Annotated in this window: 59 protein-coding genes and 1 pseudogene (1 of these 60 running past the window's edge); 26 read left to right on the top strand and 34 right to left on the bottom strand. The window is 73.9% G+C overall.

Annotated elements, in window-relative coordinates; all coding sequences use genetic code 11:
- On the top strand, nucleotides 1-246 hold the end of the coding sequence (locus BM158_RS22030; RefSeq protein WP_091556672.1) for an NAD(P)-binding protein. 1149 nt of this gene lie to the left of the window's left edge; the window shows 246 of its 1395 coding nt (coding positions 1150-1395); its start codon lies beyond the left edge, outside the window; its stop codon occupies nucleotides 244-246.
- 27 nt (nucleotides 247-273) lie between these two features.
- Here the strand turns inward: BM158_RS22030 and BM158_RS08400 are convergent, their stop codons facing one another.
- Entirely contained in the window at nucleotides 274-1668 is a 1395-nt protein-coding gene (locus BM158_RS08400) for a class II fumarate hydratase (protein ID WP_091556670.1), read from the bottom strand.
- A gap of 173 nt (nucleotides 1669-1841) precedes the next feature.
- Between BM158_RS08400 and BM158_RS08395 the strand changes: the two genes are divergently transcribed.
- Together BM158_RS08395 and BM158_RS21315 are read left to right on the top strand one after the other, a co-directional pair.
- Entirely contained in the window at nucleotides 1842-2840 is a 999-nt protein-coding gene (locus BM158_RS08395; RefSeq protein WP_091556668.1) for a hypothetical protein, read from the top strand.
- A gap of 41 nt (nucleotides 2841-2881) precedes the next feature.
- Nucleotides 2882-3520 (top strand): hypothetical protein, encoded by a 639-nt coding sequence (locus tag BM158_RS21315; RefSeq protein WP_109504835.1) that lies wholly within the window; start codon nucleotides 2882-2884, stop codon nucleotides 3518-3520.
- 54 nt (nucleotides 3521-3574) lie between these two features.
- Here the strand turns inward: BM158_RS21315 and glpX are convergent, their stop codons facing one another.
- Entirely contained in the window at nucleotides 3575-4630 is a 1056-nt protein-coding gene (gene glpX / locus BM158_RS08385) for a class II fructose-bisphosphatase (RefSeq protein ID WP_091556666.1), read from the bottom strand.
- Nucleotides 4631-4714: 84 nt separating this feature from the next.
- On the opposite strand from glpX, the gene BM158_RS08380 reads away from it, so the two are divergent.
- On the top strand, nucleotides 4715-5332 hold the full coding sequence (locus BM158_RS08380) for a DUF4245 domain-containing protein (RefSeq protein WP_091556665.1): 618 nt from the start codon (nucleotides 4715-4717) through the stop codon (nucleotides 5330-5332).
- A gap of 4 nt (nucleotides 5333-5336) precedes the next feature.
- Here the strand turns inward: BM158_RS08380 and BM158_RS08375 are convergent, their stop codons facing one another.
- Nucleotides 5337-5549, bottom strand: coding sequence for an exodeoxyribonuclease VII small subunit (locus BM158_RS08375; RefSeq protein WP_091556663.1), 213 nt, complete (start codon nucleotides 5547-5549; stop codon nucleotides 5337-5339).
- Nucleotides 5546-6766, bottom strand: a complete 1221-nt coding sequence (gene xseA / locus BM158_RS08370; protein WP_091556661.1) for an exodeoxyribonuclease VII large subunit — start codon at nucleotides 6764-6766, stop codon at nucleotides 5546-5548. The genes BM158_RS08375 and xseA overlap by 4 nt, the downstream gene beginning before the upstream one ends.
- Before the next feature lie 74 nt (nucleotides 6767-6840).
- On the opposite strand from xseA, the gene BM158_RS08365 reads away from it, so the two are divergent.
- Complete coding sequence (locus tag BM158_RS08365) at nucleotides 6841-8904, top strand: transglycosylase domain-containing protein (protein WP_229827891.1); 2064 nt, start codon at nucleotides 6841-6843, stop codon at nucleotides 8902-8904.
- Nucleotides 8905-8913: 9 nt separating this feature from the next.
- Here BM158_RS08365 and BM158_RS08360 read toward each other — a convergent pair whose 3' ends face one another.
- Nucleotides 8914-9792: a lipid droplet-associated protein gene (locus BM158_RS08360; RefSeq protein WP_091556656.1), complete on the bottom strand. Its 879-nt coding sequence runs from the start codon at nucleotides 9790-9792 to the stop codon at nucleotides 8914-8916.
- Between the two features lie 61 nt (nucleotides 9793-9853).
- Between BM158_RS08360 and BM158_RS08355 the strand changes: the two genes are divergently transcribed.
- Nucleotides 9854-10837, top strand: coding sequence for a 4-hydroxy-3-methylbut-2-enyl diphosphate reductase (locus BM158_RS08355; RefSeq protein WP_091558567.1), 984 nt, complete (start codon nucleotides 9854-9856; stop codon nucleotides 10835-10837).
- Between the two features lie 40 nt (nucleotides 10838-10877).
- On the opposite strand, the gene BM158_RS21485 is transcribed toward BM158_RS08355, so the two are convergent.
- The 4 genes from BM158_RS21485 to BM158_RS22675 form a co-directional block, all read right to left on the bottom strand.
- Nucleotides 10878-11435, bottom strand: coding sequence for a DUF6542 domain-containing protein (locus tag BM158_RS21485; protein WP_131801999.1), 558 nt, complete (start codon nucleotides 11433-11435; stop codon nucleotides 10878-10880).
- Nucleotides 11436-11607: 172 nt separating this feature from the next.
- On the bottom strand, nucleotides 11608-12657 hold the full coding sequence (locus BM158_RS08345) for a DNA recombination protein RmuC (protein WP_091556652.1): 1050 nt from the start codon (nucleotides 12655-12657) through the stop codon (nucleotides 11608-11610).
- A gap of 36 nt (nucleotides 12658-12693) precedes the next feature.
- Nucleotides 12694-13203 (bottom strand): methylated-DNA--[protein]-cysteine S-methyltransferase, encoded by a 510-nt coding sequence (locus BM158_RS08340; RefSeq protein ID WP_091556650.1) that lies wholly within the window; start codon nucleotides 13201-13203, stop codon nucleotides 12694-12696.
- Complete coding sequence (locus BM158_RS22675) at nucleotides 13200-14702, bottom strand: AlkA N-terminal domain-containing protein (protein WP_268247953.1); 1503 nt, start codon at nucleotides 14700-14702, stop codon at nucleotides 13200-13202. The genes BM158_RS08340 and BM158_RS22675 overlap by 4 nt, the downstream gene beginning before the upstream one ends.
- 119 nt (nucleotides 14703-14821) lie before the next feature.
- On the opposite strand from BM158_RS22675, the gene BM158_RS08330 reads away from it, so the two are divergent.
- Complete coding sequence (locus BM158_RS08330; protein ID WP_091556646.1) at nucleotides 14822-15895, top strand: glycosyltransferase family protein; 1074 nt, start codon at nucleotides 14822-14824, stop codon at nucleotides 15893-15895.
- Nucleotides 15896-15923: 28 nt separating this feature from the next.
- Complete coding sequence (gene ychF, locus BM158_RS08325; protein ID WP_091556643.1) at nucleotides 15924-16997, top strand: redox-regulated ATPase YchF; 1074 nt, start codon at nucleotides 15924-15926, stop codon at nucleotides 16995-16997.
- A 36-nt stretch (nucleotides 16998-17033) separates the two neighbouring features.
- Here the strand turns inward: ychF and BM158_RS08320 are convergent, their stop codons facing one another.
- Complete coding sequence (locus BM158_RS08320; protein WP_229827890.1) at nucleotides 17034-17771, bottom strand: tyrosine-type recombinase/integrase; 738 nt, start codon at nucleotides 17769-17771, stop codon at nucleotides 17034-17036.
- 709 nt (nucleotides 17772-18480) lie between these two features.
- On the opposite strand from BM158_RS08320, the gene BM158_RS22670 reads away from it, so the two are divergent.
- Complete coding sequence (locus tag BM158_RS22670; protein ID WP_131801998.1) at nucleotides 18481-19134, top strand: helix-turn-helix domain-containing protein; 654 nt, start codon at nucleotides 18481-18483, stop codon at nucleotides 19132-19134.
- Between the two features lie 29 nt (nucleotides 19135-19163).
- Here BM158_RS22670 and BM158_RS08310 read toward each other — a convergent pair whose 3' ends face one another.
- Nucleotides 19164-19964, bottom strand: a complete 801-nt coding sequence (locus BM158_RS08310) for a polysaccharide deacetylase family protein (protein ID WP_091556639.1) — start codon at nucleotides 19962-19964, stop codon at nucleotides 19164-19166.
- A 74-nt stretch (nucleotides 19965-20038) separates the two neighbouring features.
- On the opposite strand from BM158_RS08310, the gene BM158_RS21735 reads away from it, so the two are divergent.
- Nucleotides 20039-20203, top strand: coding sequence for a hypothetical protein (locus BM158_RS21735; protein WP_165628869.1), 165 nt, complete (start codon nucleotides 20039-20041; stop codon nucleotides 20201-20203).
- Between the two features lie 20 nt (nucleotides 20204-20223).
- A complete protein-coding gene (locus tag BM158_RS08305; RefSeq protein ID WP_131801997.1) occupies nucleotides 20224-20424 on the top strand; it encodes a hypothetical protein in 201 nt (66 codons plus the stop codon).
- 2 nt (nucleotides 20425-20426) lie between these two features.
- Here the strand turns inward: BM158_RS08305 and BM158_RS08300 are convergent, their stop codons facing one another.
- The 9 genes and pseudogenes from BM158_RS08300 to BM158_RS08260 form a co-directional block, all read right to left on the bottom strand.
- Entirely contained in the window at nucleotides 20427-21383 is a 957-nt protein-coding gene (locus BM158_RS08300; RefSeq protein ID WP_091558551.1) for a DUF808 domain-containing protein, read from the bottom strand.
- A 51-nt stretch (nucleotides 21384-21434) separates the two neighbouring features.
- The gene (gene dhaM, locus BM158_RS08295; RefSeq protein WP_091556635.1) at nucleotides 21435-21842 is read right to left on the bottom strand and encodes a dihydroxyacetone kinase phosphoryl donor subunit DhaM; all 408 of its coding nucleotides are present in this window, start codon (nucleotides 21840-21842) and stop codon (nucleotides 21435-21437) included.
- On the bottom strand, nucleotides 21839-22417 hold the full coding sequence (gene dhaL, locus BM158_RS08290; protein ID WP_091556633.1) for a dihydroxyacetone kinase subunit DhaL: 579 nt from the start codon (nucleotides 22415-22417) through the stop codon (nucleotides 21839-21841). Before dhaL ends, dhaM begins: the two co-directional genes overlap by 4 nt.
- Complete coding sequence (gene dhaK / locus BM158_RS08285; RefSeq protein ID WP_091556630.1) at nucleotides 22414-23415, bottom strand: dihydroxyacetone kinase subunit DhaK; 1002 nt, start codon at nucleotides 23413-23415, stop codon at nucleotides 22414-22416. Before dhaK ends, dhaL begins: the two co-directional genes overlap by 4 nt.
- A 9-nt stretch (nucleotides 23416-23424) precedes the next feature.
- Nucleotides 23425-23862, bottom strand: a complete 438-nt coding sequence (locus BM158_RS22025; protein WP_229827901.1) for a GNAT family N-acetyltransferase — start codon at nucleotides 23860-23862, stop codon at nucleotides 23425-23427.
- A gap of 32 nt (nucleotides 23863-23894) precedes the next feature.
- Nucleotides 23895-25241 (bottom strand): 4-aminobutyrate--2-oxoglutarate transaminase, encoded by a 1347-nt coding sequence (gene gabT, locus BM158_RS22020; RefSeq protein WP_091556628.1) that lies wholly within the window; start codon nucleotides 25239-25241, stop codon nucleotides 23895-23897.
- 145 nt (nucleotides 25242-25386) lie between these two features.
- Nucleotides 25387-26142, bottom strand: a complete 756-nt coding sequence (locus tag BM158_RS08270) for a succinate dehydrogenase/fumarate reductase iron-sulfur subunit (RefSeq protein WP_091556626.1) — start codon at nucleotides 26140-26142, stop codon at nucleotides 25387-25389.
- Between the two features lie 22 nt (nucleotides 26143-26164).
- Nucleotides 26165-28111, bottom strand: a complete 1947-nt coding sequence (locus BM158_RS08265) for a fumarate reductase/succinate dehydrogenase flavoprotein subunit (protein WP_091556624.1) — start codon at nucleotides 28109-28111, stop codon at nucleotides 26165-26167.
- A 14-nt stretch (nucleotides 28112-28125) separates the two neighbouring features.
- Nucleotides 28126-28764: pseudogene (locus tag BM158_RS08260) on the bottom strand (succinate dehydrogenase cytochrome b subunit); the annotation flags it as partial.
- Between BM158_RS08260 and BM158_RS22950 the strand changes: the two are divergent.
- The 3 genes from BM158_RS22950 (at nucleotide 28706) to BM158_RS08250 (ending at nucleotide 30320) form a co-directional block, all read left to right on the top strand.
- Nucleotides 28706-28903, top strand: a complete 198-nt coding sequence (locus tag BM158_RS22950; protein WP_479723823.1) for a M81 family metallopeptidase — start codon at nucleotides 28706-28708, stop codon at nucleotides 28901-28903. The pseudogene BM158_RS08260 and the gene BM158_RS22950 sit on opposite strands and share 59 nt — an antisense overlap.
- A 98-nt stretch (nucleotides 28904-29001) precedes the next feature.
- Nucleotides 29002-29613, top strand: coding sequence for a sulfite oxidase-like oxidoreductase (locus tag BM158_RS08255; RefSeq protein ID WP_091556620.1), 612 nt, complete (start codon nucleotides 29002-29004; stop codon nucleotides 29611-29613).
- The gene (locus BM158_RS08250) at nucleotides 29613-30320 is read left to right on the top strand and encodes an FAD-binding oxidoreductase (protein ID WP_091556618.1); all 708 of its coding nucleotides are present in this window, start codon (nucleotides 29613-29615) and stop codon (nucleotides 30318-30320) included. The genes BM158_RS08255 and BM158_RS08250 overlap by 1 nt, the downstream gene beginning before the upstream one ends.
- A gap of 3 nt (nucleotides 30321-30323) precedes the next feature.
- Here the strand turns inward: BM158_RS08250 and BM158_RS08245 are convergent, their stop codons facing one another.
- A complete protein-coding gene (locus BM158_RS08245; RefSeq protein WP_091556617.1) occupies nucleotides 30324-30854 on the bottom strand; it encodes a DUF1990 family protein in 531 nt (176 codons plus the stop codon).
- A 16-nt stretch (nucleotides 30855-30870) separates the two neighbouring features.
- On the bottom strand, nucleotides 30871-32277 hold the full coding sequence (locus BM158_RS08240; protein ID WP_091556615.1) for a M1 family metallopeptidase: 1407 nt from the start codon (nucleotides 32275-32277) through the stop codon (nucleotides 30871-30873).
- Nucleotides 32278-32316: 39 nt separating this feature from the next.
- On the opposite strand from BM158_RS08240, the gene BM158_RS08235 reads away from it, so the two are divergent.
- Complete coding sequence (locus BM158_RS08235) at nucleotides 32317-33171, top strand: HipA family kinase (RefSeq protein WP_091556613.1); 855 nt, start codon at nucleotides 32317-32319, stop codon at nucleotides 33169-33171.
- The gene (locus BM158_RS08230) at nucleotides 33168-33548 is read left to right on the top strand and encodes a DUF3037 domain-containing protein (RefSeq protein WP_229827888.1); all 381 of its coding nucleotides are present in this window, start codon (nucleotides 33168-33170) and stop codon (nucleotides 33546-33548) included. The genes BM158_RS08235 and BM158_RS08230 overlap by 4 nt, the downstream gene beginning before the upstream one ends.
- Nucleotides 33549-33556: 8 nt before the next feature.
- Here BM158_RS08230 and BM158_RS08225 read toward each other — a convergent pair whose 3' ends face one another.
- The 7 genes from BM158_RS08225 to BM158_RS08195 all read right to left on the bottom strand — a co-directional run bounded on the left by BM158_RS08225 (nucleotide 33557) and on the right by BM158_RS08195 (nucleotide 39945).
- Nucleotides 33557-34075: a hypothetical protein gene (locus BM158_RS08225; protein ID WP_091556611.1), complete on the bottom strand. Its 519-nt coding sequence runs from the start codon at nucleotides 34073-34075 to the stop codon at nucleotides 33557-33559.
- Complete coding sequence (locus BM158_RS08220; RefSeq protein WP_091556610.1) at nucleotides 34072-35799, bottom strand: PHP domain-containing protein; 1728 nt, start codon at nucleotides 35797-35799, stop codon at nucleotides 34072-34074. The genes BM158_RS08225 and BM158_RS08220 overlap by 4 nt, the downstream gene beginning before the upstream one ends.
- Nucleotides 35800-35917: 118 nt before the next feature.
- A complete protein-coding gene (locus BM158_RS08215) occupies nucleotides 35918-36223 on the bottom strand; it encodes a 4a-hydroxytetrahydrobiopterin dehydratase (protein WP_091556608.1) in 306 nt (101 codons plus the stop codon).
- Between the two features lie 16 nt (nucleotides 36224-36239).
- Nucleotides 36240-36953: a phosphoadenylyl-sulfate reductase gene (locus tag BM158_RS08210; protein ID WP_207506331.1), complete on the bottom strand. Its 714-nt coding sequence runs from the start codon at nucleotides 36951-36953 to the stop codon at nucleotides 36240-36242.
- A gap of 154 nt (nucleotides 36954-37107) precedes the next feature.
- Entirely contained in the window at nucleotides 37108-38766 is a 1659-nt protein-coding gene (locus tag BM158_RS08205) for a nitrite/sulfite reductase (RefSeq protein ID WP_229827887.1), read from the bottom strand.
- 145 nt (nucleotides 38767-38911) lie between these two features.
- On the bottom strand, nucleotides 38912-39448 hold the full coding sequence (cysC, locus tag BM158_RS08200; RefSeq protein WP_091556605.1) for an adenylyl-sulfate kinase: 537 nt from the start codon (nucleotides 39446-39448) through the stop codon (nucleotides 38912-38914).
- Nucleotides 39449-39462: 14 nt separating this feature from the next.
- Nucleotides 39463-39945, bottom strand: a complete 483-nt coding sequence (locus BM158_RS08195; RefSeq protein ID WP_091556603.1) for an RrF2 family transcriptional regulator — start codon at nucleotides 39943-39945, stop codon at nucleotides 39463-39465.
- A 26-nt stretch (nucleotides 39946-39971) separates the two neighbouring features.
- On the opposite strand from BM158_RS08195, the gene BM158_RS08190 reads away from it, so the two are divergent.
- Nucleotides 39972-40730 carry an NUDIX domain-containing protein gene (locus tag BM158_RS08190; RefSeq protein WP_091558539.1) on the top strand — a complete coding sequence of 253 codons (759 nt, stop codon included), beginning with the start codon at nucleotides 39972-39974 and terminating at the stop codon, nucleotides 40728-40730.
- 6 nt (nucleotides 40731-40736) lie between these two features.
- Here the strand turns inward: BM158_RS08190 and BM158_RS08185 are convergent, their stop codons facing one another.
- From BM158_RS08185 to BM158_RS08175, 3 genes are all read right to left on the bottom strand, one after another.
- The gene (locus BM158_RS08185) at nucleotides 40737-42077 is read right to left on the bottom strand and encodes a metallopeptidase TldD-related protein (protein ID WP_091556601.1); all 1341 of its coding nucleotides are present in this window, start codon (nucleotides 42075-42077) and stop codon (nucleotides 40737-40739) included.
- A complete protein-coding gene (locus BM158_RS08180) occupies nucleotides 42074-43552 on the bottom strand; it encodes a TldD/PmbA family protein (RefSeq protein ID WP_229827886.1) in 1479 nt (492 codons plus the stop codon). The genes BM158_RS08185 and BM158_RS08180 overlap by 4 nt, the downstream gene beginning before the upstream one ends.
- A gap of 96 nt (nucleotides 43553-43648) precedes the next feature.
- Nucleotides 43649-43819 carry a CsbD family protein gene (locus BM158_RS08175; RefSeq protein ID WP_091556598.1) on the bottom strand — a complete coding sequence of 57 codons (171 nt, stop codon included), beginning with the start codon at nucleotides 43817-43819 and terminating at the stop codon, nucleotides 43649-43651.
- A gap of 475 nt (nucleotides 43820-44294) precedes the next feature.
- Between BM158_RS08175 and BM158_RS08170 the strand changes: the two genes are divergently transcribed.
- From BM158_RS08170 to BM158_RS08140, 7 genes are all read left to right on the top strand, one after another.
- On the top strand, nucleotides 44295-46019 hold the full coding sequence (locus BM158_RS08170) for an ABC transporter family substrate-binding protein (RefSeq protein WP_091556596.1): 1725 nt from the start codon (nucleotides 44295-44297) through the stop codon (nucleotides 46017-46019).
- 164 nt (nucleotides 46020-46183) lie between these two features.
- Entirely contained in the window at nucleotides 46184-47173 is a 990-nt protein-coding gene (locus BM158_RS08165; protein ID WP_091556595.1) for an ABC transporter permease, read from the top strand.
- 20 nt (nucleotides 47174-47193) lie between these two features.
- Nucleotides 47194-48150 (top strand): ABC transporter permease, encoded by a 957-nt coding sequence (locus BM158_RS08160; protein WP_091556593.1) that lies wholly within the window; start codon nucleotides 47194-47196, stop codon nucleotides 48148-48150.
- Between the two features lie 11 nt (nucleotides 48151-48161).
- Nucleotides 48162-49385 (top strand): ABC transporter ATP-binding protein, encoded by a 1224-nt coding sequence (locus tag BM158_RS08155; protein ID WP_091556591.1) that lies wholly within the window; start codon nucleotides 48162-48164, stop codon nucleotides 49383-49385.
- The gene (locus BM158_RS08150) at nucleotides 49382-50410 is read left to right on the top strand and encodes an ABC transporter ATP-binding protein (protein WP_091556590.1); all 1029 of its coding nucleotides are present in this window, start codon (nucleotides 49382-49384) and stop codon (nucleotides 50408-50410) included. Before BM158_RS08155 ends, BM158_RS08150 begins: the two co-directional genes overlap by 4 nt.
- Nucleotides 50411-50460: 50 nt before the next feature.
- Nucleotides 50461-51348: an N-acetyl-1-D-myo-inositol-2-amino-2-deoxy-alpha-D-glucopyranoside deacetylase gene (gene mshB, locus BM158_RS08145; RefSeq protein WP_091556588.1), complete on the top strand. Its 888-nt coding sequence runs from the start codon at nucleotides 50461-50463 to the stop codon at nucleotides 51346-51348.
- Nucleotides 51345-51773 (top strand): hypothetical protein, encoded by a 429-nt coding sequence (locus tag BM158_RS08140; RefSeq protein ID WP_091556587.1) that lies wholly within the window; start codon nucleotides 51345-51347, stop codon nucleotides 51771-51773. Before mshB ends, BM158_RS08140 begins: the two co-directional genes overlap by 4 nt.
- Here the strand turns inward: BM158_RS08140 and BM158_RS08135 are convergent.
- Complete coding sequence (locus tag BM158_RS08135) at nucleotides 51703-52482, bottom strand: GNAT family N-acetyltransferase (protein ID WP_091556585.1); 780 nt, start codon at nucleotides 52480-52482, stop codon at nucleotides 51703-51705. The two genes, BM158_RS08140 and BM158_RS08135, sit on opposite strands and share 71 nt — an antisense overlap.
- Before the next feature lie 120 nt (nucleotides 52483-52602).
- Between BM158_RS08135 and fdxA the strand changes: the two genes are divergently transcribed.
- Both fdxA and dapC read left to right on the top strand, forming a co-directional pair.
- Nucleotides 52603-52923 (top strand): ferredoxin, encoded by a 321-nt coding sequence (gene fdxA, locus BM158_RS22015; RefSeq protein WP_091056825.1) that lies wholly within the window; start codon nucleotides 52603-52605, stop codon nucleotides 52921-52923.
- Entirely contained in the window at nucleotides 52920-54047 is a 1128-nt protein-coding gene (dapC, locus tag BM158_RS08125; protein ID WP_207506329.1) for a succinyldiaminopimelate transaminase, read from the top strand. The genes fdxA and dapC overlap by 4 nt, the downstream gene beginning before the upstream one ends.
- Here the strand turns inward: dapC and BM158_RS08120 are convergent.
- Nucleotides 54044-54925, bottom strand: coding sequence for a hypothetical protein (locus tag BM158_RS08120; RefSeq protein ID WP_131801996.1), 882 nt, complete (start codon nucleotides 54923-54925; stop codon nucleotides 54044-54046). The two genes, dapC and BM158_RS08120, sit on opposite strands and share 4 nt — an antisense overlap.
- Between the last annotated feature and the right edge of the window lie 62 nt (nucleotides 54926-54987).

Genomic DNA, 54987 nt, shown 5'->3' with positions numbered 1-54987 from the left:
GGCCTCGCCCCGGCCGCCCTCGGGGCGGGCGGGGACGGCCACCCCGACGTCCAGGTGCTCCGCCTGCTCCGTGCCCCCGGCGCCCTCGGGGTCCCGACGGCGGCCTCCGTCGAGGCGGACCGGGCCGGCCGGGAGGAGCTGCGCGGGCTGGGGGTCGTCCCCACCGGGGCGCTGCTCGGGACGGGCCTGGCTTCCCTGGCCGACCAGGTGGTGCAGGGCCTGGCCGTGGCCGAGCGGCTCGGGTGACCGGCGCCCCGGGCCGCCCGGCGGGCGTCAGGGGTGGGTCATGGACAGCACGTCGAGCGCGGCGTCCAGCTGCTCCTCGGTGAGCTTGCCCTGGGCGACGTACCCGCGCTCCACGACGACCTGGCGGATGGTCTTCTGCTCCTTGAGCGAGGTCTTGGCAACCACCGCCGCCTCCTCGTAGCCGATGTACTTGTTCAGCGGCGTGACGATCGAGGGCGAGCTCTCCGCGTAGGTGCGGCACTGCTCCTCGTTCGCGGTGATGCCGTCGATGCAGCGGTCGGCCAGCAGCCGCGACACGTTGGCCAGCAGCCGGATGGACTCCAGCACGTTGCGGGCCATCAGCGGCAGGGTCACGTTGAGCTCGAAGGAGCCGGTGGTGCCGGCGAAGGTGACCGCGGCGTCGTTGCCGATGACCTGGGCGGCGACCTGGATCGCGGCCTCGGGCAGCACCGGGTTCACCTTGCCCGGCATGATCGAGGAGCCGGGCTGCAGGTCGGGCAGGTAGATCTCGCCGAGGCCGGTGCGCGGGCCCGAGCCCATCCAGCGCAGGTCGTTGCAGATCTTCACCAGGCCGACCGCGATGGTCTTGAGCTGGCCGGAGGCCTCGACCAGGCCGTCGCGGGAGCTCTGCGCCTCGAAGTGGTCGCGCGCCTCGGTCAGCGGCAGCTGCATGTCCGCGGCGAGGGTCGCGATGATCTTGGCGGCGAACCCGGGCGGGGTGTTGATGCCGGTGCCGACGGCGGTGCCGCCCAGCGGCAGCTCGCCGATGCGGGGGAGCGAGGCCTGCAGCCGCTCCACCCCGTAGCGGATCGCCGCGGCGTACCCGCCGAACTCCTGCCCGAGGGTGACCGGGGTGGCGTCCATCAGGTGCGTGCGGCCGCTCTTGACCACGGTGGCGAACTCGGTCGCCTTGCGCTCCAGGCTGCCCGCCAGGTGCTCCAGGGCCGGCACCAGGACGGCGACGACGGCGCGCGTGGTGGCGATGTGGATGGCCGAGGGGAACACGTCGTTGGAGGACTGCGAGGCGTTCACGTGGTCGTTGGGGTGCACCGACAGGCCGGAGGCGTCCGACGCCAGGGTGGCGATGACCTCGTTGGTGTTCATGTTCGACGACGTCCCCGAGCCGGTCTGGAAGACGTCGATCGGGAAGTGCTCGTCCCAGTCGCCGCGGGCGACCTCCTGCGCGGCGGCGTGGATCGCCCGCGCGACGTCGCCGTCCAGCACGCCGAGCTCGGCGTTGACCGTGGCCGCGGCACCCTTGATGGCGGCGAGCGCGCCGATGAGCTCCCGCTCGATCGGGGTGCCGCTGATCGGGAAGTTCTCCACGGCCCGCTGGGTCTGCGCCCGCCACTTGGCGTGCGCGGGCACCCGGACCTCGCCCATGGAGTCGTGCTCGATGCGGAAGTCCTGCTCGGTGGCCACGCTGCTCTCCCGGTGTGTCGGCGGTGTCGGCTGGGACGACACCGGAGACCCTAGACACCGGGGGAGCGGCGCCGCGGCCCGGCCAGGTCACCGGATGATCACGACGAGTGGCCGACCGGGGGGCCGATCCCTACGATCCGCACGCCAGGGTCCGGAACCGAGGAGTCCACCAGATGTCCCAACCCCCCTACCCGCCCCACGACGGCCAGCAGCCCTGGGGCGGCGGCGGCAACGACCAGTCGGGCCAGTCCGGCCAGCCCTGGGGCGGTCAGCAGGGACAGCCCGGGCAGTACGGCCAGCAGGGCCAGCAGGGGCAGTGGGGCAGCCAGCCGTCCTACGGGTCGGACCAGTACGGGCAGCAGGGTCAGTACGGGCAGGGCCAGTACGGCCAGCAGGGGCAGTACGGCACCGATCAGTACGGCCAGCAGGGTCAGTACGGGCAGCCGGGGCAGTACGGCCAGCCGCCCTACGGCCAGCCGCCCAAGAACAACAAGAACACCGCCATCGCGCTGTCCATCGGCGGTGTCGTGGTGATCGCGGCGATCGTCGTCGGCCTCGTGCTGTTCCTGAACCGCGGTGACGACGACACCACGACCAGCCCGACCAGCACCGCCACGCAGTCCTCGACGTCGGCGTCCCGGACCACCTCCTCGGGTGCCTCGTCCAGCTCGTCCGGGGGCGGCGGTGGGTCGGTGCCGGCGGGTGAGTCCCCGTCGAACCTGGGTGACGACGCCGAGCTCGACCAGCTCGCCGACTCCTGCTACGGCGAGGACTGGGTGGCCTGCGACGACCTGTGGCTGCAGTCGGACATCGGCTCGGACTACGAGGAGTACGGCTCGACCTGCGGGCAGCGCACCGACGAGACCTACGGCGGCTGCGACGACCTGTACGGCAGCGGCTCCGGCGGTTCCGGGGGTGGTTCGGGCGGCGGCTCCGGTGGCTCGGACAGCGGCAACGTGCCGCCGCCGACCGCGACGCCCGACGGTCTGGGCACCGACGCGAACCTGAACCAGCTCGCGCAGAGCTGCTACGACGGCACCATGAGCGACTGCGACTCGCTGTTCTTCCAGTCGCTGGGCCAGGGCCTGGAGGCCTACAACGACTACGGCGACTCCTGCGCCGGCCGTCAGCCCACGGGCACGGGCAACGCCTGCTCCGTCGCCTTCGACTGACCCCGGCCGCACCGCGCACAGCCGCCACGAGGAGCACCCGCATGTCCCAGCCCCCGTACCAGCCGCCCGGCGGCCAGCAGCCCTGGGGCGGTGACCCCCACGGTCAGCAGCCGCAGCAGGGCGGCTGGGGCCAGCAGCCCCCGTACGGTCAGCAGCCGCAGTACGGGCAGCCGCAGTACGGCCAGCCGGGCCAGTACGGGCAGTACGGCCAGCCGGGTCCGTACGGGCAGCCGCCCCACGGCCACCCGCCGGGGAACAACAAGAACACCGTCATCGCGCTGTCCATCGGCGCGGTGGTGGTGATCGCGGCCGTGGTCGTGGCGCTGGTGGTCTTCGTCGGTGGTGGGGACGACGACGCCCGGGTGGCCGCCCCGCCGACGGTCACGCTCAGCCTCCCCCCGGTGCCCTCGATCCCGTCGATCCCGGTGCCGTCGTCGCCGTCGGGCAGCGGCAGCACCGGCGACATCGTGGAGGGCACGCCGACCTCGCCCGAGGGCCTGGGCGACGACCCGCAGCTCGACGAGTACGCGCAGCAGTGCTTCGACGGCGACGTCTCGGGCTGCCTGAGCCTCTACGGCGCGTCCCCGATCGACTCGGAGTACGAGCGGTACGCCGAGAGCTGCGGTGGTCGGGTGCCGTGGACCGAGGAGTCCTCGGTCTTCGACTGCTACGACTTCTGACACCGACGACGACGGCCGGGTCCCCGCGGGGACCCGGCCGTCGTCGTTGCGGGGTCAGTAGTCGGAACCGGCCGCGGAGTACTGGTTCAGCTTCTCCAGCGAGTGCAGGCTCTCGATGGCCCGGATGGTGCCCGAGCGCGACCGCATGACCAGCGACTGCGTCGTGCACCCGCCGGCGCGGTACTGCACCCCGCGCAGCAGCTCGCCGTCGGTGATGCCGGTGGCCACGAAGAACACGTCGCCGCGGACCAGGTCGTCGATGTCGAGCACCCGGTCCAGGTCGTGGCCGGCGTCGATGGCCCTCTGCTTCTCGTCGTCGTCCTTGGGCCACAGCCGGCCCTGCAGCGCACCGCCCATGCACTTGAGCGCGCAGGCGGTGATGATCCCCTCCGGGGTGCCGCCGATGCCCAGCAGCAGGTCCACGCCGGTGCCCTCGCGGGCCGCGGCGATCGCGCCGGCGACGTCGCCGTCGGAGATGAACTTGATCCGCGCCCCGGCGTCCCGGACCTCCTGGGCCAGCGCCTGGTGGCGCGGGCGGTCGAGGATGACGACGGTCACGTCGGCCGCCCACGCCTTCTTGGCCTTGGCGACCCGGCGGATGTTCTCCTTGACCGGCAGCCGGATGTCGACCACGTCGGCCGCGATCGGCCCGGTGGCGATCTTGTCCATGTAGAACACCGCGGACGGGTCGTACATCGCCCCCCGGTCGGCCACCGCGAGCACCGAGACCGCGTTGGGCATGCCCTTGGCCATCAGCGTGGTGCCGTCGACGGGGTCGACCGCGACGTCGCACTCGGCGCCGGTGCCGTCGCCGACCTCCTCGCCGTTGAACAGCATGGGCGCCTCGTCCTTCTCGCCCTCGCCGATGACCACCGTGCCGCGCATGCTCACCGTCTGGATCAGCTGGCGCATGGCGTCGACCGCCGCGCCGTCGCCGCCGTTCTTGTCACCCCGGCCCACCCAGCGCCCGGCCGCCATCGCCCCGGCCTCGGTGACGCGGACCAGCTCCATGGCCAGGTTCCGGTCGGGCCGGATGCCCGTCGGCGGCGTCTGCTCGTGGAAGGCGGAGTGGTAGGTCGGGACCGGGCCGTCGGGGACGGGCAGGGACAACGGAGGACCTCCTCGAGGGGCCGCCGGACCGCCGGTGCACCGCCGGTCGACGGGATGGGGGAGCGCTGCTGCGATCCTAGGTCCATGGCCGACACCGCACCTCAGGGTCAGCAGCGCTCGAAGGACGTCGAGGAGCAGATGGTCGCCAGCTCCTCGCAGGAGCGGGCCGCGAAGTTCACCGCGGCGAACATGGTGCGCTCGCTGCTGCCGCTGACCGTCATCGTGCTCGCCCTGGTCGGCCTGACCTCGTTGCGGCAGAACGACGTGGACCCGGTGCGCGAGGTGGAGACCACCTCGGGCACCCAGCTGGCCGCGGCCCGGGCGAGCTTCCCGCTGCTGGTGCCGCAGGGCCTGCCCGACGACTGGCGGGCCACCAGCATCACCACCGACGCCGGCGACGCCACCGAGGCCGGGGACCCGGTGACCCTGTCCATCGGGTACGTCACCCCGGACGAGGAGTACGCCGGCTTCGTCATCGGCGACGAGCCCCGCGCCGAGGACCTGGCCCGGGTGCTCGACGGCCGGTCCGGCGACACCCCGGTCGAGATCGGCGGCGAGGAGTGGACCCAGACCACCACCGCCCGCGGGGAGACCGCCTACCTGCTCGACGCCGAGGGCGCGACGGTCGCGGTCACCGGCTCGGCGACCGACGACGAGCTGCGCACGCTCGCGGCGTCGGTGCAGCCCTACCAGGCGGGGTAGCGGCTCACCGGTCCTCGGCGGGAGCCGCCTTCTGCAGCCGCTCGCGGGCCTCGTCGAGCCAGTGCTGGCACACCCCGGCGAGCTCCTCGCCGCGCTCCCACAGCGCCAGTGACTCCTCCAGCGTCAGCCCGCCGCCCTCGAGCCTGCCGACGACGTCGGCCAGCTCCTCGCGGGCCTGCTCGTAGCTCTGCGTCGGGGCCGGCTCCGGGGTGCTCACGGCTGACCATCCTGCCGGTCCACCCGCACCGGGACGCGACCGCCGGCCACCCGGACCTGCAGCGCCTGCCCGTCGGCGACCTCGTCGGGGCTGCGCACCAGCGCGCCGTCGGCGGTCTGCACGAGCGCGTAGCCGCGGTCCAGGGTGGCCTGGGGCGAGAGCGCGGCGACCCGGGCCCGGGCGTGCTCGAGGTCGCGGACGGCGAGGTCCACGCGGTGGGTGAGCGTGCGGGTGGCCCGGGTGCGCAGTGCGAGGACCTCCTCGCCGCGCCCGGCCAGCAACCGCTCGGGCTCGGCCAGCGACGGACGGCTGCGCACCGACTCCAGCCAGCGCTCCTGCTGCTCGACGCGGGCGGTGACCAGCGCGCGGGCGCGTGCGCGCAGCCCGTCGACCAGGCGCCGCTGCTCCCCGATCTCGGGCACCACCCGGTGCGCCGCGTCGGTGGGCGTGGCCGCCCGGACGTCGGCGACGTGGTCGACCAGGGTGGTGTCGGTCTCGTGGCCGACCCCGGTGACCACCGGGGTGCGGCAGGCGGCGACCGCGCGCACCAGGCCCTCGTCGGAGAAGGGCAGGAGGTCCTCCACCGAGCCGCCGCCGCGGGCCAGCACGATGACCTCCACCTCGGGGTCGCGGTCCAGCCGCTGCAGCGCCTCGACCACCTCCTCCGCCGCCGCCGGGCCCTGCACGACGCAGTGCCGGACGGCGAAGCGGACCGCCGGCCAGCGGCGCCGCGCGGTGACCAGGACGTCGCGCTCGGCGGCGCTGTCCTTGCCGGTGACCAGCCCGACCACGGCGGGGGCGAAGGGCAGCGGGCGCTTGCGGTGGGCGTCGAAGAGGCCCTCGGCGGCCAGCAGGGTGCGGATCCGCTCGATGCGGGCCAGCAGCTCACCGAGGCCGACGGCGCGGATCTCGGTGGCGCGCAGGGAGAAGGAGCCGCGGGCGACGTAGTAGTCGGGCCGGGCCCGGACCAGCACCCGGGCGCCCTCGGTCAGGGCCGCGCCCGGCCGGTCGGCGACGTCGCGGGGGCAGGTGACCGGCACCGACAGGTCGGCGGCGGTGTCGCGCAGGGTGAGGAACACCGTGGCCGACCCGCGCCGGGACAGCTGGGCGACCTGGCCCTCCACCCACACCTCGCCGAGCCGGCCGATCCAGTCGGCGACCTTGCGGGCGACGGTGCGGACCGGCCACGGCTGGTCCGGGGACGACGGTGCGGTCACGCCCGCGAGCCTGCCAGGTGCACGTGCGGGGAGCTCCCAGCCACCACCCAGGGGGCGGGGGCAGGGTGCTGTGCGTGCGGTACGCGGTCGTGGGGAAGCTGGTGGGCGCGGTCGTGGTGGCCGGGGTACTCGTCGCCGCCGTCGCCGGGCCGTGGCTGGTGGGTCTCGACCTGGCCGGCCGGGCGGTGGGGGACAGCCAGGGCGCGGTCTCGACCAGCGCCGTGGACGAGGTGACGACCGCCCCGCTGCCCGGCGTGACCGCCGTGCTCGCCGCGGACGGGTCGACGATCACCGACTTCTACGACCGGTACCGGGTGCCGGTCACCGCCGACCGGATCGCCCCGGTCATGGGGACCGCGCTGGTCGACGTCGAGGACTCCCGCTTCTACGGCCACGGCGGGGTCGACCCGATCGGCACGCTGCGCGCGCTGGTGACCGACGTGTCCAGCGGCGGCGCCGCCCAGGGCGGCTCGACGATCACCCAGCAGCTGGTCAAGCAGACGCTGCTGCAGCGGGCCACGACCACGCAGGGGCAGCAGGAGGCCACCGCCGACACGCTCGCCCGCAAGGTCACCGAGGCCCGGCTCGCGCTCGCCGTGGACGCGCGGATGAGCAAGTCCGACATCCTCACCCGCTACCTGAACACGGTGTACTTCGGGCACGGCGCCTACGGGGTGCAGGCAGCGGCCCGGACCTACTTCTCCGTCGACGCCTCGGCGCTGACCCCGCTGCAGGCGGCCACGCTGGCCGGGCTGGTGCAGAACCCGTCGGCCGACGACCCGATCGCCCACCCCGACGTCGCGCAGGCCCGACGCGACGTCGTGCTCCACCGGATGCACGACCTCGGCGACCTGTCCGACGCCGACCTCGCCACCGACCTGGCCACCCCGGTCGCCACCACGCCGGGCGCGGCGCCCCCGCAGGGCTGCGCACAGGCGCTCGTGGGCGGGTTCTTCTGCAGCTACCTGCGGGAGTACCTGACCGGCACCCTCGGCCTGACCGACCAGCAGCTCGACGACGGCGGGCTCACCGTCCGGACCACGCTGGAGACCGGCGTGCAGCGCGCGGGCGACGCCGCGGTGGTGCGCACGGTGGCGCAGGACAGCCCGCTGGCCGCGGTCTACGACGTCGTCCAGCCCGGCACCGGGCACGTGCTGGCGATGAGCGTCAACCGCACCTACGGCTGCACCGGCGAGGGCTGCACCTCGGTGGACCTGCCCACCGCGGCGGCCCGTGGGTCGGGGTCGACCTACAAGCTGTTCACCGCGGCCTACGCACTGCAGCACGGGTACACCGCGTCGTTCACCCAGACCACGTCGGACCCCTACACCTCGACGGTCTACAAGGAGGACGGCGGCACCCGCGGGGCGCCCTACGTGGTGCGCAACGCCGGGCACTACCCGGAGACGCTGGACCTGGCCGATGCGCTGGTGGAGTCCTCGAACACCTTCTTCGTGGGGCTGGAGGACCACCTGGGCAGCGTCGAGGGCCCGGTCCGCGAGGCGCAGCGGCTGGGGCTGGCCTCGCTGACCGACGACGACGCGCAGCAGGTCATCGACGGGGAGCAGGGGTCGTTCACCCTCGGCCCGCTGGGCACCAGCCCGCTGGACCTCGCCGACGCCTACGCCACCGTGTTCTCCGGCGGCACGCAGTGCGACCCCACCCCGGTCACCGCCGTCCTGGCCGCGGACGGCTCGCCGCTCACCGGGGCCGGCGGCGGCGCGGTGGACACCGGCGAGCACTGCACACCGGGCGCGCTGCCCGCCCCGGTGGCGCACACGCTGGCCCAGGTCATGCGCGGCGACGTGGAGTCCGACATCGGGACCGCGAGCCGGGCGCGGGTGGCCGGCCACGACGTCGCCGGCAAGACGGGGACGACGCAGGGCAACGTGTCGGTGGCCTTCGTCGGCTCCACGCCCGAGTACACCGCCAGCGTGCTCGTCTTCGACCCGGACGAGGACGCGGACGTCGGCGGGTTCGGCGGCGGGAAGAGCGCGCAGATCTGGCACGACGCGATGGCACCGGTGCTCGCCGCCGGACCGACCGCGGACTTCCCGGCCGCCGACCGCCAGGTGCTGGGGGTCCCCGAGGGCGGGGACTGCCCCTTCACCGAGGGCGACCTGGGGCTGGTGTGCTGAGCGGGCGGGTCAGCCCTGCTCGCGGGCCAGCTTCTCCTTGCGGTTGCGCAGCAGCGTGAGGAACGGCGGCCGCGCCTGGTGCGCCTCCTCCCAGGCGAGGAGCTCGTCCACCGTCACCGGCTGGTAGCCGCGCAGCCGGCCCCGCAGCTGGGCGATGGTGAAGCCCTCGTACCCGGTGACCGGCGCCTCGGCGGCGACCTCGTGGGCGGCGTCGATCGCCTTCTCCGAGGCGGCGACGACGGCGTCGTCCTCGGCGGCGGAGTCGCTCATGCCGACGGCGAGCTCGTCGACGGCCGCGGTGATCTCGTCGGCGGCCGGGTCGTCCGGCAGCGCCGCGACGTCGGCGTCGGTGAGCGCGGCACCCCCGAGGTCGGCGGTCAGGCCGGTGGCGAGCAGCTCCTCGGTGGCCAACGTCTCGTCGGTCAGGTCGTCGTCACCGACCGCGGCGGCCTCGTCGACGACCAGCACGGGCTCCTCGACCGGCTCGTCGTCGGCGTCGTCGGCGTCGTCGGCGAGGGGCTCGTCGTCGACCAGGTAGCCGTCGGGGGCGAAGGCGTCCTCGGGGTCGACCGGGACGCGGTCGAAGGAGGAGCTGCGCGAGCCCAGCCCGCCCGTCGCGGCGGGCCGGGAGGGCGGCAGGTCGTCCTCGTCGTCGTCGAAGGTGGCCAGGCCCGGCTCGTCCTCGCCGCGCAGGCCGGTGAGCAGCTCGTCCCCGCGGGCGACCAGCCCGGAGTACTCCTGCTGCACCTTCAGCGCCGTCTGCATGGCCAGCCCGATCGCGCGGACGGGGAGGCCGGGGAGGGTCTCGGGCAGCCTGCGGGCCTCGTCCAGCAGCGTGGCGGCCAGCCCGGCGGCGGCGCGGACGGGTTCGGGGATCTCACGTGCCATGGGGGAAGCGTGCCCCAGCGAGCGCTGCGGCGCGCCCCCAGGCCCACGTACCGTGGGTGCCATGCCTGCTGATCAGCCCGGTCGTGTCCTGCTCGCCGACCCCCGTGGCTACTGCGCCGGTGTCGACCGCGCGGTGATCGCGGTGGAGAAGGCCCTGGAGATCCACGGCGCCCCGGTCTACGTCCGGAAGCAGATCGTGCACAACAAGCACGTCGTGGCCACCCTCGAGCGCCGCGGTGCGGTGTTCGTCGAGGAGACCGACGAGGTGCCCGAGGGCGCGGTCGTGGTCTTCAGCGCGCACGGGGTGTCCCCGGCGGTGCACGAGCAGGCCGCCGCGCGTCAGCTGCGCACCATCGACGCGACCTGCCCCCTGGTCACCAAGGTGCACAAGGAGGCCAAGCGGTTCGCCGCCGACGACTACGACATCCTGCTGATCGGCCACCGCGGGCACGAGGAGGTCGAGGGCACGATGGGCGAGGCGCCGGAGCGCACCCAGCTCGTCGACGGTGCCGAGGACGTCGCCAACGTGCAGGTCCGCGACCCCGAGAAGGTCGTCTGGCTGTCGCAGACCACGCTGTCGGTCGACGAGACCCTGGCCACGGTGGACCAGCTCAAGGGCCGGTTCCCGGGTCTGCAGGCGCCCCCGAGCGACGACATCTGCTACGCCACGCAGAACCGCCAGCAGGCCGTCAAGCAGATGGCCGGCGAGTGCGACCTGGTGCTGGTCGTGGGGTCGACCAACTCGTCGAACTCGGTGCGCCTGGTCGAGGTGGCGCTGGAGGCCGGCGCCCGGGCGTCCTACCTCGTCGACTACGCCTCCGAGGTCGACGAGGCCTGGCTGGAGGGCGTCTCGACCGTCGGGGTCACCAGCGGCGCCTCGGTGCCGGAGATCCTGGTCAGCGAGCTGCTGGACTGGCTGGCGCAGCGCGGCTACCCGGACGTGGAGACGGTCAAGGCGGCCGAGGAGCGGCTGGTGTTCGCGCTGCCGCAGGAGCTCAAGCAGCGGCGGCAGGCCCTCGCGGTCGACACCTCGGCGACCGACTGACCGGGCGGTCCCGCGCCGGTCGGCGCGGGACCAGCCGGGCTCAGCGGCGGGAGACCGCCCGGACCAGGGCGACGACCAGGGCGGCGCCGACGGCGATGGCCATGGCGGGGAAGCCCCGGATGAGCAGCGTCGCGATCGTCGGCAGCGAGAGGGTGGCCGACGGCGCGAGGACGATGTTGACCAGGGCGACGCCGACGAAGACCAGCGGCGGGGCCACGACGACGGTGGCCAGGTCGCGCCGGCGGACCAGGAACCCGGCCGCGACCGTGGAGCCGACGAGCGCGATCGTCGTGATCAGGCCCAGGCCGGTGCCGAGGTAGGAGTCGGCGGCGCCGGCCGCCAGCGTGACCAGGAAGACACCGAGCACGCCGAGGGCGCCGGCGACGCCCCGCTGCGGCGGTGCGCTGCGACGGGCGGTGCGCCGGGGCGCGGGGCGGGCGTCCCGCCCGGGTGCCGGGCGGGAGGAGTACGGCGCCCGAGGAGCCGGCCCGTCGTAGGACCAATCGTCGGGCTCCGCGCCCCGGGGACGCGGTGCGGCGGAGCGGGGCCGGGGGGCCCCGCCACCCAGGTCGCTGCGCTGGCTGCGCTCGGCACGCACGGCGCCCTCCCGCCTGGACTCGACAGCACTGACCGGTGCGATGGTGCACCTCCTCGCTCCCGGCAGCACCCCTGAGCGGCCGCCGATCGATCACCGCACGGTAACGGCCGAACCTGTCCAGGAGCTGGAGGCGGGCTCGGCGCAGGTGGGCGCGTCGCGCACGACCGACCGGTCAGCCGGTGCGCAGCTCCGGGTCGGGTGCGGGGTGCAGCTCGCGCACCTGGGCGCTCACCGGGGCCGGGGTGGGCACCGGGGTGGCGGCCACCCCGAGGTCGTCGAAGCGACGGGCGGTGGTGAGCACGGACCGCTCGTAACTGCCGACCGTGTCGTTGAACCGGCCCACCGCCGACCCCAGCGCCGAGCCCAGCTTGGTGAGGTGGCCCGACAGCGTGCCCAGCCGGGTGTGCAGCAGGCGGCCCACCTCCAGGACCGCGCCGGCGTCGCGGGCCAGCCGCTCGGTGCGCCAGGAGTAGGCGACGGTGCGCAGCAGCGCCAGCAGGGTGCTCGGGGTGGCGATCACCACGTCGCGGCCGAACGCGTGCTCCAGCAGCCCCGGCTCGGCCTCCAGCGCGGTGGTGAGGAAACCGTCGGAGGGCACGAACAGCACGGTGAACGGGGCGGCCGGGTCGAACGCGGTCGGGTAGCGGCGCGCGGCCAGCGCCTCGACGTGGGCCCGCAGCTGGCGGGCGTGCTCGGCCACCCGGGCGACCCGGACCGCCTCGTCGGTGGCCTGGACGGCCTCGATCCACCCGGCGAAGGGCACCTTGGCGTCGACCACCACGTGCTTGCCGTCGGCCAGGGTGACCACCAGGTCGGGGCGCACCCCCGCACCGAGGTCGTTCACCGCGGACGGCTGCTGCACGAAGTCGGCGTGCTCCAGCAGGCCCGCGACCTCGACCAGCCGGCGCAGCTGCACCTCGCCCCACCGGCCGCGCACGTGCGGGGTGCGCAGTGCGGTGACCAGGGCGGCGGTCTCCTGGCGCAGCAGCGCGGAGGTCTGCCCGACGGTGCCCACCTGCTCGCGCAGCTCGCCGTGCGCGGTGGCCCGGTCGCGCTCGATGCCGGCCAGCAGCCGGTGCAGGTGGTCCAGCGACTCGTGCACCGGCTCCAGGCCGTCGGGCTGCGGGGCCCGGCGCCGGAGCACGGCGACGAGGCCGAGGGTGACCGCGGTGGCCAGCAGCGCACCGACGAGCAGGCCCAGCAGCAGGGAGGCGGCGTCCATGGCCCGGAGCGTGCCCGAGGGGTACGACAGAACCGGTCAGGCGGGCACCGGGGTGTGCGCGGCCTCGTGGTCGAGCAGCCACCGCTTGACCGGCGTCCCCCAGCGGAACCCGCCCAGCCCGCCGCCGGTGGCCAGCACCCGGTGGCAGGGCACGAACAGCGCGGCGGCGTTGCGGGCGCAGGCACCCGCGGCGGCGCGGACGGCGGCGGGTCGGCCGCAGCGGGCGGCGAACTCCGCGTAGCTGTCGGGCCGCCCGGCCGGCACGGTGCGCAGCACGTCCCACGCCTCCTGCAGGAACGGGCCGGAACGCTGGCGGACGACCACGCCCTCGACCGCGGCGACGTCCCCGGCGTGGAAGGCGTCGACGAGGTCGAGCACGGGCAGCCGGTCGACCGCGGTCACCTCGGCCGGGCGCAGCGACCGGTGCACGACGGGCAGCAGGTCGCCGATGTCGGCGGTCCAGCCGCTGGCGAGCACGGCGTCGTCCTGCACCAGCACGGTGAACGGACCGATCGGGGTGCCGGTGGTGGCGTGCAGCGCGGTCATGGCGAGTCCTCCGGGTGGCGGGTGAACAGGGCGGGGGCGGACATCGCCCACAGGTGCAGCACGGCGTAGGAGCGCCAGGGCCGCCAGCGGGTGGCGGCGTCGGCGTCCGAGCTGCCGAGGGCGGTGAGGGCGCGGCGCAGGGCGAGGTCGCCGGGCAGCCACACGTCGGGGTCGCCGAGCCCGCGCAGCGCGACGAGCGCGACGGTCCAGGGGCCGATGCCGGGCAGGGCGAGCAGGGCGCGGCCGGCCTCGGCGCGGTCGGCGCCGGGGCCGAGGTCGACGTCGCCGCCGATCAGCGCGGCGGCGAGGGCGTGCACCGTGCTGCGGCGCTTGCCGGTCAGCCCGACCGCGCCCAGGTCGGCGTCGACGAGGGCCCCGGGCCGGGGGAAGGCGTGGGTCAGCGTGCCGACCGGCTCCGGCAGGGGCGTGCCGGCCGCGGTGAGCACCCGGGCGGTGAAGGTGCGGGCGCCGGCGAGGGAGACGTGCTGGCCGAGCACTGCCCGCACGGCCGCCTCCACGGCGTCGGGGTGGGTGGGCACCCGCCGTCCCGGGGCTGCCCGGACCAGCCGGGTCAGCGCGGGGTCGGCGGCGAGCACGTCGTCCACCGCGGTCGGGTCGGCGTCCAGGTCGAGCAGGTGCCGGCAGCGGGCGACCGCCGTCCCCAGGTCGCGCAGCTCGGTCAGGTGCAGCCGGGCGGTGACCGAGGCGCCGTCGGCACCGGGGGACAGCCGGACGACGGCGGGCCCGTGCGGCAGGTCGAGCACCCGGGAGAAGGTGGTGCCGTCCCACTCCTCGAGGCCGGCGACGGCGTGGCCGCCCAGGAACAGCAGCACCTCCTCGGCGCTGAACGGGGCGCGGGCGGCCAGCCGCAGGGTGAGCCAGCCCGAGGAGCCGCGACCGGTGCGCGAGCGGGAGCCGCGCAGGCCGGTGGGGGTGGTGGCGAAGACCTCCCGGACGGTGTCGTTGAACTGCCGGACGCTGGCGAACCCGGCGGCGAAGGCGATGTCGGCGACGGGGAGGTCGGTGGTCTCCAGCAGCACCCGGGCGGTCTGCGCGCGCTGGGCGCGCGCCAGGGCCAGCGGGCCGACCCCGAGCTCGCCGACGACGAGCCGGTGCAGCTGGCGCTCGCTGTACCCGAGCGCGGCCGCGAGTCCGGCGACCCCGCTGCGCTCGACCTCGCCGTCGGCGACCAGCCGGACGGCGCGGGCGACGACATCGGCCCGGACGTCCCACTCGGGGGACCCCGGGACGGCATCGGGCCGGCAGCGGCGGCAGGCGCGGAAGCCGGCGGCCTGCGCACCGGCCGCCGTCGGGTGGAACTCGACGTTGCCCGGCAGCGGCGTGCGGGCCGGGCAGGAGGGCCGGCAGTAGATGCCGGTGGTGTGCACGGCGGTGAAGAACCACCCGTCGAAGCGGGCATCGCGGCTGGCCACGGCGCGGTAGCAGCGCTCGGCGTCCAGGCCCTGGCCCCCGCGGCGGCCCTCCAGCAGTTCGGTCACGCCACCGAGCATGCCAGCGGGGGAGGGAGCGCTCTGGCGGGAATCGGACACGGCGGTGCGCGTGCCGGGCGGGGCTGCCGATACCGGGCAGGACCAGCCCCGTCCCGGAAGCAGGACCCATGCGCGTCGTCGTCTGCAAGACCGTCTTCAACGGCCTGAGCTACCACCGGGTGGAGGAGCCGACCCGCGCGGTCAACGAGGCCGGCATCGGGGTCGAGGTGCTCATCGGTCGCGGGCTGGCCACCACCATGAGCACCGGACCCGACCCGGTGGTGCTCGACGTCGACGACCAGGGTGCCGACGTGGTGGTCATGCAGCTGCCGAAGACCGTCGAGATGCTGCAGTGCCTGCGGATCCTGCAGGCCCGGGGGGTGGCGGTCGTGGTCGAGGTCGACGACCTGCTCCACGGGGCCTCCGTCGGCCACATCGGGCACCACATGTCGCAGAACGGGACGGCCCAGCGTGTCCTGGAGTGCGCCCGCGAGGCCGACCTGGTCACCGTCACGACCCCGGCCCTGCTCAAGGAGTACGCCCGCCACGGCCGGGGTGCCGTCGTCCCGAACGCCATCCCGCGCCGTGTCGCCGAGCTGCCGCCCGCGTACGAGCGCGGGTCGGACCCGGCGGTGGTCGGCTGGACCGGCAACGTGCTGGGGCACCCCTACGACCTGCAGGAGATGGGGTCAGGTCTGCAGCAGGCGCTGGACGCCACCGCGGGGAACAGCGAGTTCGTCGTGGTCGGCCAGAAGTGGGACCTGGCCGCGCGCCTCGGGCTCAGGGCCGAGCCGCGTGAGGTGCCCTGGCAGCGGGACGTCGACGACTACCTGGCGCTGGTCGGCGAGACGCTGGACATCGGGCTCGCACCGTTGCGCGTGGACCGCTTCAACACCTCGAAGAGCTGGCTGAAGGTGCTGGAGTACGCCGCCCGCGGGGTCTTCGCCGTCCGGTCGCCGATCGTGGAGTACGACCGACTGGGCCTCGGCTACCGGGCGCGGGCCGCACGGGACTGGGCCAAGGCCATCACCCGGGCCGTGCAGGAGCCGGAGTGGCGTGTGGAGCAGGCGCGCGCCGCGCGCGAGGTCGTGCTGGAGCGGCACCTCGTCGAGCACCGGGTGCCCCAGTGGGTGGGTGCGTGGGAGCAGGCCGTCGCCCACCGCGCCGCAGCGCTGGGGAAGGCCGCGGTGACGGTCGGCTGAGCTCCACGGCCCCGTACCCTGGCTCCTCGTGAGTCTCACCATCGGGATCGTCGGCCTGCCCAACGTCGGCAAGTCGACCCTGTTCAACGCGTTGACCAAGAACGACGTCCTGGCGGCGAACTACCCGTTCGCGACCATCGAGCCGAACGTGGGCGTCGTCGGCGTCCCCGACTCCCGGCTGGGTCTGCTGGCGGAGCTGTTCGGCAGCGCGAAGACGATCCCGGCGACGGTGTCCTTCGTCGACATCGCCGGCATCGTGCGCGGGGCCAGCGAGGGGCAGGGGCTGGGCAACAAGTTCCTGGCCAACATCCGCGAGTCCGACGCGATCTGCCAGGTCATCCGGGTGTTCGCCGACCCCGACGTCGTGCACGTCGACGGCAAGGTCTCGCCGAAGGACGACATCGAGACGATCAACACCGAGCTCCTGCTCGCCGACCTCCAGACGCTGGAGAAGGCGGTCCCGCGGCTGGAGAAGGAGATGCGCAAGGACAAGGACCGCAAGGCGCTGCACGACGCCGCGGTCGCTGCGCAGCAGGTGCTGGACGGCGGCCGGACGCTGTTCGCCGCGGGGGTGGACACCGAGCCGCTTCGCGAGCTGGGCCTGATGACCACCAAGCCGTTCCTCTACGTGTTCAACGTGGACTCCGACGAGCTGGGCAACACCGAGCTGCTCGACGAGCTGCGCGCGCTGGTGGCCCCCGCCGAGGCGATCGTGCTCGACGCGCAGACCGAGGCCGAGCTGGCCGAGCTGCCCGACGAGGAGGCCGCCGAGCTCCTGGCCGCCGTCGGCCAGGAGGAGCCGGGCCTGCACCAGCTCGCCCGGGTCGGCTTCGCCACCCTGGGCCTGCAGACCTACCTGACCGCCGGCCCCAAGGAGTCCCGCGCCTGGACGATCCCGGTCGGGGCCACCGCGCCGCAGGCCGCCGGGGTGATCCACACCGATTTCCAGCGCGGCTTCATCAAGGCCGAGGTCGTGTCCTTCGACGACCTGGTCGCGGCCGGCTCGATGGCCGAGGCCAAGTCCCGCGGCCAGGTGCGCATCGAGGGCAAGGACTACGTCATGGCCGACGGCGACGTCGTGGAGTTCCGCTTCAACGTCTGACTGGCGAAAAACCTCCAGCTCAGAGGCTTACCTGAGTCATCTAGTCCGCAGATAGTCCGCCGGAAGATCGAGCGAGGCGGCCATCAGGCTGTCCGTCGCGGCCCGTGTGCGGTCGTCCGCGTCGGGCCACAGGTGGCTGTAGCTGTTCAGCGTCGTGGTCGCCGAGGCGTGCCCGAGTGCCCGCTGCACGGTCACCACATCGCAGCCCGAGGCGATCAGGCCGGAGGGGAAGAAGTGCCGGAGGTCGTGCAGCCGGATGCCGGTCAGACCGGCGCCCGCCTGCGCCCGACGCCAGAGATGACCGACGGTGTTCTGGTGCGGAGGTGTACCAGCGGGAGTGGGGAAGAACCACCGGTCGCGGTCCCCGTCGGCGAGGAATGCCTCGACGTGCGTGCCGAGCATGGTGAGCAGCCGGTCGGGGACGACGACGGTCCGCTCCGATCCGTGCTTCGGCGGGCGGATGTCGGCGGTGCGGTCGAGGCCGCGTTGCACCTGCCGGCTGACCCGGATGCGTCGGCGGAGGAAGTCGACATCCCCGATCTGGAGCCCGGCGGCCTCACCGAGCCGGAGGCCAGCGAAGGCGCACACGGCTATGAAGGCGGCGAAGCGCGGGTCGGCCGCTGCGATGAGCCTGCCGACCTCTGCGGGCGTGGGGATGGTCATGGTGTGCTCGACGCGCCGGCAGCGGGGGAGTGTCACCCCCTCGCTGGGGTCGGTGGCGATGACCCGGTCGCGGACGGCGCCGCGGAACACCGACCGGAGGTTCTTCGACACCGAAGGCGTCAAGGGTGCGTCCCTGGCCCAACGAGATGCGTTCCGGCCACCGGGGGCGAAGATGGTCGACTTCGTCGTGCCAGAACTGATCCACCGCGGTCACTGGACACACGCATTCGCCAGGGACGGAGTGGCTCGCGCCCTTGCAGCGGACCTGCCCCCTTATCAGCGCCGGTGGTTTGCCGAGCTTGAGGACAACCTGCAACGCATCGGCGACCGATCCAAGGCGCTTGACGACGACGGTCCCGGTAGACCGTCGCCTGCGGACGTCTGCAGGAACGAGCGACCAGAACGTCCTGGAGGGCTGTAGCCGGGTGTACTGGTTTCGTACCCGAAGTTGGGACGCGTCGTAGTGGTTCAAGACGATGGCCGGCGATCGGACGAGTCGGAGCTCGGCGGCAGCGCAATCTGTGAGCCATGACCGAAGCGGGGAACCGAGTTGTGGATCTCGGTCGACGGGGTTGCTCACACGGTGGCCCTGCCTGACTGGCGAGTGGCTATCGGTGAGGGGCGGGGCCGGCTCGAGACACTCAGCACGGCTGAGAGGTCGCTGCTCGAGACCGAGCTCGCCGGTGTCGAAGAGGATCTGTTCGCCGAGCTCGGCAGCCACACGGTGGAGCCGGCCGTCGAGGATCTCTTCGTGGGACTAGTTCCGCCGCCCCTTCAAGTGCGATGCTCCGGTCACGGAGCGGCTTTCGTTGCGGCAGTCGTGACGACCATCGTGCAGGCGGATCCTCGCTGGGACGACCTGGAGGTCCTGCCGGTGCGGTTGCCGCAGCAGGAGGTCGCGCGGCTCGCTGCCGTCCAGACCGGCCTGCCGGAGGACGCCTTCCGGTTCCTGTCCCCGCGGCCCAGGTCCCCCGAGCACGGCCGCATGTGGGTACGGACGGCGAAGCAGGTCAGCCAGCAGCTCCGCCGGTCACCGGCCGAGCCGATCAGCCCCCTCCTCCACCGGGCGTTGGTGGTGCTCGCGGCCGCGACCGCGTTGGAGGTCTTCCCGAGCACGGCCCTGACGCGGGGGTACCTCCCGGCACCGGGGGACGTGCGCCCGGCTGCCGTGCGCCGGGCGGTCGCCTACATCGACGCGCACCTGTCCCTGCCGATCACCACCGGCGACGCCGCCGCGGCGGCCGGCACGTCACCCCACGCACTGCGGGTCGCCTTCCGCCGGCACCTCGGCACCTCGGTCGGCGCCTACCTGCGGAGGGCGCGGTGTTCCGCGGCCCGCCGCGACCTCGACGCCGCGGAGGACGGGGGAGCGGCCATGCGGTCGGTGTCCCTGCGGTCCGTGGCCCTGCGGTGGGGCTTCGCCGGTGCGGGTGACCTGCGCGCCGCCCTCGCCGCTGACCGTCCCGCCCGTTGACCCCGACCGGTCGAGGTCCCCACCGCGGGTCAGGGGCGCAGGAACACGTCGTCCAGCGTCACCGTGGTCAGACCGCGCGAGACCACGAGCTGGTGCAGCTGCGGGAACACCGTGGTCACCGGGGTGAAGTTCAGGTGCCCGATCACGATGTGCTGGGGCAGGAACCACTGGTCGGCGAAGCCGAGCAGCGCCTCGGGCGTGATCAGCGCGGAGTCCGACAGCGACCCGTACCAGAGCACCGGGCAGGTGTAGCCGATCTCGGCGGCCGCGGCGTCGGTGGCGGCGTCGCGGTAGCCGTACGGCGGCCGGTAGTAGGGCCGCATGTCCACCCCGTAGGTGGCCTGCACGAAGTCGTGGTTGCGCTGCAGCTCGTCCTGGACCCCGGCGGCCGACAGCGAGGTCAGGTCGGCGTGGCTCCAGGTGTGGTTGCCCAGCTGGATGCGGCCGTCGGCGACCAGCGGCCGCAGCAGGTCGGCGTTCTCGGTCCACGCGGGCTTGGACCCGTTGAGGAAGAACGTCAGCCGGGTGCCGGTGTCGCGGCCGAACTCCGTGTAGGCGCGCACCACGGAGACGTCGTCGCCGTCGTCGACCGTCCAGGCCAGCGACGAGCCCTCGCCGGGCAGCCCGGTCAGCCTGCCCGGCGGGATCGGTACCCGGGCCAGCTGCGGCGCCGGGAAGGTGGGGGAGGGCGTCGTGGTGGGCGCGGTGGTGGTCGGCCGCGGCGTGGTGGGCGGTGCGGCCTGCGGGGCCGGCGCGGACCCGGTGCCGCAGCCGGCGAGCACCGCGGCGCCGCCGGCGAGCGCGGAGGCGAGGAAGCGTCGTCGGTCCACGGCGGCGAGGCTACGTCGCGGTCGTGGTCGTGCCGGGGCTCAGGTCAGGGTGTCGGACTGCCGATGGAGAAGCCATGACGACGACGGTGTGCGATGCCGTGCAACGGGCGGGCACGGTGGCGGCGACGCTGTCGGCCGACCCCGGGGGCGACGACCTGTTCTCCGCGGCCGGCTGGCTGAGCACCGCGGTCACCGAGGCCCTCGAGGCCCGCGACCTGGCGGTCCTGGCACCGATCTGACCGGTCGTAGGGTCGTGGTCGTGCCGAACGTGTTCACCGACTACGCGCAGACCCACTGGGTGCCCATCAACGGCGACATGGTCACCGTGCAGACCGTCGACGCGGCCGGCCGGCGCGAGACCCACGTGCTGTCGGTCGCCGACGCGCTCGCCCAGTTCAAGGTGAAGTACCCGTTCGTGGACGACGCCCAGGCCGCCGAGCTGTTCGCCCGCGGCGGCTGAGGTCAGTGCGCGGCGGCCTTGCCGCCGCGCTTCGGGACCAGGTGCAGCACGGCCACGACGACCGCCCCCACCACGACGCCGACGACCGCCGACAGCGCCGTGTTGGTCAGCCAGCCCAGCACCCCGCCCAGCCCGCCGGTGGCGTCGTGCACGGCCACCTCGACGTGGTGCACCAGGTCGTAGGGCCAGGTCCAGCCCAGCTCCTCCGCGCCCACCAGCAGGATGTGCCCGCCCACCCACAGCATCGCGGCCACGCCGACCGTGGCCAGCGTCGACAGCACCACCGGCATGGCCTTGACCAGCCCGCGGCCGAGCGCGGCGACACCCTTCGACGGCTTCGCGGCCAGTGCGACGCCGGCGTCGTCCATCTTCACGATCAGCCCGACGACGCCGTAGACCAGCGCGGTGATCAGGACCGCGACGACGACCAGGATGATCGCCCGGGACAGGAACGGCTCGGTGTCGACCTCGTTGAGCGCGATCACCATGATCTCGGCGGACAGGATGAAGTCGGTGCGCACAGCCCCCGACACCACCGTCTTCTCGTGCTCGGCGGGGTCCGTGGTGGTGTCCTCGGCGGCCGCGGTCTCCTCCGGGTGGTGGCCCGAGACCTTCTCCCACAGCTTCTCCGCGCCCTCGTAGCAGAGGTAGGCGCCGCCGACCATGAGGATCGGGGTCAGCAGGAAGGGCAGGAACTGCGACAGCAGCAGGATCGCCGGCAGGATGATCAGCAGCTTGTTGCGGATCGACCCCTTGGCGATCCGCCAGATGATCGACAGCTCCCGTTTCGGCTCGAGCCCCTGCACGTAGCGCGGGGTGACCGCGGCGTCGTCGACGACGACACCGGCGGCCTTGACCCCGGCGCGCCCGGCGGCGGCGCCGATGTCGTCCAGCGACGCGGCCGACAGCCGCACCAGGGCGGCGACGTCGTCGAACAGGGCGAACAGGCCGCTGGCCATCATCGGCTCCCGGGGACGCTCAGCAGGGTCACAGCGCGAGGCTAGGGCATCTCACCGCAGCTGGGCCTCCTTGGGCGCGAGCCCGCGGGCCGCCTCTGCGGCCACCTGCTCGCGGGAGGCGCCGCCCGCGGCCACGACCACGGCCCCCACCAGGCCCTCCACCAGCGGCGCCGCCGACAGCGTCGTCCGCTCCCGGACGTCGTCGGGCAGGAACTCCAGCGCCGTCTCCGCCGACAGCACCGCGCTGCCCAGGTCCATGAGGACGACGGTGCCCTCGCCGCCGTCGGCCGCCTCGATCGCTGCCGACACCGCCATGGCGTCGGTGCCCAGCCCGCCGTCCTCGGTCCCCGCCGCCACCTCGACCGCCAGCTCGCGGCCGGGCAGCATCTGCCGGGCCAGCTCGACGGCGGCGTCGGCCAGCGCCCGGCTGTGCGAGACGACGACGATGCCGACGCTCACCGGAGGGTCTCCGCGGCGGCCCGCAGCAGCAGCGCGGTGGAGGTCGCGCCGGGGTCGGCGTGGCCGGCGCTGCGCTCGCCCAGGTAGCTGGCCCGGCCCTTGCGGGCGACCAGCGGCACGGTGGCGTCGCGGCCGTCGGCGGCGGCCTGCGCGGCCTCGGCGACCGACCCGCCCGCGTCGAGGACGTCGCAGGCGGGGCCCAGTGCGTCGACCATCGTCTTGTCGCCGGGCTCGGCCTTGCCGCGGGCCAGCACACCGTCGAACCCCGCGCGCAGGGCCGGGGCGAACCCGCCGTCGACCGCGCCGGCCATCCGCAGGAACAGCGTGCCGTACAGGGGCCCGCTCGCCCCGCCGACCTTGGAGACCAGGGTGGCGCCGGTCTTCTTGAGCAGCGCGGCGGCGTCGGCCGGGGGAGCCTCCTGCAGCGCGGCGAGGACGGCGGTCATGCCGCGGTCGAGGTTGGCGCCGTGGTCGGCGTCGCCGATCGCGGAGTCCAGCGCGGTCAGCTCGTCCCTGTGCTCGTGGACCAGCTCGGCGAACCGGCGCAGCCAGGCGGTCAGCTCCTCGGGGTTCACGCGCCCCACCGGAGCCCGGGGGTGACGACCGGGGCGTCCCACAGCCGCAGCAGGTCGTCGTCGGCCCTGAGGAGCGTGACGGTGGCGCCGGCCATGTCCAGGCTGGTCATGTAGGGCCCGACCAGGGAGCGGGCGATGGCGACGCCGGCCTTGTCCAGCAGGGCGGCGACCTCGGCGTAGACCACGTAGAGCTCCAGCAGCGGGGTGGCGCCCAGGCCGTTGACGAAGCAGATGACGCCCTCGCCGCCGGTGAACGACAGGTCCGACAGGATCGGCTCGACCAGCATCTCCGCCACCTCGCGCGCGGGGGCCAGCGGCACCCGGCGGCGGCCGGGTTCGCCGTGGATGCCGATGCCGATCTCCATCTGGTCCTCGGGCAGGTCGAACGTCGGCTTGCCCGCGGCCGGCACCGTGCACGAGGTCAGCGCCGTGCCCATGCTGCGGCCGGCGTCGTCGACCCGGCGGGCGAGGTCGGCGACCTCGGCCAGCGGACGGCCCTCCTCGGCGGCGGCACCGACGATCTTCTCCAGCAGCACGGTGGTGCCCACCCCGCGGCGACCGGCCGTGTAGAGGCTGTCGGTGACCGCGACGTCGTCGTCGACCACCACGGTGACGACCTCGGTGCCGCTCTCGGCGGCGACCAGCTCGGCGGCCATCTCGAAGTTCATCACGTCGCCGGTGTAGTTCTTCACGATGTGCAGGACGCCGGCGCCGCCGTCCACGCCCTGGGTGGCCGCGACCACCTGGTCGGGCACGGGGGAGGTGAAGACCTCGCCGGCGCAGGCGGCGTCGAGCATGCCGCGGCCGACGAACCCGCCGTGCATGGGCTCGTGGCCCGACCCGCCGCCGGAGACCAGGCCGACCTTGCCCTGCCGGGGCCCGTCGCCGCGGAACACCACCCGGTTCTCGTGGTCCACCCGCAGCTCGGGGTGGGCCAGCGCCATCCCGCGCAGGGCGTCGGCGACGACGTCGGCGGGGTCGTTGATCAGCTTCTTCATGGTCCGACGCTAGGACCCCGGGGGCGCTCCCACAACGGGTCGCACCCAGCTGTGCCAGGTGCGCGAGGGATCGCGTCGGCTGACCACCACCGGCCCGTCCACGGCGAACCCCAGCGCGGCGTAGAGCCCGACCGCCGGCGCGTTGTCGTCGAACACGCGGGCCACCAGCCGTCCCGCCCCCTGCTCGGCCGCCCAGCGGTGCACGGCGTCGACCAGGAGCCGGCCGACGCCCTGGCCCCGCGCGGTGGGGGAGACCCACATGCCCGACAGCACGGCGTCGCCGTCCTCCCGGGTGCCGCTGACCAGACCCGGCGGGTGGGACAGGAACCAGGCCGCGTCGGTGACGCGCTCGCGCCACCGGTCGGGGGTGAGGTCGCGCTCGCCCTCCAGGGTGGGGCCGAAGGCGTCCGGGTCCGCGCGCAGGGCGCGGAGCCGGACGTCGCGCAGCAGCGCCCAGTCGGCGGCGTCGAGCCGGCGGATCAGGAGCCGGCCACCTCGGCGAAGGCCTCCTCGACCACGTCGAGGGCCTCGACGAGCAGGTCGTGGCCGATGACCAGCGGGGGCAGGAACCGCAGCACGTTGCCGTAGGAGCCGGCGGTGAGGACGACGACGCCGCGGGCGTGGCAGGCCTTGGCCACCGCGCCGGCGAGCGCGGCGTCGGGCTCGGTGGTGCCGGGCACGACCAGCTCGACGGCGATCATCGCGCCGCGGCCGCGCACGTCGCCGATGGCGGGGAACCGCTGGGCCAGGGTGCGCAGCCGGGGCAGCATCACCTCGCCGACGGCGCGCGCGGCGCCGACCAGGTCCTCGGCCCGCATGGTCTCGATCGCGCCCAGCGCCGCGGCGCAGGCGACCGGGTTGCCGCCGTAGGTACCGCCCAGCCCGCCGGGGTGGACGGCGTCCATGATCTCCGCGCGGCCGGTGACGGCGGCCAGCGGGAGGCCGCCGGCCATGCCCTTGGCGGTGGTGACCAGGTCGGGGACGACGCCCTCGGCGTCGACGCCGAACCAGGCGCCGGTGCGGCAGAAGCCGGACTGGATCTCGTCGGCGATGAACACCACGCCGTGGGCGGTGCACCACTCGCGCAGCGCGGTGAGGAACCCCGGGGCCGGCTCGATGAACCCGCCCTCGCCCTGCAGCGGCTCGATGAGCACCGCGGCGGTGTTGCCGGCGCCGACCTGCACCTCGATCTGGGAGATCGCGCGGGCCGCGGCGTCGGGGCCGGTCAGGCCGTCGCGGTAGGGGTAGCTCATCGGCACCCGGTAGACCTCGCCGGCGAAGGGCCCGAAGCGGTGCTTGTACGGCATGTTCTTGGCGGTCAGGGCCATCGTGAGGTTGGTGCGGCCGTGGTAGGCGTGGTCGAAGACGACGACGGCCTGCCGGCCGGTGGCGTGGCGGGCGATCTTGACGGCGTTCTCGACGGCCTCGGAGCCGGAGTTGAACAGCGCGCTCTTCTTCGCGTGGTCGCCGGGGGTGAGCTCGGCGAGGGCCTCGCAGACGGCGACGTAGCCCTCGTAGGGGGTGACCATGAAGCAGGTGTGGGTGAAGTCCGCGACCTGGGCCTGCACGGCCTCGACCACCCGGGGCGCGGCGTTGCCGACGCTGGTCACGGCGATGCCGGAGCCCAGGTCGATGAGGGTGTTGCCGTCGACGTCCTCGAGCACGCCACCGCCGGCGCGGGTGATGAAGACCGGCAGCGTGGTGCCCACCCCGGCCGACACCGTCGCGGCGCGGCGGGCCATGAGCTCGACCGACCGGGGGCCGGGGATCTCGGTGACCAGGTGACGGCGCTGCTGCAGGCCGGTCTGGTCCAGCACGTCGGTCATGGGTGTCTCCTCACAGGCGGTCGGTCCCCGTCATGGTGTCACCGATCGACCGCGAACGGGGAATCCGTCGCGGAGAAGTGTCCTGACGACGGAAAGGGGCGGTCGACCCGGAGGTCGACCGCCCCTTTCCGTGGGGTGGGTCAGCTCAGCTCGCGGGCACCGCGTTGGCGCGCAGGGCGCCGAGCAGGTCGTGGTTGAGCCGGGAGATGGTCTCCATGGAGATGCCCTTCGGGCACACCGCGGAGCACTCGCCGATGTTGGTGCAGCCGCCGAAGTCCTCGGCGTCCTGCTGGGCGACCATCTTGACCACGCGCGAGTCGCGCTCGGGCTGGCCCTGCGGCAGCAGACCCAGGTGGGTCACCTTGGCCGCGGTGAACAGCATCGCCGAGCCGTTCGGGCAGGCCGCCACGCAGGCGCCGCAGCCGATGCAGGTCGCCGCGTCGAAGGCGGCGTCGGCGTCGACCTTGGGCACCGGGGTGGCGTGCGCGTCGGGGGCGGTGCCGGTGGGCGCGGAGATGAACCCGCCGGCGGAGATGATCCGGTCGAAGGCGGACCGGTCGACGACGAGGTCCTTGACGACCGGGAAGCCCCCGGAGCGCCACGGCTCGATGTCGATGGTGTCGCCGTCGGAGAAGGACCGCATGTGCAGCTGGCAGGTGGTGGTCTGCTCGGGACCGTGCGCGATCCCGTTGATCATCAGCCCGCAGCTGCCGCAGATGCCCTCACGGCAGTCGTGGTCGAAGGCGATGGGGTCCTCGCCGTCGAGGATGAGCTGCTCGTTGAGGACGTCGAGCATCTCGAGGAACGACATGTCCTCGGACACGTCGGTCAGGTGGTAGTTGGCCATCTTCCCCTTGACCTGGGGGGAGGGCTGGCGCCAGACCCGGAGGGTCAGCTGCATCGTGTCTCAGCTCCGTTGATCGTTACTTGTAGCTGCGCTGGGCGAGGTGGACGTACTCGTACTCGAGCGCTTCGCGGTGCAGGACCGGCGGCTCGCCCTCGGGCGTCCAGCCCCAGGCGGCGACGTAGGCGAACTCCTCGTCGTTGCGCAGTGCCTCGCCCTCGGGCGTCTGGCTCTCGGCGCGGAAGTGCCCACCGCAGCTCTCCTCGCGGTGCAGGGCGTCGATGCACATCAGCTCGGCGAGCTCGATGAAGTCGGCGACCCGGGCCGCGTGCTCGAGGTTCTGGTTGAAGGTGTGCGCGTCGCCGGCCACCTTCACGTTGGTCCAGAACTCCTTGCGGAGCTCGGGGATCCGGTCCAGGGCCTTGCGCAGGCCCTCGGCGGTGCGCTCCATGCCGCAGTAGTCCCAGACCAGGCGGCCCAGCTCGCGGTGGAAGGAGGCCACCGTGCGCGTGCCGTTGATCGAGAGGAACTTCTCGACCTGGGCCTTCACCCCGGCCTCGGCCTCGACGATCGCCGGGTGGTCGGCGGGCACCTTCTCGAACGGACCGGCCGACAGGTAGTCGGTGATCGTGTTCGGCAGCACGAAGTAGCCGTCGGACAGGCCCTGCATGAGGGCGCTGGCCCCCAGCCGGTTGGCGCCGTGGTCGGAGAAGTTGGCCTCGCCGATCACGAACAGGCCGGGGATGGTCGACTGCAGGTCGTAGTCGACCCACAGACCGCCCATCGTGTAGTGCACGGCCGGGTAGATGCGCATCGGCGCGGAGTACGGGTCCTCGCCGGTGATCCGGGCGTACATGTCGAAGAGGTTGCCGTACTTGGCCTCGACCGCCTTGCGGCCCAGCCGCTGGATGGCCTCGGCGAAGTCCAGGTAGACGCCCAGCCCGCCGGGGCCCACGCCGCGGCCCTCGTCGCAGACGTTCTTCGCCTGGCGCGAGGCGATGTCGCGGGGGACCAGGTTCCCGAAGGCGGGGTACTTGCGCTCCAGGTAGTAGTCGCGCTCGTCCTCGGGGATGTCCTGCGGCGGGCGGCTGTCGCCGCGCTCCTTGGGCACCCACACCCGGCCGTCGTTGCGCAGCGACTCCGACATCAGGGTCAGCTTCGACTGGTAGTCGCCCGAGACCGGGATGCAGGTGGGGTGGATCTGGGTGTAGCAGGGGTTGGCGAAGTACGCGCCCCGCTTGTGCGCCCGCCAGATCGCCGTGGTGTTGGAGCCCTTGGCGTTGGTGGACAGGTAGTAGACGTTGGAGTACCCGCCGGTGCCCAGCACCACGACGTCGGCGACGTGGGTGGTCACCTCGCCGGTCACCAGGTCGCGGACGACGATGCCGCGGGCCTTGCCGTCGACGACGACCAGGTCGAGCATCTCGGTGCGCGAGTGCGTCTCGATGTTGCCGGCGGCGACCTGGCGCTCGAAGGCCTGGTAGGCGCCGATCAGCAGCTGCTGACCCGTCTGGCCGCGGGCGTAGAAGGTGCGCGACACCTGGGCGCCACCGAAGGAGCGGTTGTCCAGCAGGCCGCCGTACTCGCGGGCGAAGGGCACGCCCTGGGCCACGCACTGGTCGATGATCTGGGTGCTGATCTCGGCCAGGCGGTGGACGTTGTCCTCCCGCGACCGGAAGTCGCCGCCCTTGACCGTGTCGTAGAACAGGCGGTGCACCGAGTCGCCGTCGTTGCGGTAGTTCTTGGCGGCGTTGATGCCGCCCTGCGCGGCGATCGAGTGCGCACGGCGGGGGCTGTCCTGGAACCAGAAGGACTTCACCTTGTAGCCGGCCTCGGCCAGCGTGGCGGCGGCGGCGCCGCCGGCCAGGCCGGTGCCCACCACGATGATCGTCATCTTGCGGCGGTTGGCCGGGTTGACCAGCTTGCCGCGGAACTTGCGCTCGCTCCACCGCTCCCCGATGGGGACGTCGGTGGGGGCCTTGGTGTCGGCGATCGGGTCGCCTTCGAGGAACAGCTCGAGAGCCATGTCAGGTGCTCCTGTCAGTCGATGATGCCGAAGAGGACGGAGAAGGGGATCAGCAGGTAACCGCCGACCAGCACGACCGCGAAGACCGTCGCGAACAGGTTGAGCGCGCGCTCGCGGCGCTTGTTGCTGTGGCCCAGGGTCTGGGTGGCCGACCAGACGCCGTGCCGGATGTGGAAGCCCAGGGCGATGAGCGCGATGGCGTACCAGATCGTGACGACCGGGTTCTGGAAGCCCTCGACGAGCCGGCCGTAGGGCAGCGAGTCGCGGCCGGCGGGGTTCACCGCGCCCAGGGTGAGGTCGAGGATGTGCCAGATGATGAACAGGATCAGGATGACCCCGCCCCAGCGCATGGTCCGCGAGGCGTAGCTCTGCTGGACGCGCTTCTTGGTCACGTAGGCGACCGGACGGGCGCGCTTGGCCTGCTTCCACAGCGAGAAGGCGGCCCAGATGTGCGCGGCGACGGCCACGAGCAGGACGACGCGGATGATCGTCAGCACCGTCAGGCGCGGCACGATCGGCTCGCCGAGGTCGCGGAGGAACTCCGAGTACGCGTTGAAGGTCTCGGCGCCGGCGAAGGCCTTCAGGTTCCCCACCATGTGCGCGATGAGGTACAGCACGAAGATGATGCCGGTGACCGCCATGACGGCCTTCTTGAAGACCGAGGAGCCGAACCGGCCGGTCTTGGGGTCACGCTTCGGGCCGGGGTTCGCCCCCGCCGACTGCCCTGCCTGCTGCGTCGTCACTGTCGCCACGAGCACACGGTACGACGATGCACAGGTGAGACCCATGTGAACGCCGCGTGACACGTCTCATGGAAGGGCAGCCTTACCGCGGGGAACGAACGACCCCGCGCCCGGGTTCCCCCGGACGACGCCGATTGGGAGGCAACCATGCCCGGACCCACCCGAGGATTCCTCGGCCGCACCCGACCCGCCCGTGACCCGAGGCTGCCCCCGGGCCAGTACGACGTGGGCGCCGACTGGCCCGTGCTGACCGCCGAGCCGACCCCGCGGATCAGCCCCGAGACGTGGAGCATCACCGTCGCCGGCAACGTCGAGGCCCCCACCACCTGGGACTGGGACGGCGTGCACGCCCTGCCGCGCAGCGAGTACCGCGGCGACATCCACTGCGTCACCACCTGGTCGAAGTTCGACACGCAGTTCGCCGGGGTCTCCCTCGACGCGCTGTGGGACGTGGCCCGCCCGACCCCGGAGGGCCGGTTCGTGATGGCCACCTCCAAGTCGGGCTACACGACCAACCTGCCGCTGGAGGACCTCACCGGCGGCAAGGCCTGGCTGGTGTGGGAGTTCGACGGCCGGCCGCTGACCGTCGAGCACGGCGGGCCGGTCCGGCTGCTCGTGCCGCACCTGTACTTCTGGAAGTCGGCCAAGTGGGTCACCAAGCTCGACGTCCTGAAGCGGGACCAGCAGGGCTTCTGGGAGCGCAACGGCTACCACGACCGCGGCGACCCGTGGCGCCAGCAGCGCTACCAGGGCGACTGATGCCCGCACGCATCGTCGCCCCCGGCCCGTGGACCACGGCCACGGTGTCGGGGGTGCGCCGGCCGCTGCCGCGCACGGTGCAGCTGCGCCTGGACGTCGACGGCCGCGTCGACCACCTGCCCGGCCAGCACTACGTCGTCCGGCTGACCGCCGAGGACGGGTACACCGCCCAGCGGTCGTACTCGGTGGCCTCCGCGCCGTCGGACCCGCTGCTGGAGCTGTTCGTCGAGCGGCTGGACGACGGCGAGGTGTCCACCTACCTGGCCGACGTCGTCGAGCCGGGGGACACCTTCGAGGTGCGCGGCCCGGTCGGCGGCTGGTTCGCCTGGGACGGCGAGACGCCGGCGCTGCTGGTCGGCGGCGGCACCGGCGTGGTGCCGCTGGTGGCGATGGTCCGCCACGCCCGCGCGACCGGCCGGGAGGAGCTGCTGCGGGTGGCGGTCTCGGCCCGCACGCTGGCCGAGCTGCCCTACGCCGACGAGCTGCAGGCCGCCGGCGCCGTCGTCGTCACCACCCGCGAGGCGCACGGCATCCGGCCGGCCGGGCGGCTGACCGCCGTCGACCTGCTCCCGCTGTGGGAGCAGGGGCAGACCGCGTTCGTCTGCGGGTCGGCCGGGTTCGCCCGGACGGCGGGCGACCTGCTCGTCGGGCTGGGGTTCGCGCCGTCGTCGGTGCGGGTGGAGCAGTTCGGGCCCAGCGGCAGCTGAGGCTCAGCCCCGGGCGGCCTTCCGCACCGCTGCGGTGTAGCGGGTCAGCGCGATCGACTGCAGCACCCGGCTGACCGGCCCGCCGAGCCGGGCGGCGCGGGTGGCCAGCCGGGAGAACGCGACCATCTCGAACACCACGTCCTCGCCGTCCCGGGAGACGACGAAGGACTCCTCGCCGCTCTCCGGGTGGCCGGGCAGCGTGCCGTAGGCGTAGCCCTGCCGGTCGCCCTCGGTGCACGTCCACACGACCCGGCAGGGGATCCGCAGGCCCAGCGGCGGCAGCCCGGCGGTCATCAGCACGACGGCGCCCTCGGTGCCGGCCGGCCCGCTGGCCCGCACCCGCAGCCCGGCGTGCCGCTGCGGCGCCCAGTCGAGGACCGCGGCCACCGCCCGGTCGAAGGCTGCGTCCCCGCGGCCCACCACCGCGCGCCGACGGGCGACGTGCACCCCGGCCGGCAGGTCGCCGGTGCGGGTGGCCCCGACCTCGGGGTAGGTGAAGGGGGCGTCGGTCAGCGCGGCGAGGGCGGGGTCCACCGGGCCCAGTGTCCGCTCAGGCCGGCTTGCCCGCGCCGAGCCACTCGTCGAAGAACCCGGTCAGGTCGGTGCCGGTGACCTCCGCGGCCAGGTCGGCGAACTCCGGGGTGGTGACGGCCTGCCCGGCCCGGTCGGTGGTCCACCGGGACAGCAGCTCGTCGAACGCCTCGTCCCCGACCTCCGCGCGCAGCGCGGCCAGGGTGGCGGCGCCGCGGACGTAGACCGCGCCGCTGAACAGGTCGTCGGTGGCCGGCCCGGGGTCGCCGATGGCCTGGTCCCAGAACGGGTCGTCGGCCGGCTGCTCGAGGACGGCGGCCAGCTGGTCGGCCACCGTCTCCCCGCCCTGCGCCTCGGTCCAGGCCCACTCGGCGTAGGTGGCGAAGCCCTCGTTGAGCCAGATGTCGGACCAGCGGTCCAGCCGCAGGTCGTCGCCGGTCCACTGGTGGGCGAGCTCGTGCACCACGACCAGCTCGGCGCCGGTCGCGCTGCCGAAGAAGTCGCTCGCGTAGATCGGCCGGGTCTGGGTCTCCAGGGCGAAGCCCAGCGAGGAGTCGGTGACGATCGCGCCGCACTCGGTGAACGGGTAGGGCGAGCCGAACACCCCGGCCAGGAAGTCCACGACCTCGGGCTGGCGCTCCAGCGCGGCGCGGGCGTTCCCCGCGCGCCGGTCGGACAGCCCGGTGGCGACGGCGTCCCGGTAGGTGATGCCGTCGACCTCCCGCTCGGTCAGGTCGTAGTCCCCGACCGCCAGGGTGAGCAGGTAGGGCGCCATCGGCTCGTCGCTGCGCCACACCCACGTGCGCTCGCCGTCCACCGGGTCGCCGCGGTCGACCAGCGTGCCGTTGGAGACCGCGACCAGGTCCTCGGGCACGGTCACCGACAGCTGGACGGCGGCGGCGTCCCGCGGGTGGTCGTTCACCGGGAACCAGGTCGCCGCCACGTCGGGCTGGCCGACCACCAGCACGCCGTCGGAGGTGGGCACCACCCCCGACGTCCCCGGCCCGTCGCGCACCGGCTCGGGGACGCCGGCGTACTCGACCTGCACGGTGAACCGGCCGTCGACGACCACCTGGCCGGGGTCGACCACCAGCTCGTCGCCGTCCCGGGTGGTGGTCACCTCGCTGCCGTCGACCTGCACGGAGGAGACCTCCAGGCCGACCAGGTCCAGGGAGAACCCGCGCAGGGGCGCGCCGGTGGTGTCGGCGGTGACCAGCGCGGTGCCGGTCAGCTCGTCGGTGACCGGGTCGTAGCCGACGTCGAGGTCGTAGCGCTCGACGTCGTAGCCGCCGTTGCCGTCTCCGGGGTAGTAGTCGTCGCCGATGCCGGTGGCACCCACCACCGGGAACTCCTGGACGGCGACCTGCCCCGCGCACCCGGTGACCAGCAGCAGGGTGCCGGCGACGAGCGCGGGGCGACGGACCATGGCTGCACCGTAGGGGTGCGGCGGTAGCCTCGCGGCACTGTGCTCGCCGCCGTCACCGCCACCCGTTACGTCCTCCCGCTGCGCGAGGGCGGCTCGCTGCCCGGTCTGGTCGAGGCCGACGACCTGGGCACCTACGTGGTCAAGTGGCGGGCGGCCGGGCAGGGCGTGCCGGTGTTGGCCGCCGAGGTGGTCTGCGGCGAGCTGGCCCGGGCCCTCGCGCTGCCGGTGCCCGCGCTGGTCACCGTGGACGTCGCACCCGACCTCGCGGTGGGGGAGCCCGACCAGGAGGTGCAGGAGCTGCTGCGGCACTCCGCCGGCACCAACCTGGGCATGGACTACCTGCCCGGGGCGCTGGACTTCTCGGCGCACTCCGCCGACGTCGACCCCGAGCTGGCCGGCCGGGTGCTGTGGTTCGACGCGCTGGTCGGCAACGTGGACCGGTCCTGGCGCAACCCGAACATGCTGTTCTGGCACGGCCGGCTGCAGCTGATCGACCACGGCGCCGCGCTGACCTTCCACCACCACTGGCCCGGCGCGGCCGCGGCGGTCGCCCGGCCGTACGACGCCGCGCAGCACGCGCTGGTGGAGTCCCACCCCGACGTCGCCGCGGCCGACGCGGCGCTGGGCCCGCTGGTCACCCGGCCCCTGCTGGAGCGGGTGCTCGAGCTGGTGCCCGACGCGTGGCTGCGCGGGCCGGAGGAGGAGCCGGCGGCCACCACCCGGGAGCGCTACGTCGTCCAGCTGCTGGCGCGCCTGGACGCCCGCCCGGCCTGGCTCCCCGCCCTGGTGCGGGCCGCCGCCGACGGCTCCCGCGGGCGGTCCCCGGCCCCGCGCGGGCAGAACCGTCCGGGCTGGCTGGGCCCGCCGCCCCCGCCCGGGGTCTCGCAGCGGTGAACACCTACGAGTACGCGGTGCTGCGGGTGGTCCCGCGGGTCGACCGCGGCGAGCAGATGAACGCCGGCGTGCTGGTCTACTGCCGCCAGCGGGACTACCTGGGCTCCCGGGTGCACCTGGACCTCGACCGCCTGCGCGCGCTGGACCCGGCCGCCGACCCGGTGGCGATCGCGTGGGCGCTGCAGGCCGCCGCCGACGTCTGCACCGCCGACCCGGGCGCGGGTGCGGCCGGCCGGGAGGTGCTGGGGTCGCGCTTCCGCTGGCTCACCGCGCCCCGCTCGACCGTCGTCCAGCCCGGCCCGGTGCACACCGGGCTGACCGCCGACCCCGACGCCGAGGCCGACCGCCTGCTGGCGCTGCTGGTGCTGCCGCTGTAGCGAGCGGGTCAGCCGTGCCCGCCGCAGCACTCGTGCGGTGTGCTGATCTCCACCGGCCGCCAGGTGCCCGGGCCGGCCGGGTCGACCAGCAGCTCCACGCCGTCGGGGTGGCGGACCGGGCGCAGGAAGCCGTCCACGGTGTCCACGACGTCCTCCGGGTGGGCCTGCGCGCCGATGCCCACCACCCGGTCGACCGCCGTGGTCGCCAGCAGCTCCGCGACCGTCAGCCGGACGGGGACGGCGTCGCTGCCCGGGAAGCGGACCGCCCGCCCCCCGTCCGGGGCGCCGCCGACCGGCCGCGCGGTGCCGCCCGACACCGCGTCGAACAGCTCGGCCGGGACCTCCGGGCCGTCGTCCAGCTGCCAGCTGGCGGTCACCACCGGCGCCGGGCCGGTGCGGTCGACGTGGGTCTGCACCCACACCGTCCGGCGGCCCGAGCCGGCCAGGGCCGCGTCCAGGTCGGCCAGCAGGTGGGCGTCCGCGGCCTGCGCCGGGACGCCCACCCACCAGTGGTCCGGGCCGGTCACACCACGTCGACGAAGACCGGGTTCGCGTAGAACCACAGGTCCGCGAAGGGGTCCTCGTTGGCGATGGTGTCCATGCGCGGGTTGCCGGCCGGGTCCAGCTGCTTGCCGTCGCTGCCGCGCAGCCGCAGGTAGAACGACTGCTGGACGTTGCGGAAGGTGTACTCCAGCCGCACCTGCCGGCCGGGCGGCCGCGTGGTGTCGAAGGTCTGCACCACCCGCGTCTGCGGGGCGGCGAGGGTGTCCCGGTCGGCGGCGGCACCGGTGACCGGCCCGCTGATCAGGTCCACCTTCGCCAGCTGGGGCACCTGCCCGCTGGAGTTGGGGCCGGCGGCGCGGTCGATGGTGATGTCCACCCGGATGTCCCCGCCGCGGGCCACGAAGGTCCGTCCGCCGAGGGTGACGCCGCGGGCGTCGCCGTCCCCGCGGGTGGCCCGCACCCGGACGTCGAGCCCGTCGACGAGCCGCCCGTGCACCGCGACCACCTGGCCGGACTGCAGGCCGCGCATGACGTCGACGTAGTTCCTGGACCGCGCCGCGACCAGGGTGGAGGAGTACTGGCCGGGCCAGAAGTCGCCGTAGGTGGTGATGGGGGAGCCGGTGTCCACCGGTGCGCCGCGGCTGCCGGTGGACGCGTAGTCCTGGGTGCCGGGGGTGCGGGTGTCCCGCCAGACCTGGTGGGAGTCCGAGGTGGCGGTGACCCACCACGGCTTGCCCTCGGCGAGCAGGGAGTCCCAGACGCCGCCGACCTTGGCGGTCATCCAGTCGAATCCGCCGTAGGTGCGGTACGGGTTCTCGGTGGCGGTGGGGGCGTAGCCCGGGAAGCTGTTCGGGTTCGGGCTGCGGTCGTAGTAGCCGCGGGCCGACCCGGGCCCGCCGGCGGCGGTGGGGATGCCGGCGGCCTGGTGGCCGGGGGCGCCCTCCATGCCGACTGCGACGGCGGGTGCGGTGTCGCGCCAGTTGCGCAGCTCGTGCGGGCTGTCGATGCCCTGGCGGGAGGGGTGGTTGGCGAACATCAGCGCGATGTCGGTGCGGCCGCTGCGCACCTGCTGGTCCAGGTACTGCAGCGCCTGGAGGGCGTAGGGCTCGCCCTGCACCGCGTTGGCGCCCGGGATGACCCCGTTCGCGGCCAGGACCGAACCGTCGTAGGCCAGCTCGAAGGCGCGCAGGATGTCCACGGTGTTGCGGCCCGGGGGAAGGAACAGCGTGGCGTGCTCGGCGCCCGGGATGTTCCACTCCAGGCCCTGGAACACCAGCATGTCCCGGTAGGCGTTCCGGGAGGCCTCGATGTTCGGGGTCACCTGGTCGATCGAGAACTTCTGGTGCGCCACGCTGCCGTGGTCGGTGATGACCACCCAGGACAGGCCGTACTCCCGGCCCTTGGCCACCTGGGTCTCCACCGTGTACTGGGCGTCGGGGGAGTACTGGGTGTGGATGTGGTGGTCGCCGGCGTAGAAGCGGGCGCCGCCGCTCCACGGGTTGACCGGCTGCGGTCGCGGACCCGGCCGGCCCGGTGCCCCGCCGGGTGCCGCCGCGGCGAGCCCGGTGCCCAGCACCCCGGCGCCGGCGGTCGCGCCGGCGACGAGGGCGGCGCGGGTGAGGAACTGCCGGCGCGACACCGAGAGCGGGTCGTCGGTGCGCTCGTCCCGCCAGGTGCCCTCGGCCGACCCGTGGTGGAGCGGGTGGTCGTGCTCGTGGTCGTGCGGGTGCCCGTGGTCGTGGCCCATCCCGTTCGGTCCTCCCGGATCGCATGCGTGCTCGACCACCCGACAGTGGTGGAGCTGGGCGAGGGGGAGGGGGCGGGCGGACGACGCCCGGGTGAACAGCGGGCAGCGGACCGTCGGGTCAGGCGGGGGCGGCGCCGTCGGAGAGGGCGTCGACCCGACGGGCCAGCTCGACGTCGAGCTCGGTCACCCCGCCGGCGTCGTGGGTGACCACCGCGATCCGCAGGCACGAGTAGCGGATGTCGATGTCGGGGTGGTGGTCCATCTCCTCGGCCACGTCGGCGATCCGGTCGACGAGGTCGATCGCGGCGCGGAAGGACCCGGCCTCGATGCGCCGGTAGATGCCCTGCGCGTCGCCGTCCCAGTGGGTCAGCTCGGCGACCGCCGCGGCGACCTCCTCGGCGGGCAGTGCCTGCGGTCTGCTCATGGGGGCAGTCTGCTGGTCAGGTGTGGAGCCCGCACTCCACCTTGTTCCGGCCCGCCCAGCGGCCGGCGCGCGGGTCCTCGCCGGGGGCGACCGGGCGGGTGCACGGCGCGCAGCCGATGGAGGCGTAGCCGACGTCGACCAGCGGGTTCACCGGCACCTGGTGCTCGGCGGTGTAGCGGTCGACGTCGTCCTGGGTCCAGGCGGCGAGCGGGTTGACCTTCACCATGCCGCGCTTGGCGTCCCAGTCGACGACCCTGGTGCCGCGCCTGGTCTCGGCCTCGTCGCGGCGCACGCCCGAGCCCCAGGCGGAGAAGCCGGCCAGGGCGCGGGCCAGCGGTTGCACCTTGCGCATCGCGCAGCACAGGTCGGGGTCGCGGTCGTGCAGCTGGGGGCCGAACTCGGCGTCCTGCTCGGCGACGGTCTGCTCGGGCTGCACCGACAGCACCCGGATGTCGGTGACCGAGGCGATCCAGTCGCGGGTGCCGATGGTCTCGGCGAAGTGGTAGCCGGTGTCCAGGAAGACCACCTGGACGCCGGGGTGGGCGCGGCCGGCCAGGTGCGCCAGCAGGCCGTCGGCCATGGAGGAGGTCAGCGCGAAGGAGTCGCCGAAGGTCTCCCCGGCCCAGCGCAGCACGGCCAGCGCCTGCCCCTCCGGGTCGGTGATGCCCTCGAAGCGGGCGTCGGCCTCGGCGGCCAGCTCGGGTGTGGGCTCGACCAGGGATGTCGTCACGGCTGCTGCACTCCCGTTCCCGTCGTCCGCAGGGTGAAGGTCCGCAGGCAGGACCCGCAGTGCCATTCTCCCTCGGTGCTGCGCGGCCGCAGGGTCTCCTCGCCGCAGTACGGGCAGTAGAACGGCGGGAGCTGCCGGACCCTTCCCTCGCTGCTCAGCGCAGCCACTCCTCGTCGGCGCGGCCGGCGTAGGCGGCGAAGGACTCGCCCTCGGTGCGGTGCTCCAGGTAGCCGCGCAGCACCCGCTCGACGTAGTCGGCGGTCTCGGTGGCGGCGATCTTGTGCCCCCGCAGCTTGCGGCCGATGGAGGACTCGAACCCGAGGTGGCCGCCCAGGTGCACCTGGAAGCCCTCCTCGCCGCCGACGACCATGCCCTTGAAGCCGATGTCGGCGGTCTGGAACCGGGCGCAGGAGTTCGGGCAGCCGTTGACGTTGATGGTCAGCGGGGTGTCGAAGTCGGGCAGCCGCTGCTCCAGCTCGGCGGTGAGCTCCTTGGCCCGGCCCTTGGTCTCGACGATGGCCAGCTTGCAGAACTCGATGCCGGTGCAGGCCATGGTCTGCCTGCGGAAGACGCTGGGGCGGACGAGCAGGTCGTGCTCGGCCAGCGCGGCGACGGCGTCCTCCACCGAGGCGTCCGGGACGTCGAGGACGACGAGCTTCTGGTCGGCCGTCGTCCGGATGCGCCCCTGGCCGTACTGCTCGGCGATGTCGGCGACGGTCGCGAGGAGCTCGCCGCCGATGCGGCCGGTGTGCAGCGCGAAGCCCAGCGCGTTGGTGCCGTCGACCTGCTTCATCACGCCGACGTGGTCGCGCTGGTCGGTGGCCGGGCGGTCGGGAGCCGGGCCGTCGGGCAGCGCCGCGTGCAGGTACTCGTCCTGCAGCACCTGCCGGAACCTCTCCGGCCCCCAGTCGGCCATGAGGAACTTGATCCGGGCGTGGGTGCGCGAGCGCCGGTAGCCGTAGTCCCGGAAGACCCCGCACACGCCGGCCCAGACGTCGGCGACCTGGTCGGGCCGGACGAAGACGCCGATCCGCTCGGCGAAGCGCGGGTTGGTGGACAGCCCGCCGCCGACCCAGAGGTCGTAGCCGGCCTCGCCCTCGGCGTTGCGCACGCCGACGAAGGCGACGTCGTTGATCTCGTGGTTGGTGCAGTGGTGGGCGCACCCGGAGATGGAGGACTTGAACTTGCGCGGCAGGTTCGAGTACTCGCGGTCGCCCAGGTACTTCTCCACCACCTCGGCGACGGCGGGGGTGGCGTCGAGGACCTCGTCGTCGAGCACCCCGGCCAGCGGGCAGCCCAGGATCACGCGCGGGGTGTCGCCGCACGCCTCGGTGGTGGACAGGCCCACGGCCTCGAGCCGACGCCAGATCTCCGGGACGTCCTCGATGCGGATCCAGTGCAGCTGCACGTTCTGCCGGTCGGTCACGTCGGCGACCCCGCGGCCGAACTCGGTGGAGATGCCGGCGACCACGCGCAGCTGGTCGGCCGACAGCTGCCCGCCGTCGATGCGCACGCGCAGCATGAAGAAGGAGTCCTCGAGCTCCTCGGGCTCCAGCACGGCGGTCTTCCCGCCGGGGATGCCCTGGGCGCGCTGGGTGTAGAGGCCCATCCACCGCATCCGGCCGCGCAGGTCACCGGGGTCGATGCCGTCGAAGCCGGTGTGGGCGTAGATGTCGAGGATCCGCTGGCGGACGTCGAGGCCGTCGGAGTCCTTCTTCATCCGCTCGTTGGGGTTCAGCGGCTCGCGGTAGCCGAGCGCCCACTGGCCCTGGCCCTTCTGGGCGGTGCGGCTGCTGCGGGTGGGGGAGGACACGAGGGGGCTCCATCTTCGCGCGGGTCGGGCGCGCGGCGTTGCGGGGACTGGGGTGGCGCGGCTCAGAGCGAGCGGCGACAGGCGGCGCTCACGACGCGGCCCAGGTCGACGTGCAGGCGCGCGACCAGGGGGGTGCCGCGGCCAGTCACGGCGTCGAGTCTCCCACACCGGCCATCGCGGCCCGGACCTGCGCGACCGCCTCGGGCAGCGGCACGACGGAGGTGTCGATGCGCAGCTCGGCGCGCACCGGCTCCTCGTAGGGGTCGCTGACGCCGGTGAAGGTCGGGATCTCCCCGGCCCGGGCCTTGGCGTACAGCCCCTTGACGTCGCGGGCCTCGCACACCTCGAGCGGGGTGGACAGGTGCACCAGCACGAACCGGCCGTGCGCCTCGACCAGGGCCCGGGCCTGCTCGCGGGCCTCCTCGAACGGGGCGATCGCGGCGATGACCGCCGTCCCGCCGTGCTTGACCACCTCGCCGGCCACCCACCCGATGCGCCGGATGTTGAGGTCGCGGTCGGCCCGGCTGAACCCGAGCTCGCTGGACAGGTGGGTGCGCACCACGTCGCCGTCCAGCACGGTCACCGGGGTGCCCCCGGCCTCCAGCTCGGCGACCAGGGCGTCGGTGATGGTGGACTTCCCGGCTCCCGACAGCCCGGTCAGCAGGACGGCGACTCCGCTCATGGAGGAGCAGTCAATCAGTCGACGGGGACGGCCCCGAAGGAGCGCCAGGCGCTCTCCACCTCGGCCAGCTCGGCCACCGCGTCGGGCAGCTTCCCCGAGACCACGTCGGCGAGGGTGACCTGCTCCAGCACCCGTCGGTAGGAGTCGCGGGCGGCGACCCACACGCTGGTCAGGGCCTCGGCCGCACCGGGGTAGCTGGCGTCCTCGGGCCGCTGGCCGTGCACCTCGGCGAGGAACCCCTGCTCGACCCGCATGACCCGGGCGATGGACACCTCCGACGGCGGCAGCGCGAGCCGGTAGCCGCCGTCCCGGCCGCGCTGGCTGGTCACCAGCCGGGCGTGCTGCAGGTCGCCGAGGATGGCCTGCAGGAACCGGGACGGGATGCCCTGGGCCTGGGCGATGCGGTCGCAGGTGAGGGAGTCCGGGCTCGCCTTGGCCAGTTCGAGGGTGGCCCGTACGGCGTAGTCGACCCGGGCGGAGATGCGCACGACGGCCATCCTGCCCGGTCTGGGAAGCTCGGGTGGTGTTCCAGCTGCGATTCACCACGCTGGTGGAGGCGCCGCTGACGGTGGCCCACGACGTGGCCCGGGTGCTTGGCCGGCCCTGGCCGTGGGCGCTGACCGAGGTCTCCGCCGACCGTCCCTTCGCCGACGAGTTCCACGGCTCGGGCGGGTTCATGGCGCAGGTGCGGCACACCCGCCGGTTCCACCCCACCGGCGCGGGCACGCTGGTCGACGAGCAGGTGGAGTGGGACAACCGGGTGCCGGGGTTCCTGGGCCGGCTGCTGGACCAGACCGTCGTCCGGCGGCACGTGCTCACCGCCATGCAGGCCCACCTGGACCTCTTCGCCGCCGCCGCGCAGCGCCGGGCCGAGGACGTCGTCCAGGTCGTCGGGGCCGCCCTGGTCGACGGCGACCGGGTGCTGGTCGCCCGCCGCGGCTCCGGCGGGCTGGCCGGGAAGTGGGAGTTCCCCGGCGGCAAGGTCGAGCGCGGGGAGTCCGAGCTGGCCGCGCTGGTCCGCGAGTGCCAGGAGGAGCTGGCGGTCGACATCACCCCGCAGGCCTTCCTCGGCGAGGTGCCGCTGCCCGGCGTCGTCGCCGGCGGCGAGCCCGGGGCCTCCACCCTGCGGGTGTGGTGGGGACGGATCACCGGCGGCGTGCTGGTCGCCCACGAGCACTCCGAGGTGCGCTGGGTGACCGCCGGCGAGCTGGAGGACCTGGACTGGATCCCGGCCGACCGGCCGCTGCTGCCCGCGGTCCGGGCGCTGCTCGCCCGGCTCTGAGCGCCCTCAGCCGGCGGCGTTGCCGGTGATGTTCCAGGACGCCAGGGCCAGCGCGGGGACGGCGACCCGGTGGGTGCCCCAGGCGGTGGAGGTGAGCGTGCGGGGCAGCGCCTGCACGTCCGAGCCCACGGTGACCGCGCCGGGGGCCAGCGCCTCCAGGTAGGACTGGGTGAACCGCAGCGTGGACACCGGCCGCACGACCCGGCCGTCCTCGACCAGCCAGACCCCGTTGCGGGTCAGGCCGGTCCACACCGAGCGCTTCTGGTCCAGCACGCGGGTGTACCAGACGTCGGTCACCAGCAGGCCCCGCTCCAGGCCGGCGACCAGGTCGTCGACGGACCCCCCGGTGCCGGGGGCGAGCGCGGCGTCGGTCGCCACCGGGCCCCACGTCGCCGACGCCGGGCCGCCGTGGCCGGTCGAGGTGCCGCCGGTGGCCTCCGCCGTCCGCCGGTCGGAGGTCAGCCCGACCGGGACGCCGGCGCGGACCAGCTCGACCGGTCGCTTGGGCGTGCCCTCGGTGTCGAAGGGCAGGCCCAGTCCGGCCGGGTCGGTCAGCGACACGGCGGGGTCGAACTGCTGCTCGCCGGGCCGCAGGCCGCCGGTGCCGTCCAGGGCCGCCCGGGCCTGGAACTGGCCGGTGAGCAGCCCGGCGACGACGTCGGCCACCGCGGGGGGCTCGAGCACCACCGGCCAGCGGCCGGGGTCGACGGGGGAGGGGTCGGTGCCGGCCCGCGCCTTGGCCGCCGCCCGCGCCCCCAGCGCCGCGCAGTCCAGCTCGCCGGCGGCGGCGGCCACCTGGCGGGCCGTGCCGTCGGAGCCGGGGAGCCGGGCGATGCCGTCGCAGGCGGCCGCGGTGGCGGAGCCGCCGACGTGCTGGCCGGCGGAGGTGGCGAGCACGGTGCGCACCGCGGACGTCTGCACGTAGCCGGCGGTGGACAGGCCGCCGGCCGCGGCGACGAAGTCACCGACCAGGCGGGCGCGCAGCGCGGGGTCGGCCTCGGCGGTCGCCCGGTCGGCCACCGACGGCAGGACCAGGGGAGCGGGACCGGCCGGCCCGGGCCACGCGGGGTCCCGGGGGCGCAGCCGCGCCGCGGCGAGCGTGGCCTCGACCAGGCCGGCCGCGTCGCGGGCGCGGGTGGTGGACGCCGCGGCGGTGCGCCCGCCGTCCACGGTCAGCTGCAGGTGCAGGGTGCGGCGGCTCTCGGCGGTGTTCTGGTGGATGGCCGAGCCCGCGAACCGGGTGAGGGCGAGGTCGGCGTCCTCCACCCGGACGACGGCCTCGGCACCCGGCCCGGCCTGCCGGCGGACCTGCTCCAGCAGCTCGGCGGCGAGGTCCTCGGCGCTCACCCGCGCACCCCCACCCGGACGTCGGTGAACCGGGCGGGCGCGGCGCCGTGGCCGGTGTGCCCGACCTGCCCGGGCTGGCCCTTGCCGCAGTTCGGCGTGCCCCAGGCCCGCCACTCGTCGCCGCCGGCCAGCATGTCCAGCGACGCCCAGAACTGCGGGCCGATGCCGGTGTAGGTGGGGTTGCGCAGCATCCGGCCGCGCCGGCCGTCCTTGATCTCGTAGCCGATCTCGCACCCGAACTGGAAGTTCAGCCGCCGGTCGTCGATGGACCAGGAGCGGTTGTGCTCCATCAGCACCCCGTCGTCGGTGGCCGCCACGATCTCCTCCAGGGAGTGCGGCCCGGGCTCGAACCCGACGTTGGTCATCCGGACCATCGGCATCCGGGCGTACCCGTCGGCCCGCACCGAGCCGGTGTCGGTGAGCCCGGCGACCGCGGCGGAGTCCCGCCCGCCCAGCACACCGACCCAGACGCCGTCGCGGACGGCGTACCGGCGCTGCGCGGGCGTGCCCTCGTCGTCGTAGCCGAAGGAGCCCAGCGCCCCGGGGAGGGTGGGGTCGATGGTGATGGTCATCAGCTCCGAGCCGTAGCGCAGGGAGCCGAGCCGGTCCAGGTCGAGCCAGGAGGTGCCGGCGTAGGCGGCCTCCCAGCCGAGGATGCGGTCGAGCTCGACCGCGTGCCCCACCGACTCGTGGATCTGCAGCGAGAGCTGCTCCCCGCCGAGCACCAGCGTGGTGCGCCCGGACGGGCACGGCGGTGCGGTGAGCAGGGCGGTGGCCTCGGCGGCGATCCGCTCGGCGTGCGCGGGCAGGTCCAACTCGCGGACCAGCTCCCACCCCCGGGTGCCGTACTGGCCGCGGAAGGCCGGGTAGGAGCGGCGCTGGGTCTCGTCCTCCCCGACGGTCAGGCAGTGCATGCCCGCACCGCACTCCCGGACGTGCTGGCCGATCCGGGCGCCCTCGCTGGAGACGAAGGCGGTCCGGGTGTCCCACGCCTGGTAGAGCGCCTCGGCGACGGCGACCCCGGCGGCGCGCATGGTCGCGGTGACCCCGGTGAGCAGGTCGCCCTTCTCGGCGAGCGAGACCGCGAACGGGTCCTCCGCGCAGTCGCTGGCCCAGGTGTCCACGTGCGCCTGCGCCGGGAGCAGGTCGACGTCGGGCCCGGCCACCGCCGCCGAGGCCTGCGCGATGGCGGTCGCCCGGGCCCCGGTGCTGCGGCAGGCAGCGTCCCCGTCGGGGTCGCCGAGCGCGGCGAAGCCCCAGGAGGAGCCCACCAGGGCGCGGACGCCGAGCCCGGCGGTGGTGCTCTGGTCCAGCGTGCGCACGTCGCCGTCGCGCGCGGTCATCGACTCGGTGCGGCGGTCGACCAGCCGGGCGTCGGCGTAGCGGGCGCCGGCGGCCAGGGCCGCCTCGACCGCGGCGGCGGCCGCGTCGTAGGCGGCCGAGGGGACGGGGACATCGTGAGCCTTGCTCATCATCGTCGGCCATCGTGTGCCCGGTGGCTGCCGGTTGACAAGCCCCGGGCAGCACGAAGGGCCGCCCCGCACTGCGGGACGGCCCCTCGACGAGCTGGACTACTTGAAGACGTCCTTGACCTTCTCGCCGGCCTGCTTGGTGTTCGCGCTGGCCTGGTCGCCCTGGCCCTCGGCGCGGAGGCGGTCGTCGTCGGTCGCGTTGCCCGCGGCCTCCTTGCCCTGACCCAGCAGCTCCTCGGCCTTGTTCTTGATCTTGTCCACGGCGCTCATGGTCGTCTCCCTCGAGGTCGTCGTACGCGGTCGAGATCGGCACTACCCGTGACCCCACCGGTCACACCTCTCCCGGCCTGCCGGTTCGCCGGCACACCCGCGCCGGGGCCTGGGACCGATCCCATAGCACGCCGCCGATGGGGATCGCCGTGTTGCCGGTACCGCCCGTGCTGCAAGGAATGCGCTCGGAGGCCTGCCGGACCGCAGGAAATCCAGTTGTCACGCCCGTGTGACGTCGTCGTTCCGGGTCCGTGCTGGGAGATTCCTGCAGGTCGTGAGCCCAGGTCACAAATCGGTGACGGTCGTGGACGCCCCCCCACGGTCTGCCTAGTGTCCCTCTGGTCGTACCCGGACCGACAGCTGTCGGACAGGTCCGACGCGGCTCGTCCACAGTCCGGCCCGGGTGCCGATCGTGCCCGGACGGGCAGACCAGGTCAGTTCCCCCCGCTCCGGCGGGTCGAGGAGGCAATCGAACGTGAAGTCCAGAAAGCGCGGCGCAGCGCTCCTCGCGACCGGCATCGCCGGCGCGATGGTGCTGTCGGCCTGTGGCGGCGGCAGCAGCGACAGCGGGGGCGGTGAGTCCGGGTCCTCGGGTGAGGGTCGGGTCGTCTTCGGTGAGTCCACGGACTTCCCGGAGAACCTCTTCCCCTACATCGCGGCCGGCAACGCCACCTCCGTGGCCAACCTGCTCATCCGGGTCCTGCCCGGCCCGTACGTGGTCGAGCCCGACTTCAGCGTGAAGTGGGACGAGGACCTGCTGGCCTCCGAGCCCGAGCTGGACACCGCCAACGGCGGCCAGGTCAACACCTACGTCATCAACCCCGACGCGGTGTGGAGCGACGGCACCCCGATCACCGCCGAGGACTTCGAGTTCACCTGGCGGGCCAACCGCTCCAGCGACCCGGCCGACGGCGGCTGCGCCTCGCTGCTGGGCACCACCGGCTACGAGCAGATCGCCTCCGTCGAGGCCGGTGAGGACGACAAGACCGTCACCGTCACCTACGAGACCCCGTTCTCGGACTGGCAGTCGCTGTTCGGCAACCTGCTGCCGGCGCACCTCATGGACAACGAGGACCCGGTCGCCCTCTGCGACACGATCACCAACGGCTGGCCGATCGCCGACGGCATCGTCGGGGACATCTCCGCCGGGCCGTGGCAGATCAAGAAGGAGAACATCGACGTCGGCGGCCAGATCGTCGTCCTGACGCCGAACCCCGAGTGGTGGGGCGAGCCGACCGGGCTGGCCCAGCTGGTCGTCCAGAACATCGGCAACGACCCGACCACCGCCGTGCAGGGCATCCAGTCCGGTGAGCTCGGCGTGATCTACCCGCAGCCGCAGCTGGACCTCGTCGGCCAGATCGAGGGCCTGGAGCCCAACGTCTCCAGCGACGTCACCTTCGGTCTGTCCTTCGAGCACCTGGACTTCAACACCACCTACGGCCCGCTCTCCGAGCTCGCCGTGCGCCAGGCCTTCACCATGGCCCTGGACCGGCAGGAGATCGTCGACCAGACCGTCGGCCAGTTCTCCTCCGACGCCGAGGTGCTGCAGAACCGGATCTACTTCAACAACCAGCCGCAGTACCAGGACACCGCGCCCGACGAGTACAAGACCCAGAACACCGAGCTGGCCAAGCAGACCCTCGAGGGTGCCGGCTGGACCCTGGGGGCGGACGGCGTCTACGCCAAGAACGGCCAGCGGCTGACCGTCCAGATCGACACCACCGCCAACAACCCGCTGCGCCAGACCACCATCGAGGTCATGATCCCGCAGCTGGCCGAGGCCGGCATCGAGGCGACGTTCAACGCCAACCCGGACATCTTCGCCGGCGCGGACAAGCCGACCTCGCTGGAGGCCGGTGGCTTCCAGGCCGCCGTCTTCGCCTGGGTGGGGTCGCCGTTCCGCGGTGCCACGCAGTCGATCTACGAGCAGCCGCAGGGTGACGCCATCGGGCAGAACTACTCCCGCCAGGGCACCCAGGAGATCGACGACCTGTTCGCGCAGTTCCAGGTCGAGCCCGACCCCGACGCGCAGGCCGAGCTGGGCAACCAGATCGACGCCCTGCTCTGGGGCCAGGTCGCCACGGTGCCGCTGTACCAGAAGCCCACGTTCATCGCCTACCAGAGCTCGATCAGCAACGTCGAGGACAACTCGACCCAGGCCGGTCCGCTCTGGAACTCCGAGACGTGGACGGTGCAGTGACCTGAGGGTCACCCAGCACCACCGCACCACCTGATCGCAGATCGCAGTCGCGGCCCCCGGGGGCACCCCCCGGGGGCCGTGCTGTGTCCGCGCTGAGTCAGTACGTCCCAGCTGAACTGGCCGTTCCGACCGGACGGCTTCCGCTCACGGCGTAAGGTCCCCGCATGTTCTTCTTCACGATCCGACGGGTCATCGCATCCGTCTTCGTGTTGCTCGCCAGCTCGTTCCTGGTGTTCGCGCTGTGCGCCGCCAGCTTCGACCCGCTGTCGAAGTACTACACGCAGAACCCCCGGCCCCCGGAGTCGTTCTTCGAGAACCTCCGCGAGCAGCTCGGGCTCAACGACAACTTCTTCGTCCGGTACTGGAACTGGCTCTCCGGCGCCCTCACCGGCAACTTCGGCGAGACCATCAACGGCACCCCGGTCTCCGAGCAGCTCGGCGGCCGCCTGCTGGTGACCGGCCGGATGATCCTGCTGGCGATCATCATCGCGGTCGTCCTCGCGGTGGTCGTGGGCGTCGTCGGCGCCGTCCGGCAGTACAAGCCCTCCGACTACGCCTTCACCTTCCTGGCCTACCTGCTGATCGCGCTGCCGACCTTCTGGTTCGCCGCAATCCTCAAGGAGTTCGTCGCCGGCGGGGTGAACGACGTCTTCGGCAAGCAGGTGCTGTTCACCATCGGCGAGGAGACACCCGGGCTCTCGCTCTACGCCTCGGGCTGGGAGCTGTGGAGCGACCGGCTGGGCCACCTGGTGCTGCCCACCGTCAGCCTCGCGCTGCTGTCCTTCGCGGCCTGGAGCCGGTTCCAGCGCTCGGCGATGCTCGACGTCCTCGGGTCGGACTACATGCGGCTGGCCCGCGCCAAGGGTCTGCCCTACCGCCGGGTGGTCATGAAGCACGGGCTGCGCAACGCGCTCATCCCGCTGACCACCGTGGTGGCGCTGGGCATCGGCACGCTGTTCGGCGGTGCGGTCATCACCGAGCAGGTCTTCGTCTGGCACGGCATGGGCGAGTACCTGATCCAGAACGGCATCGGGCAGAACGACATCAACGTCGTCCTCGGCTGGCTGCTGGTCAGCGCCGTCTTCGTCGTCGTGTTCAACCTCGTCGCCGACGTCCTCTACGCGGTGCTCGACCCGCGCATCCGACTGTCCTGACCGGCTGAGGAGACCTCCCCATGGCCACCACCCAGGCCGCCGCCGAGGCGGCCCTCCCGAGCGAGCCCGGCGCCCCGATCGGCGGCGGCGTCGAGCGCGAGTTCACCGTCAAGGCCCGCAGCCAGCGCCAGCAGATCGTCCGCCGGTTCGTGCGCAACAAGGTCGGGATGACCGGACTGGTCGTCTTCGTCCTGCTGCTGGCCTTCGGCTTCCTGGGCCCGCTGCTCTACACGACCGACTACGCCACGCAGAACTCCGGCGCGCAGTCGGTCCCGCCCGGCTCCCAGGGCTACCCGCTGGGCAGCGACGCCATCGGCCGCGACCTGCTCGCCGGCCTGATGCAGGGCGTGCAGCGCTCGATGCTCATCGTGCTGCTGTTCGTCGTCATCGCGCTGCCGCTGGGCCTGCTGGTCGGCGCGCTGGCCGGTTACTTCGGCCGGTGGGTCGACAGCGTGCTCATGCGCTTCGTCGACCTGATCCTGACCGTGCCGCTGCTGGTCGTGCTCATCGTCGTCGCCAGCAACTTCCCCTCCAGCCGCACGCCGCTGGGCGTCGGCATCATCCTGGGGCTGTTCGGCTGGCTGGACCTGGCCCGCATCGTGCGCAGCCAGTTCCTGTCGTTGCGCGAGAAGGAGTACGTCGAGGCCGCGCACGCCCTCGGTGCCTCCAACAGCCGGATCATCTTCAAGCACCTGATCCCGAACGCGCTGGGGTCGCTGATCGTCTGGACGACGCTGGCCGCGGCCACCGCGATCATCCTCGAGGCGTCGCTGACCTACCTCGGGTTCGGTGTGAACGGGGCCAACCAGACGTCGCTGGGCCGCCTGGTCTCCGACGGCGTGCAGGCCACCACGACCCGGCCGTGGCTCTTCTACTTCCCCGGCATCACGCTGTTGGTCATCGTCCTGTCGATCAACCTGATCGGCGACGGGATCCGCGATGCCTTCGACCCGAGCAACCGCCGCGTGCGGGCCTGAGGGGCTAGTCCGTGACCATCACCAAGAACACCGACCCGAGCGCGCCGCTGCTGTCCGTCGAGGACCTCAACGTCCGGTTCCCGACCGAGGACGGGCTGGTGCACGCCGTCCGCGGGGTGGACTACACCCTGCGGTCGGGTGAGGTGCTCGGCATCGTCGGCGAGTCCGGTTCGGGCAAGTCGGTGACCTCGCTGGCCGTCATGGGCCTGCTGCCCGCCTCCGCGCGGGTCAGCGGGTCGGTGAAGTACCGCGGCCAGGAGCTGCTCGGGCAGGGCGACCGGGCGATGTCCCGGGTGCGCGGCAAGGGCGTGTCCATGATCTTCCAGGACCCGATGACGTCGCTGGACCCGGTGTACCGCGTCGGGTACCAGATCGAGGAGACGCTGCGGGTCCACGACTCGAAGCTGTCCTCGAAGGCGGCGCAGGCCCGCGCGGCCGACCTGCTGGGCATGGTCGGCATCCCGAACGCCGCGGAGCGGGTGCGGTCCTACCCGCACGAGTTCTCCGGCGGCATGCGCCAGCGCGTCGTCATCGCCATCGCGATGGCCAACCAGCCCGACGTGATCATCGCCGACGAGCCGACCACGGCCCTGGACGTCACGGTGCAGGCGCAGATCCTCGAGGTGCTGCAGACCGCGCTGTCGGAGACGGGTGCGGCGATGGTGCTGATCACCCACGACCTGGGTGTCGTGGCCGGCATCGCCGACCGGGTCCTGGTCATGTACGCCGGCCGGCCGGTGGAGATCGGCGGCGTCGAGGACATCTACTACCAGCCGCGGATGCCCTACACGCTGGGCCTGCTCGGCTCGCTGCCCCGGCTGGACTCCTCCACCAAGCAGCGGCTGACCCCGATCAAGGGCTCGCCGCCCTCGGTGGTGAACATGCCGCCGGGGTGCCCCTTCGCCCCGCGCTGCCCGCTGCACGTCGCCGAGTGCGACGTCGCCGAGCCCGACCTGGTCGAGGTCGGTGGTGGGCACACCGCGGCCTGCATCCGCATCGACGAGGTGCGCAAGGCCGGCGGCGAGGCCGCGGCGGTCTTCGACGAGGCCGCCGACGACCGCCTCCTGGGCTCCGAGCAGCCGGCCGACCTGGCCGCGGCCGCCGGCACCGCGGACGCCGGCGCCCCCGGCGACCCGGTCGGCGAGCGCACCGACCCCACCCCGCAGGCGGGCACCGGCTCCCTGCTGGACGCGACCACGACCCCGAGCACCACCACGGACGGAGACCGGCGATGACCGCCACCCGTGAACCCATCCTGACCGTGCGCGGCCTGGAGAAGCACTTCCCGATCAAGGGCGGTGGGCTGATCAAGCGCGTCGTCGGTGCCGTCCGCGCCGTCGACGGCCTGGACCTGGACCTCTACCCCGGTGAGGTGCTCGGGCTGGTCGGGGAGTCCGGCTGCGGCAAGTCGACCACCGGCCGGGCGATCCTGAACCTGCAGCCGGCCACCGGCGGCTCGGTGAAGTTCGAGGGCCGCGAGCTGGTCGGGCTGGACCGCAGGGCGATGCGACCGCTGCGCCGCGACATCCAGATCGTCTTCCAGGACCCCTACGCCTCGCTCAACCCGCGGCTGCCGGTCTTCGACATCGTCGCCGAGCCGCTGATCATCCACGGGCTGACCAAGGACGAGGCGGAGCTGCGCGAGCGGGTCCGCACCCTGGTCGAGACGGTGGGCCTGAACCCCGAGCACACCAACCGGTACCCGGCGGAGTTCTCCGGCGGGCAGCGGCAGCGCATCGGCATCGCCCGGGCGCTGGCGCTGGAGCCCAAGGTGCTGGTGCTCGACGAGCCGGTGTCGGCGCTGGACGTGTCCATCCAGGCGGGTGTGATCAACCTGCTGGAGGACCTCAAGGAGCGGCTGGGCCTGTCCTACCTGTTCATCGCGCACGACCTCTCGGTGGTGCGGCACATCTCCGACCGGGTCGCCGTCATGTACCTCGGCAAGATCATCGAGGTGGCGCCGCGGGACGAGCTGTTCGACCGGCCGACCCACCCGTACACGCAGGCGCTGCTCTCGGCGATCCCGCTGCCCGACCCGCGCATGGAGCGCAGCCGGCAGCGGATCATCATCACCGGTGACGTGCCCAGCCCGGCCAACCCGCCCTCGGGCTGCCGCTTCCGCACCCGCTGCCAGAAGTTCGCGGGCGAGCTCAGCGACACCCAGCGCGAGAAGTGCATCACCGTGGAGCCGCCGCTGGAGTCCCGCGGCCCCGCGCACCAGAGCGCCTGCCACTACGCCGCGGCGACGAAGGTCCTGTGAGGGACGGGGGCCCGGCGACCGCCGGGCCCCCGCTCGGGGATCATGGCCCGGTGACCCCGGCCGCTGACCGTCGACTGCTGCTCGTGCACGCCCACCCCGACGACGAGTCGATCAACAACGGGGCGACGATGGCGCGCTACGTCGCCGAGGGCGCCCACGTCACCCTGCTGACCTGCACGCTGGGCGAGGAGGGCGAGATCCTCGTCCCCGAGCTCGCCGGGCTGGCCGCCGACCAGGCCGACCAGCTCGGCGGGTACCGGGTCGTCGAGCTGGAGCGGGCGATGCAGGCCCTGGGCGTCACCGACCACCGCTTCCTCGGCGGCACCGGCCGGTGGCGGGACTCGGGGATGGCCGGCACCCCGGCCAACGCCCACCCGCGTGCGTTCTGGAACGCCGACCTCGACGAGGCCGTCGCGGCCGCGGTGGCCGTGCTGCGCGAGGTCCGCCCGCAGGTCGTCGTCGGCTACGACGAGCACGGCGGCTACGGCCACCCCGACCACGTCCAGGCGCACCGGGTGACCATGGCCGCCGCCGACGCCGCGGCCGACCCCGGCTACCGGCCCGACCTGGGCGCTGCGCACCAGGTGGCCAAGCTCTACTGGACCTGCGTGCCGGTCTCGGTGCTGCAGCAGGGCCTGGACGCCCTCGCCGCCGCCGACACCGGCTACGACGGCGTCACCGACGCCCGCGAGATCCCCTTCGCCGCCGAGGACGCCGACGTCAGCTGCGAGCTCGACGGCGCGGCCCACCGCGACCGCAAGGCCGCCGCGATGGCCGCGCACGCCACCCAGTTGACCCTGGACGGCGAGTTCTTCGCGCTGTCGAACAACCTCGGCCAGGAGGTGCTCACCACCGAGTACTACCGGCTGGTGCGCGGCGAGCGCGGGCCCGGCGACGGGCCGCACGGCTGGGAGACCGACCTCTTCGCGGGCCTGTGAGCGCCGTGCGCACGCTCGGCTGGGCGGTGCTGGCCGCCGCGGTCGCCTTCTGGCTGGCCGCCGTCGAGGTGTTCTGGCTGCCGCTGCGCATCGGCCCGGTGCCGGTCCCGCTGTCGGTGGTCGGCGCCGTGGCGGGCAACCTGCTGCTGGTCGCCTGGGCGCAGCGGCTGTCGGGGTCGCGGCTGGTCGCCGTCGTCCCCGTGGCGGTCTGGCTGGTGGTCGCGGTCGGCGCGTCGGTGCGCCGTCCGGAGGGCGACCTGGTGATCACCGGCGAGACGACGGCGGCCCAGGTGGTCGGGCTGGCGTTCCTGCTCCTCGGCGTGCTCGCCGGCTCCTTCGCGGTGGGCCGGGCGCTCAGCCGGCCCGTCCGCCGTCCGGAGCCGGTGCCGGTGGACGCCGGTAGTGGTACCGGTGGTGCTCGATGAAGCCCATCCGGCGGTACAGCGCCCGCGCCGGTGCGTTGCTGCCCACCACCTGCAGGTAGCACCAGCGCGCCCCGGCGTCGACCGCCCACGACTGCAGCGCCCGGGTGAGCGAGGTGGCCAGCCCGCCGCGGCGGGCGTGCTCGGCCACGGTCACGGCGGTGATGCCCAGCCAGTCGTCGGTCAGCACGCCCCGCGCGACGGCGAGCACCGCGCCGTCGTCCCCCCGGACCGCGGCGAAGGCCAGCCGGTCGGCGCCGGTGAGCACCGGCAGCGCGCCGGCCGGCAGCGGGGTGCCGTGCGAGCGGGCGGCGGCCAGCCACTCCTCGTCGGGCGCGGGGTCCAGCTGCACGGTCGCGCGGGGGCCCGGTTCCTCGTCGTCCAGCTCGACGGTGAGCACCAGGGTGTCCTCGTCGCGCGCCCAGCCGGCCGCGGCGAACGCGCCGTCGGCCGGGCGGGCCTGCCGGCCGGGCAGCTGGACGCAGGGCCGCAGACCGCGGGCGCGGTACCACTCCTCGACCTCGGCGACCGCCGCGGGCAGCGGGCGGCCGGGGTCGCCGACGGCGAGCGCGGAGTGCGCGCGGCTGGTGAACCCCGACCCGCCGGCCCGCAGCAGCCACTGCCCCAGCGGCTCGGTCTCGGTGCCGCGCCAGCCGCGGGCGGCCAGCAGTTCGAGCTCGACGACGTCGAGCGGGCTGCGGCGCTGACCCACGCTTCCTCCTGCTGACCCGCCGGGGTGGGTGAGGCGACCCTGGCCTCGCTGCTCCCGGCTCCCGGTTCCATACTGGTGCCCGCACCGGACTGCTGTGGTTCGTACCCCGGAGGGACCCTCGTGACCTACGTCATCACCCAGGCATGCGTCGACGTCCTCGACAAGGCGTGCATCGACGAGTGCCCGGTGGACTGCATCTACGAGGGCGACCGGATGCTCTACATCCACCCCGACGAGTGCGTGGACTGCGGCGCCTGCGAGCCGGTCTGCCCGGTCGAGGCCATCTACTACGAGGACGACGTCCCGGACAAGTGGAAGGACTTCTACAACGCCAACGTGGAGTTCTTCTCCGAGCTCGGCAGCCCCGGTGGCGCGGCCCGCACCGGCAAGGTCGGCAAGGACCACCCGCTGGTCGCGGCCCTGCCGCCGCAGGGGGAGTGACCTCCCGCTCGCTGCCGGACTTCCCCTGGGACTCGCTCCGGCCGGCCCGCGCGCGGGCCGCGGAGCACCCGGGGGGCACGGTCGACCTGTCGATCGGCACACCGGTCGACCCCACGCCCGACGTGCTGCGGACGGCGCTGGCCGACGCCGCCGACGCCCCCGGCTACCCGACCGCGCTGGGCACCGCTGACCTGCGCACCGCCGCGGCCGGCTGGCTGTCCCGCCGGCTGGGCGTGACCCTGGCCGACCCGCTGGGCGCCGTCCCGTCGGTGGTCCCGACCGTCGGGTCCAAGGAGCTCGTCGCGCTGCTGCCGACGCTGCTGGGCCTGCACGGTGCTTCCGGCCCCGACCCCGGATCCCACCCGGGCACCGTCGTGATCCCCGAGGTCGCCTACCCCACCTACGAGGTGGGCGCCGTCGTCGCCGGGCTGGCGGTGCTGCGCAGCGACACGCCGCCCGCCGACGTCGCCGACCCGGTGCTGGTCTGGCTGAACTCCCCGGGCAACCCGCACGGCCGGGTGCTGTCGCCCGAGCAGCTGCGCGCCTGGGTGGCGTGGGGCCGCGAGCGCGGCGTGCCCGTGGTCGCCGACGAGTGCTACGTCGAGCTGGGCTGGGACGTCACCCCCACCTCCGTGCTGCACCCGTCGATCGCCGGCGGCACCCACGACGGGCTGCTCGCGGTGCACTCGCTGTCCAAGCAGTCCACCGCCGCGGGCTACCGGGCCGGGCTGCTGTCCGGCGACCCGGCGCTGGTCGCCCGGGTCTGGGAGGCCCGCCGGCACCTGGGCCTGCTGGTGCCCGGCCCGGTGCAGGCCGCCATGGCCGCGGCCCTGGACGACGACGAGCACGTCGAGCTCGCCCGCTCCCGCTACGGCGCCCGCCGGCAGCGGCTGCGCGCCGCGGTCGAGGCCTGGGGCGGGCGCGTCGAGCACTCCGAGGCCGGGCTCTACCTGTGGGTCACCCGCGACGAGGACTGCTGGACCACCGTCGACCGGCTGGCCGACCTCGGCGTCGTCGTCGCCCCGGGGTCGTTCTACGGCCCGGCGGGGGAGCGGCACGTGCGCATGGCGCTCACCGCCACCGACGAGCGCGTCGACGCCGCCGTCGCGCGGCTGGGCTCCTAGACCGCCAGCTGCAGCCGCAGCACCGCGCCGACGTCCTCGGCGTCCTGCGCCCAGCCGTCGGTCGGCGTCCAGCGCCAGTTCGTGTAGCGGACCTCGGACAGCTGCAGGTTCTGCGCGTGCGCGACCGCCCAGGTGACCTCGGGCCAGCCGGTGACGCCCACCGCCACCACCCCGCCGGGCTGCACGGTCGGCGACCCGGCCTCCCGGCGCACCACCTCGGCGACCGCGGCCGCGCGGTCGTCGACCGGCCCGGCCGCCTGCGGGGGCGAGTAGGTGCACGACAGCGCCGCCGGGCCCGTCCCGAGCAGGGCGCCGGCCAGGACGGTGCCCATCTCCTCCCACTGCTGGTAGGCCTCGGGGAAGCCGCTGCGCTGGACCTCCTGCGCCACCTCGGTCAGCCGGCCGGTCTCCCAGCCGGGGACCTGGACCAGGCCGTCGAGGAACTTCCCGGTCGCGTAGACCGGGTCCTGCACCTGCTCCGGGGAGCCCCAGCCCTGCGAGGGCCGCTGCTGGAACAGGCCCAGGGAGTCGCGGTCGCCGTAGGCCAGGTTGCGCAGTCGCGACTCCTGCTGCGCGGTGGCCAGCGCGACCACGGTGGCCCGCTCGGGCAGCCCGCGGCTGCGGGCGACGGCGGCGATGGTGGCCGCGTTGGCCGCCTGCTCGTTCGTGACGGTCAGCGCGGAGCCCGCGACCGTGCAGCGACCGGCCACCGGCGGCACCCCCTGGCTGTCGGTGTCCCAGGACAGCCCGACGACGGCGACCACGACGACCAGGAGCGGCGCCCACAGCCCGGCCATCCGCCCGGCGCGCTTCTTCCGCCGCCGCACGGGCGGGCGGGGGCGCGGGCGCGGGCGGGCCGCCGGCCGTGCGCTGGTCACCGAACCCAGGGTAGGCGGCCCGCGCGCGATGACCTGTCCGGACACGACGGTGCTGGCTAGCC

This window comes from Klenkia taihuensis (genome assembly GCF_900112525.1).
Lineage (GTDB): Bacteria > Actinomycetota > Actinomycetes > Mycobacteriales > Geodermatophilaceae > Klenkia > Klenkia taihuensis.
Note: the sequence above shows the minus strand (reverse complement) of the source record. Positions and strands in the feature narration are given on the sequence as shown.

Bases quoted from the DNA above. Each gene is read 5' to 3' on its own strand.
- BM158_RS08215 (WP_091556608.1), bottom strand. From the start codon at position 36,223: ATGAGCAGACCGCAGGCACTGCCCGCCGAGGAGGTCGCCGCGGCGGTC.
- BM158_RS08150 (WP_091556590.1), top strand. From the start codon at position 49,382: ATGACCGCCACCCGTGAACCCATCCTGACCGTGCGCGGCCTGGAGAAG.
- BM158_RS08360 (WP_091556656.1), bottom strand. From the start codon at position 9,792: ATGGCACGTGAGATCCCCGAACCCGTCCGCGCCGCCGCCGGGCTGGCC.
- BM158_RS22950 (WP_479723823.1), top strand. From the start codon at position 28,706: ATGTGCGCGATGAGGTACAGCACGAAGATGATGCCGGTGACCGCCATG.
- BM158_RS08250 (WP_091556618.1), top strand. From the start codon at position 29,613: ATGCCCGCACGCATCGTCGCCCCCGGCCCGTGGACCACGGCCACGGTG.
- cysC (WP_091556605.1), bottom strand. From the start codon at position 39,448: ATGAGCGGAGTCGCCGTCCTGCTGACCGGGCTGTCGGGAGCCGGGAAG.
- BM158_RS08380 (WP_091556665.1), top strand. From the start codon at position 4,715: ATGGCCGACACCGCACCTCAGGGTCAGCAGCGCTCGAAGGACGTCGAG.
- BM158_RS08265 (WP_091556624.1), bottom strand. From the start codon at position 28,111: ATGGCTCTCGAGCTGTTCCTCGAAGGCGACCCGATCGCCGACACCAAG.
- dhaK (WP_091556630.1), bottom strand. From the start codon at position 23,415: ATGAAGAAGCTGATCAACGACCCCGCCGACGTCGTCGCCGACGCCCTG.
- BM158_RS08255 (WP_091556620.1), top strand. From the start codon at position 29,002: ATGCCCGGACCCACCCGAGGATTCCTCGGCCGCACCCGACCCGCCCGT.
- BM158_RS08355 (WP_091558567.1), top strand. From the start codon at position 9,854: ATGCCTGCTGATCAGCCCGGTCGTGTCCTGCTCGCCGACCCCCGTGGC.
- BM158_RS08270 (WP_091556626.1), bottom strand. From the start codon at position 26,142: ATGCAGCTGACCCTCCGGGTCTGGCGCCAGCCCTCCCCCCAGGTCAAG.
- BM158_RS08345 (WP_091556652.1), bottom strand. From the start codon at position 12,657: ATGGACGCCGCCTCCCTGCTGCTGGGCCTGCTCGTCGGTGCGCTGCTG.
- BM158_RS08330 (WP_091556646.1), top strand. From the start codon at position 14,822: ATGCGCGTCGTCGTCTGCAAGACCGTCTTCAACGGCCTGAGCTACCAC.
- BM158_RS21315 (WP_109504835.1), top strand. From the start codon at position 2,882: ATGTCCCAGCCCCCGTACCAGCCGCCCGGCGGCCAGCAGCCCTGGGGC.
- BM158_RS08195 (WP_091556603.1), bottom strand. From the start codon at position 39,945: ATGGCCGTCGTGCGCATCTCCGCCCGGGTCGACTACGCCGTACGGGCC.
- BM158_RS08165 (WP_091556595.1), top strand. From the start codon at position 46,184: ATGTTCTTCTTCACGATCCGACGGGTCATCGCATCCGTCTTCGTGTTG.
- BM158_RS08300 (WP_091558551.1), bottom strand. From the start codon at position 21,383: ATGGCCAGCGGCCTGTTCGCCCTGTTCGACGACGTCGCCGCCCTGGTG.
- BM158_RS08160 (WP_091556593.1), top strand. From the start codon at position 47,194: ATGGCCACCACCCAGGCCGCCGCCGAGGCGGCCCTCCCGAGCGAGCCC.
- BM158_RS08395 (WP_091556668.1), top strand. From the start codon at position 1,842: ATGTCCCAACCCCCCTACCCGCCCCACGACGGCCAGCAGCCCTGGGGC.
- BM158_RS08180 (WP_229827886.1), bottom strand. From the start codon at position 43,552: ATGATGAGCAAGGCTCACGATGTCCCCGTCCCCTCGGCCGCCTACGAC.
- BM158_RS08340 (WP_091556650.1), bottom strand. From the start codon at position 13,203: ATGACCGCGCTGCACGCCACCACCGGCACCCCGATCGGTCCGTTCACC.
- BM158_RS21735 (WP_165628869.1), top strand. From the start codon at position 20,039: ATGACGACGACGGTGTGCGATGCCGTGCAACGGGCGGGCACGGTGGCG.
- gabT (WP_091556628.1), bottom strand. From the start codon at position 25,241: ATGACCGACGTGCTGGACCAGACCGGCCTGCAGCAGCGCCGTCACCTG.
- BM158_RS08175 (WP_091556598.1), bottom strand. From the start codon at position 43,819: ATGAGCGCCGTGGACAAGATCAAGAACAAGGCCGAGGAGCTGCTGGGT.
- BM158_RS08240 (WP_091556615.1), bottom strand. From the start codon at position 32,277: ATGGTCCGTCGCCCCGCGCTCGTCGCCGGCACCCTGCTGCTGGTCACC.
- BM158_RS08220 (WP_091556610.1), bottom strand. From the start codon at position 35,799: ATGGGCCACGACCACGGGCACCCGCACGACCACGAGCACGACCACCCG.